The sequence below is a fragment of the Dokdonia sp. Asnod2-E02 genome (assembly GCF_045063915.1).
In the GTDB taxonomy this organism is placed as follows: domain Bacteria; phylum Bacteroidota; class Bacteroidia; order Flavobacteriales; family Flavobacteriaceae; genus Dokdonia.
Genome location: NZ_JBEFNX010000005.1, coordinates 2,808,845 through 2,866,515, shown reverse-complemented (window position 1 = coordinate 2,866,515; position 57,671 = coordinate 2,808,845). Strand labels below are relative to the sequence as shown.

The following is a 57,671-nucleotide window of genomic DNA, read 5'->3' as shown; positions in this document are numbered from 1 at the left end:
CTGGGAATTATGGAAGTGCAGATATTAAAATATTATTAAATGGAATTGAAGATGAATATACCTTTGATACAGGTTCAAGTAGTTTTATAAGTGCTGACAAATTACTTTTTGATAAGATTAACTCAAAAAAGCTAATTCAACATACAACAAGAACAGGTATAAATTCATTTACAGCTCACGGATTTACAACAGGAACTAACTATAAATCCATAATTAACAATATAAAATTAGAAAATATTGAGTTAACAGACCAAATAGTGAATTTTGAAAAAGGTCAATCTAAACTTTTAGGAAACGAATTTTTAAAACACTACTTGGTTACTTTAGATTGGGATGAAGAATATTTTTATTTAGACAAAAAATTAGATTTCGAAAAAGCTGAAATCAATCAATATCAAATAATTTTCTACCCTAATTATTTAACAAATAAAATTCAAATTTATGGTTATTGGAATGATAGCAAATTAGAGGAAACTGTTGAATTAGGTTCTGAAATTATATCACTAAATGGTATTGACATTTCAGATTTGAAAACTTCGGAATTATGTGATTTTTGGTATAATAGAAAAGAAGAATTTATGACGAACACCATAAATGCAAAAGTATTGGAAAATGGGAAAATCAAAAACATACAACTGAAAATAAAACAACTACTACCAAAATAATACGTGTGGTAACAACGTGTATAATTAATTGCTTTGGCAAGTGTCTATTTGAAAAATTCCTTCGGAATTTACTCTGGTTCGTTTTAGTTTACTAACTTAGTTGCTTAACCACGCAACTAACCATACACAATCACGTGGCGGCTGATTGCCCAAGGGCTAGCAGTTCACGATAAAATAAGCTACACAAAAGACAGTTGCACACTTGGTGATTACCGCAATCGTATGGCTACGCTTCAAAATTGGTATTAGAGCGATTGTAAGAGCTATAATCAAGGATCTGGTACAGATAGATCATAGAGCAAACCTGCTAGGATTTTAATACTCCCACCCTACTCAAGCAGCCGCCACCTTTGCCTTCCTCTCGGTCGTTCCTCTCTCGTCGGATGCAAGAACTATTACATATAGCTCATTTATGCCTTCCTCTCGCTACGCTCGTCGGAGGCAGGTTTGAAAGCTCTATGCGCGGCGCACAAATCCAAAATTCATTGTATATTTAGTCCAAACAAATCAAGACCACAAAGTAAAGCAAACCAGCAAGGCTTGTACTGAGCTTGTCGAAGTATGCCGCACTAGCTTTATGTAGTGGCCTGTTACCACACATTTGAAAAAAATTCTGTACATATTGACAATTTTAGTTTTTGGAGTCACTTATGCTCAAGAAACAAAAACTTCTGATTGTAGTTTGCAAGTGGAAAATAAAGTATGGAAAAGGGAATTTGAAAAAGCGGAATCGAAATCTGAACGGATTGAATTGATAAAAGCTAAAATAAAAGCTGACTCAATTTACAAACAATCTGACATCAAAATAAAAACTGCTCATTCACCGACAATAATAAATGAACACGAAAACCAATACGGAACTGAATGCGGATGTAAAATTTTATTTGTTTTACACTATAAAAATCGGAGAGCGATAATTGTGAACCTGAATGAAAAACCTGAATTGAGTGTTGTAATTGACAAATTGAACTCTGAAAATGTAGCGCAAATTTGGTCTGAATTTAAAGAAGAAATTGCTGGAACTGTTTATGGAGTAGCTGGAAAATGCGGATTTGTACAAATGAAAATAACCGACAGAAAATTAAAACGATTAATAAAAAACGTGTGGTAACAATGTATAACCGCAATTACGGCGGATTCGACTACGTCCGAATCCACGCGGAATTGCTAAAGTCCGTGCTTAACCGAAAAGTCTGCGTATATTAACCCGTAACTGACGGTTATACGAGACCGTGGCGGCTGATCGCCCAAGGGCTCGCAGTTCACGATAAAATAAGCTACACAAAAGGCAGTTGCATACTTGGTGATTACCGCAATCGTATGTCTACGCTTCAAAATTGGCTTTAGAGCGATTGTAAGAGCAATAATCAAGGATCTTCACTCCTATTTCAATCTATAATCTTCATCGTAGCGTCATCGTGGTTTTACGCTTTCGCGAAAGCGTCATCTTCATCAAATACTCGTATATTTAAGCAATCAATTTAAAAACAACAATATAGGCACAGCAGCAAAACTTGTGCTGAGCTTGTATAAGGATGTCGTAATCGCTTTATGTAGTGGCCTGTAAACTGTAATTAAAAAACTGTATAGAATAGACAATGAGATTTAAGAAACTAAAACTTTACACTAATAAATTAGAGTCAGAATTAGAGTTTTACTCAAAGACTTTAGGGTTTGAAGTTTTAAAACAGACCGCTAATCATTTTTCTGTAAAAATTGGTTGGAGTGAATTAGTATTCGAAAAAACAGAAAGAGAATATAAATATCATTATTGTTTTTTAATCCCTTCCAATAAATTAAACGAAGCTTTAAAATGGATGGAAAAAAGAACTGAAATTGTAAATATTAAAATGGCAGAAAAACTCAAAACTTTGAATCTTGGAATGCTGACTCATTTTACTTTTATGATGCAAGTGGAAACATAGCTGAGTTTATTGTAAGATATGATTTGAATAATAATGATTTTGACGAATTTGATATTTCAAAAGTTTTGGGAGTAAATGAAATGGGAATGCCTACAGCGGATGTTAAAAAAACAAATGACCAACTTCAAAATGAATTACAAATAGAATATTGGAAAGGAGATATAGATCGATTTGGAACAAATGGTTCACAAGAAGGAATTTTTCTTTTACCAAACTATAATTTAAAAGATATTTGGTTTCCAACATCTATAAAAATAAAGCCTGAACCTTTTGAAGCGGTTATTGAAAATAAGGAAAGAGAATATCATATAGAGTACAGGAATGAAAAAATAAAAACTACCGCTAACAAGGAACTGAGTTAAAAGCTCAAAAATCTAATTGAATTTTAATATATCTCCATATGGACATTAGAAACATTGATATTAAGAATCAAGTTATACCCTTCTTAATTCCTCTTGCTCTTTTAAGCCTGTTGATTTTTACTTCAAAATCAAACCAGTTTACAGCAAACCCTAGTTTAATTTCTGCGTGGATAACTATAGACTTAATTCTAACCGTTCCATTAATTTATTTTCTTTTAATTCGAAAAAATGCAGTTCCAAAGAACACAGTTGTTATAGCTTTACTTATTGGTCTATTTATCTGTTACAAAATAATACCCGCAGAAAACCAGACCGTATTGCCTGTATTAGGAACCTGGTTGTTGCCTATTTTAGAAGTTGGAATTCTCGTATATATCATAGTAAACCTTCGAAAGGCACGACTGAACTATAGACAAAATAGAGATAACCATATAGATTTTTATACGACTGTAAAAACAATTTCTCAAGATCTTCTCCCTAAGTTTATGGCTAGAATAATTGCTACAGAAATTACAGTAGTGTACTATGCAATTATAAATTGGAAACGCCGCCCACTTAAAAATGGAGAATTTTCAATTCATAAAAAAAGCGCATCTATTTCAATATTACTGGGCATTATGCTCATCATAGGCGTAGAGGCTACAGTTTTTCATTATATCTTAGAACAAGAGGGCAATCCAAAAGCTTGGTTGATTACCTTTTTAAGCATCTATACATTACTACAAATTCTAGGTTTGCTAAAATCTATTATTAAAAGACCAATCTCTTTTGAAGAAGATATCCTTCGTTTAAGATATGGGATAATGAAAGAAACTTCTATTGAGTTAAACAACATTAAAAGTATTGTGCTTTCTTCTAAAAATATGCGACAAAAAACAAGTAGGCTCTCCATTTTTGGTAGATATGAGACTCATAATGTAATCTTAACTCTCAAGAACACTGAAACGCTCTATAGCTTATATGGCATTAAAAATAATTATACAACAATCTCATTTTATGTAGACGAACCACAAAAATTTTTCAATAAGACGTGTGAATCTATTGAGAAATCTCAATTGAAGTCTTCTATTAACTAATGTGATTTTTGTTCTGAGTCTCAAGATTGTTTGCCTAGACGGACATAAATACTAAAGAAAAACGGTCTTACGTTTGTGTATTATTTCTAATAATAACTAAAGCTAAACGCAGTACGGCCTTTAAGGCAAAACCGAAAGGTCTGAGTTTATTATTGAAGTTGCTATATCTTATAAATGTAGCTTCGTGCGCAGGCGGAAACAAAAAGTTTGCTTGTCACCGCACTAATCATAGCCGAGACCGGTGCCTTCCTCTCGGTCATTCCTCTCTCGTCTGAGGCAAGAACTATTACATAACGCGTCCCGAAGTACATCGGGATTTGAAAGCTCTATGCGCGGCGACAGATTCACAAATAAGTGTATATTTAAACAATCAATTAAAAAACAAATGACAGACAACAACTTAAGTAAAAAGGTTAATTTTCTAATTTTCTATTCAATAATCAGTACAACATTCTTTTTATTATTTATAGTGTATTTAAATATTCAAAAAAATAAAAATCTTGATGAGTTAACAGTTAAACGTATAAACTTAGTGGATGAATCTGGAACGAATTTAAGAATGGTCATCAGCAATGAAGTTCGACAACACCCAGGAATCATTAATGGAGAAAAACTCAAACCACGAGAAAGGCCGTCAGGAATGATTTTTTTTAATTCTGCTGGAGATGAATGCGGAGGATTGATATATGACGGAAATAAAAATGACGCTGGGATGGTTTTATCAGTAGACAAATTTCGTGATGACCAAATTATGCAACTTCAGTATATGGAAAATACAAAAAACAATGCAAGAAAATATGGATTGCAATTATGGGATTACCCTAAAGAAAACACCAACCAAGAACGAAACAAAAGGTTTGAAAAATTAGATTCAATTAACGATAAACTTTTAAAGAAAAATGAATATCAAAAAATGAAACTGGACAGCTTACTAATGGAAGACAGACTATTTATAGGAAAAAATTTCAACAAAGATGTTGGACTATTCATTAATGATAAAACAGGAAATCCAAGAATCAAAATATACATTGATAATAATGATACGCCTAAAATTGAACTTTTAGATATAAATGGAAAAACGATAAAATAACATCACCTAACAAGGCATATAATTAATGCCCTCCGGGACACTAATCATATACCAATACGTGGTGGCTAATTACCAAAAGCCTCGCAGACCACGATAAAATATGCTTCACAAAAGGCAGTTGCATACTTGGTAATTACCGCAATTGTATAGCTACGCTTCAAAATCGGTTTAAGAGCGATTGTAAGGGCTATAATCAAGGTTCTTTACCCCTATTTTAATCTATAATTTTCATCGTGGCGTCTTACTGATTTTACGCTTTCGCGAAAGCGTAATTATTACATAATTATTTTTTTGAATTATGCTCAAAGCATATCTCAAATTCATAAATAAGTGTATATTTAGGCCGTCAATTAAAAAAATCAATCAATGCAGGCTATCGATCTCTAAGACGTATAATCGTCACTAGATATCCTGTTACAATCAATCAAGAATGAAAAAATTCCAACTATTTCTAGTATCAATTTTATGTAGTCTTTTTTTAAACTGTAGCACAGATGATACTGACTCTACCGAAAACCAAATGGTAGATAGCTCAGAGTATCTTTACTTTGTTTCGGGAAAAATTAATGGAGAAAGCTTTGTGTACGGTCTTCGTAATGACGCTACTTCACTAGACTATCAGATCATATCTAGAATACCGCTAGAGGGTGCTGTTTGCGCTACCAGTCAAGATCAAGGGCTAGATTATAAAGTAACATACGGTTCTTCTATTTATCCCAATTTTGATAATGAAGATTCTCAACCAAGTCTCGGGTTTAACTTTGTAAGATTTTACAGATGCTCTAGTGAAGAGTCCTCTTCACAAGCTTTTAATAGTCTCTTTCCAACTGGCAATTATGAATATGCACTAGACGATAATTCTTCTGGGACAATGGGACAGATAGGTATAGACTACTCACCTATTGCTAGTGATGTTAGTACATACTATGAATCATATGGAGCAAATGATGCGTCTAATTCATTTACCATTACTAGCACAGTAAGTAATAATGACTCCCTCCTTGGAACCCTAGTTAATGTAAGGCAGCTTATAGAAGGAACCTTTACTGTAAGACTATACAACGTAAATGATGCTTCAGATTTTGTAGACATTACAAATGGACAATTTAAAATTACAGTGTCTAAGTAACCTCTTATCTTCATCACCTTCTAAACTTAGAGAGTGATTTATACAACAACCTTATATAAGGATGACTGCTCCTTATTTAAGCAGCATACTGCATTTCTCTATAGATAAGTAATAGATAAATCGGCGACTTACATAGTACGTTCAGTTAGTTGCTTTATTACGCTTTCGCGAAAGCGTCAACTTTCTCAAATACTCGTATATTTAGAAAATCAATTAAAAAACAATCAACAGAGCCACTCCATTAATCCCGATAGCTATCGGGAGCCGTACTTGCTTTATGTAGTGGTCTGTTGTACACCATTTAAGGAAACCGATGAAATACTTTACAATATTTGCTTTCTTATTAATATTTACGAGCTGTGAAGCCCAAAAAAAGGAACTTCTTCTTCATCAAAAATTAATATCCGATTTATCAAAAACACGAATTTATCCGAGATTAACAGAAGCCAAAAATGGACAAATTGAATGGAAAGAAGATTTCAAATATTTAGATAGCATTGAAATTTATAGAATCACTTATTTAAGCGATGGTTTGAAAATAAATGGGTTTATGGTTAAGCCGAAGAAAAAAGGAAAATATCCTTGTGTAATATATAATCGTGGTGGAAATAGGAATTTTGGCTCACTTAAAATTGCTCACGGAGCAATTACACTTGGTCAAATTGCAAAAGAAGGTTATGTTGTAATTGCAAGTCAATATCGTGGAAATGGAGGAAGCGAAGGACAAGAGGAATTTGGAGGAAAAGATGTTAATGATGTAACAATTCTAACGGAAGTCCTGAAAGAAATAGAGGATGCTGACACGAGTAAAATTGGAATGTATGGTTGGAGTCGCGGCGGAATGATGACTTATATAGCTTTAACTAAATCTGACAAGATAAAAGCAGTCGCAGTAGGTGGGGCAGTTTCTGATAATTTTAGTTCTATTAAAGAGCGACCTGAAATGGAAACTGGTGTTTTATCAGAACTTATTCCAAATTATGCCGACAATAAATATGCGGAATTAGAAAAAAGGTCCGCAATAAAATGGGCTGACAAATTTCCAAAAGATGTTCCAATTTTAATGTTACACGGAAATTCTGATTGGCGAGTAAAACCAGAACAAAGTCTAAATCTTGCTTTGAAATTTCAAAGAAACAGAATTCCATACAGACTTATAATGTTTGAAGGTGGCGACCACGGAATTTCTGAACATAAAAATGAAGTTAACAAGCAAGTTTTGAATTGGTTTGATAAATATTTAAAGAACGATGAACAATTGCCGAATATGGAATATCACGGACGATAAAATCGGTTTTAGAGCGATTGTAAGACCTTCAATCAAGGTTTTACCCCTATTTTAATCTATAATTTTCATCGTGGCGTCTTCCTGATTTTACGCTTTCGCGAAAGCGTCAACTTTCTCAAATACTCGTATATTTAGAAAATCAATTAAAAAACAATCAACACAAGCACTCCATTAATCCCGATAGCTATCGGGAGCCGTACTTGCTTTATGTAGTGGTCTGTAACAAGTAATTATGAAAAAATACATCTGTATATTAATGGTAGTTATCGCCTGGAGTTGTTCAACTTCAAAGGATGTGATTATAGAACCAAAGTATTCTGATTTTAAAATAGTGAATACACCAGTCGTAGTTGAAAACGATACAATTTATGTAAACGAACTCCGATTTTACAAAATAGAATCAGCTACAGATGCAAAGAAACTAATGCGTCAGAATTATGGTAAATGGAGCGAAAAGTTAAGTGGATTACATCAACAAAATATTGAAAGAATTGTTTGGCAGGATGTAAAGCTCATAGACGGAAATGATAAAACCTTTACTGTTTTAACTGACGGAACTGAAACAATGTATGATTATTTTACTTGCTTAATAGTTTTTGATTCTGAAGAGAAGGATTGCTTTAAAGATGGACACCCTTATAAAGAGGAATTAATTAATTTATTTACCGACAAAATGGATAAAATTAAATAGGCCCTCTTTGTGTCAATAATTTAGAAGAATCAATTAAAAATCAAAACCAATAATCCCGATAGCTATCGGGAGCCGCACTCGCTTTATGTAGTGGCCTGTTGTATGTAATACGAATACAAGATGAATGAATTCAAGAAAAGAAATAAATTACTCGCAATTTACCAAATTGCTGGTGGCTTTATCGGAATTGTTTTTATGTCATATACACTGATAATGATTGAAAATTTACAAAGTCGTGAATTACTTGTTTCTACAGTTCCATTGATACTTTTTGTGTTCTCTATTTATTCCGGGAACTTACTAATCGGCAAACATTATTCTAAGGGATTAGCCTACTCGAAAGTCAATCAATTGATTCAAATTCTGGGTTTTAAAATAAGCGGTTTAATGTATGTTTTTGGGTCAGGGTTAATTATGTGTGTTCAGTTCGATCTTACTGATGATTTTATTACTGGTTTCATTTTCTGGACTTCCTATTTTGAAATAGGCCAATTGGCTGATAGGAGTCAGTTTATGATAAGTTTCAATATTATTGCCATATTCTTGTTATTTCAAGTGGGTAAACTCAGAAAACAATATGAGTCTTTAAAGGATCGATTAATTTAATTAACTACACACAACAAAGAACTGAGTTGAAAACAAAAAAACAGGCACTCCTGCAATCCCGATAGCCATCGGGAGCCACACTCGCTTTATGTAGTGGACTGTTAGCTGTAATAAGATAATCTTGGAAAAAGTAAATTATATAACATACATAAGAAAAGGCTTATCCAACTTCAAAAAAAGAAAAGTTTGTTTTAACGAACAAGGTGTAGAATTCGATGACACTGATTTTATAAAAAAACAAAATTCATTTATTAGATATAGTGATATAAAAGACTTCAAGTTTGGAATAGAATGGATTAAAGGTTATTACTTCGTCATTGGGCGCAAGTATATCTTAACAATAAGAGATTTAAATAACAACAAATTAAATATTAGTTTCAAGAGTTACTATGGATATAAAAAAATAGAATTATCGGAAAAATATAGTAACCTTTTAAACACAATTTGGAATAACTATGTTGACGATTTAGTTCTAAAACTAATTACAGATATAGAAAATGGAGAGGAAATTGAAATTGCAAAAACTAAAATAGATTCAAAAAGAATTTTATATTCTAAAAAAACTACTGAATGGAAAAAAATTAGCACTAAGGCTTATGATCATTATTACGTGATTTACTCCAAAAATAATGAGCACTATAATAAAGCATATTATTTCAAAGATGATTGGAATATTGGTGTTTTGTATAGCTTAATTGAGACTTATAAAAAGAAATACTACAGCTAACACAAGCTATAATTAATGCTGGAGCAAGTGCTAGCCGAAATGTGGGCTAATTTGTGTTGTCGCAAAAGCTTTTTTCTTATTTTTAACTACAAACTAAAAAACGCCAAAAACTTTTACTTGTGCTGGCTTGAAGTTCACTGAACTTCCGCGCCGCACTAACCATAGCCTGAACGTGGCGGCTGATTGCCCTAGGGCTCGCAGTTCACGATAAAATAAGCTACACAAAAGGCAGTTGCATACTTGGTTATTACCGCAATCGTATGGCTACGCATCAAAATAGGTTTTAGAGCTAGTCTTAATTAAATCCACTCTGCCATCTCACCCATAACCCCTACCAAATCCTTCCTACTCCAAAAAAGAAGCAACATCTTGAGATATAATTTTATTTAAAAAGTCCAAAAGATGTATTTTCACGTACTTTTGTAAACTGCGATGGGGTACATCGTCGTTTTTATATAAAATATCATTTAATTTTTCAGATTTATGAACGCTATTACAAAGGCTTTTGCTTTTATATTCCTCCTTTCTTTTACCGCTGTACAAGCACAAGATGCCTCAAAGAGCATTGATGATCAATTTACAGAGGTTATAGATGGTTCAAACAATTACCAGAAGTTTAAGGTGATTGAAAAAGTAAAAATGACCCGCCTACAGCAAAACACAAAAAAACGCATAGACGGCCTACAGGCAGAGATAGAAAATCTTAAGTCAGAAATGGCACAGCAGCAAGCGGCTGCAGCACAGGTAAGCACAGACCTTGCTCAAACGCAGGCTACACTAGAAACAACAGAAGGTGAGAAAGACTCAATGAACTTTTTTGGGGCTCAAATGAGTAAAGGCAACTACAACACGATGGTATGGAGTATTGCAGGTGTACTTCTACTTGCACTACTATTTTTTATATTCAAATTTAGAAGTAGTAACGTACTTACTAAAACGGCACAGCACAAACTAGATGAGACAGAGGCAGAGTTTGAAGATTACCGCCGTAAAGCCTTAGAGAAAGAGCAAAAACTAGGTCGCCAGCTACAAGATGAGCGCAACAGAGCGCTTAAATCTTCAAAAGGGTAAGCACTCGTTTTATTAATACTATAAAATCTGTACTTTAGGGTATAGATTTTTTTATGCATATACGCCAGGCTACACTTACAGATCTTGAGTTTATCATCCCGCTCTTTGATGGGTATAGACAGTTTTATAAACAACCATCAGATATAGAAGGGGCTCGCTCCTTCCTTAAAGAACGGTTTACACATAATGAGAGTACCATTTATGTCGCTCACACTGCAAGTAATCCGCAGGAGCTAGTAGGTTTCACGCAAGTGTACCCCCTATTTTCTTCGGTAAGTATGGAGCGTATGTTATTGCTCAATGATTTATATATTCATCCAGACCATAGAGGAAAAGGTATAGGTACCTTGCTTATAAATCGTGTTAAAGAGTTATGTACAGCCACTGGGCAGAAAGGTATTGTATTACAAACGGGTACTACAAACCCGGCACAAAAACTTTATGAGCGTCTAGGCTTTACAAAAGACCCCGATTTACATTACTTTTGGGCTCGCTAGCGCAAGACCCGCCTCGCATTACAATTGTATACTTATGAGAATAGATATTATTACCGTCGTACCAGAGTTATTAAAGAGTCCTTTTGAGGCCTCTATAATGCAACGCTCTATTGCAAAAGGTCTGGTAGAAGTACAGTTTCACAATTTGCGAGACTATACAGATACTAAGTATAAGCAGGTAGATGACTACCAGTTTGGCGGAGGTGCAGGTATGGTAATGCAAATTGAGCCTATAGATAAATGTATCTCTAAGCTCAAATCTGAGCGTGATTATGACGAGGTTATCTATATGACTCCAGATGGTGAGACGCTAGACCAAGGGATGGCAAACACGCTATCGCTCAAAGGCAACATTATCATACTATGTGGACACTACAAAGGTGTAGACCAGCGTGTGAGAGATCATTTTATTACCAAGGAAATCTCTATAGGAGACTACGTACTAAGCGGTGGCGAGCTAGGCGCTCTGATACTCTGTGATGCTGTGATACGTTTAATTCCTGGGGTGCTAGGTAATGAGACTTCGGCGCTTACAGATAGTTTTCAAGATGGATTACTCGCTCCACCTATCTACACACGCCCAGCAGATTATAAAGGCTGGAAAGTTCCTGAGATTCTCACCAGTGGCAATACTCCTAAGGTAGAAGAGTGGCGAGAAGAACAGGCATATATAAGAACAAAAGAAAGAAGACCAGACTTACTAGAGGAGTAATGAGTACGCTTTCGCGAAAGCGTAACAACCCACATTCTCAACACCTAGAAGTTTATAGCATTTTAAATTACATACCCAGCAAGGGAAGCATATGATTACAACAGACCACATAAAATCACTCCAAGAGCGCGTAGACGGCTTAAGGAGATATCTTTGACGTAGATCGTAAACGTATCGAGATACAAAACGAAGAAGAAAAAACCTTTGACCCAAATTTCTGGAACGACCCAAAAGAGGCTGAAGCCTTTATGAAAACCTTACGTTCTAAAAAGAAATGGGTAACAGATTATGAGGAGGCTCAAACCTTTGTAGAAGACCTAGAGGTGCTCTATGAATTTGCAAAAGAAGGCGAAGCTCCAGAAGAAAATGTACAAGCACGCTATGAGAAAGCGGCTAGTTTTATAGAAGATATCGAGTTTAGAAATATGCTCTCAGAAGAGGGTGATGAGCTAAGCTGTGTCTTACAGATTACCGCCGGAGCTGGTGGTACAGAGAGTTGCGACTGGGCATCTATGCTTATGCGTATGTACTTAATGTATGCAGAAAAACAAGGCTGGAAGGTAAAAGAGCTTAACTTTCAAGAAGGTGATGTAGCGGGTATAAAAACGGTATCGCTAGAGATAGAAGGTGAGTTTGCCTTTGGCTGGCTTAAAGGTGAAAACGGTGTACACAGACTGGTGCGCATCTCCCCTTTTGACAGTAATGCGAAGCGTCATACCTCATTTGCCTCGGTATATGTGTATCCACTTGTAGATGATAGTATTGAGATAGAACTCAATCCAGCAGACTATGATATTGTGACGGCAAGATCTTCTGGTGCTGGAGGGCAAAATGTAAACAAGGTTGAGACTAAGGTCCAACTTACCCACCACCCTACAGGTATACAAATCTCTTGTTCTGACTCGAGATCGCAACACGATAACCGAGCAAAAGCATTACAAATGCTACGTTCTCAATTATACGAGCTAGAACTACGCAAGCAAATGGAAGCCCGTAATGCGATAGAAGCAGATAAGAAGGCTATTGAGTGGGGATCACAAATACGCAATTACGTATTACATCCTTACAAACTTGTAAAAGACGTACGCACCGCTGTAGAGACGGGTAACACAGATGCTGTACTGGATGGTAATATAGACCTCTTCTTAAAAGGATACCTAATGATGATGGGGCAAGAAGAAGCGAGTGATGAGCTCTAAAGAATATGAAGTATATTTAAAAAAAGCCAATCTCACGATTGGCTTTTTTTTCTAATATATAGACTTATGATTTCTATATTTTTTCTTTTCTAAACAAAGCTAAGGTTAATAAGAACCCTACAATTACAAGCATACCTCCTACCCAAGGCGTCGCGGCAACCCCTAGGTCAGATTCCACTACCATTCCGCCTACATAAGCGCCTATGGCAATACCAACGTTAAAAGCTGCGATATTTAATGCTGAGGCTACATCTTCGGTTCCTGGCAAGTATTTTTCGGCCATTTTTACCACATATAATTGCAATGCAGGTACGTTTGAAAAAGCAAGTATTCCCATAAAAAATAAGGTTACTATGGCAAAAGTCTGACTTGAAGCCGTGAAGTACAATACAAACAACACAATGGCTTGTAATGCAAACATCACCAATAATGCTTTGCCTGGTTTATTGTTTGAAACTTTACCGCCTACAATGTTTCCTATAGCTATTGCAACCCCATAGATTAAAAGAAATATACTAGTCATATCTGAAGAGAAGCCGGTCACTTTTTCTAACAATGGTGTTAAGTAAGTAAATGTGACAAACGTACCTCCATAACCAAATGCAGTAATGGCAAGCACCAATAAAATAGACGGATTTTTAATCACTTTTAATTGGTCTACAAGTCTTAATGGAGCCGATTGTTTGATGTTTTTAGGAACCAAAACTAAACTTGCTATTGCTCCTATTAATCCTAATAGTGCAACACCAATAAATGTTGCTCTCCATCCAAAATTCTGACCGATGTAAGTACCCAAAGGCACACCAGTTACAATAGCTACAGTAAGACCAGCAAACATTATAGAAATGGCAGTTGCTCTTTTATCTTTTGGAACTAAACTAGCGGCAATGGTAGACCCAATTGAAAAGAATACACCGTGTGCAAAACCTGTCACGACTCTTGATAAGAGTAACAATTCAAAACTAGGTGAAATTGCTGCTAAACCATTACCAATGATGAAAAGCAACATAATTCCCATCAATAATTGTTTCCTTGGAATTTTACCAGTTAAAGCAGTTAATATGGGTGCACCAATGGCTACACCAATAGCATAAAGGCTTACTAATAATCCTGCTGATGTTAATGATGTACCTAGGTCGTTTGCAACTGTAGACAACAGACCTACAATTACAAATTCTGTTGTACCTATCGCAAAGGCACTTATGGTCAATGCCCATAGAGCAGCTGGTAGACTCTTCTTTTTAGTCACCGTTGTATGTTTATCTATCGTTGTTGTTTTCATAATAATTTGTTTTTAATTGTTGGATACAAAATTCTATGAAAACAAAGGGGTGTGCGAGGACATACCTCACAGTTTTAATGTGAGGTAGATCAATATAAAAATGTGATTTAGATCACTTTTAGCTATTAAAACGACTTAAAGTCTCTCTGGAAACGCCTAAATAGGAAGCTATTAATTTTTTAGGCACGCGCTGTATTAAAGCAGGTAGTTTAGTAACTAGGTATTGATACCTATCTTCTGCAGTCATTGTAAGTAATGACAATACTCTTTTTTGCAGGTTAATATAACCGTGATTTGATTTAACTCTAAAGAAATTGGCAACAGCTGGCACTGCAAGACAAATCTTCTCCCTATCTTCTAATGACAAGTAGAAAAATTCAGAATCTTCTAGACAATCTACAAATATAGTTCCTGGTTCTTGATGCTGAAAAGCACAGTGATCACTCACCCAGTATTTCTCCATTGCAAACTGGAGAATGTGCTCTTTACCTTTATCATCTATGTGATAGGCTTTCACAAGGCCATTAATAATCCAGTATTCAAAATTGACAGCCTGCCCTGCTTGAATTAAAAATTGATGCTTTTTTAATGTTTTAAAATGAAAGTGTGGCTCAATAAAATCCCATTCTTCATCTGTCAACGAGTATAACTCTTCAAAATGTTGTCTTAGTGAATGAAACTTGTTTTCCATAGTTCAAAATTACACTATTTACTAGAACCTTGATTAAAGATAAATACTCATTTGCCATAGATTAACACGCCTCCATCCCTGGGAAGGCAAGCATCTGCCCCATCCCTACTGTAAATAACCAGTTACCATATAAAGCGTGCTCTATAGATACCAGTGTGGTAGATCTTGTTTTCTTAAAGGTATAAGCAAATAATAATCCGCCTATAAAGGTGAGTACAATGACTAAGGTGTTGCGTAAAAATAAGTGCGCCATTGCAAATACAATCGCATTTACCACCATAAGCAATCGCTTGTCTTTAAAGAAACCATCATAACGGTTAAAGAAAAAAGTTCTGTAAATCACCTCTTGCGGCCATACAGATAAGAAGGTGTACACTAGCAATATCATCACCCATAATTTTGGGTTGCTCTGTGGTACACAAAACAAGCTAGAAGGCTGTAATATATACACGTAAATGGTAGTAACAATAGCTATAACAACAAGCTTCACAGCTGTCTCCTTAAAAAAAGACGGCCAGTTTATTGACCGCTCAACCTTAAACTTTACTGCCTTACTTCTATAAAGCATCACCAGTAAATATGTAAAACCTATTAAAACCGAAGCTCCTTTAATCTTAAAGTCATAGGGTAATAATAGACTTAATGGTAGTATTATGAATAATATAAAAAACTCTGTGAGTACATAATACTTGCCATTCATCATACCGTGATTGTTGTAGTGTTTTTTACCTCGCTTATCGTAAACGAGCTCTGTGTACTCCCTATATACTTAAGCGTAGTAAGCTTGGTTACCATAAAATTACGAAAATGCTCCATATCTCTTACCAGCACTTTGAGTAAATAATCATAGTCCCCACTTACGTGAAAACACTCTAGCACCTCATCTAGCGCAGTCACCTCTTTCTCAAAAGAGTCTATTGCATTTTGCGCGTGCTTCTCTAGCTTTACGTGGCAAAACACCTGAAAGCCTAGCCCTACAATATCCTTATTAAGAAGTGTAATATACTGTGCGATCACTCCAGAGCGCTCCATCTTTTTTACACGCTCATAAATAGCAGTTACAGAAAGATTAAGCTTTGCAGAAAGCTCTTTGTTTGTGATTTTGGCGTCCTGTTGTAGGTATCCTAAAATCTTTTTGTCTAGTTCATCAAGTTTCATCATAGAAAAATTATCAGTATTTGGGGTAAACTTATGCTTTCACGAAAGCTAAATTCTAATTATTTACAATAATACAGTTTAATTATCTATATATCCAACTCACTATTGATTAAATATCTACATATACATACATTTACGTTATAAATAACAAGTATTTACTTAAACTAATCTATTCAAACACTTAGCGCCTTATGAAATTTAAACCCGCAAACGAGATCCAAGATTTACAGTATTTTGGAGAATTTGGAGGAGTAAATCCTTCTATTTCAGATAGCTCAACCTACACTTTTTTATCGGCAAAAACAATGTTTGACACCTTTGAAGGTAATGCAGATGGTTGTTATTTATACTCAAGACACAGCACACCGTCTAATCTTTATCTAGGTGCAGCCCTAGCTGCAATGGAAGGAACAGAAACGGCAAACGTTGCTGCCAGTGGTATGGGTGCTATCACTCCTACCCTATTACAACTGTGCCAGGCTGGTGATCACGTAGTGTCAAGCCGTACCATTTATGGAGGAACATATGCCTTCTTAAAAAACTTTGCTCCTAGACTAAGCATCACGACGAGCTTTGTAGACATTACAAATCTGGAAGCAGTAGAAGCCGCTATTACAAAAGACACGAAGGTGCTCTACTGTGAATCTGTGAGCAACCCACTACTTGAGATTGCAGATATTGAAGGGCTCTCTGCCATTGCAAAAAGACATCACCTTAAACTAGTGGTAGATAATACATTCTCACCGCTCTCTATATCTCCTGTAAACCACGGTGCAGATGTGGTGATACACAGTCTTACTAAGTTTATAAACGGATCTTCAGACACCGTAGGTGGCGTGGTGTGCGGTACACAAGAGTTTATAGATGAGTTACGTAATGTAAATGATGGAGCAAGTATGCTACTAGGCCCTACTATGGATAGTCTGAGAGCAGCCTCTGTACTCAAGAACTTGCGCACCCTGCATATACGTATGATGCAACATAGTCACAATGCTATGTATCTCGCAGAGCGTTTTGAAAACCTAGGACTAAGAACGGTATACCCTGGACTCCCTTCTCACCCTAGTCACGAGGTGTTTAATAGACATATGAATGATAAGTACGGCTACGGCGGTATGCTTACAGTAGATGTAGGCTCACTAGATAAGGCAAATGCACTTATGGAGTTAATGCAAGAAAAGAACCTAGGTTATCTAGCGGTGAGTTTAGGTTTTTACAAAACCCTCTTTAGCGCCCCAGGAACCTCTACTTCATCAGAAATTCCAGAAGATGAGCAAGCAGCTATGGGACTTACAGATGGTCTTATAAGGTTCTCAATAGGCCTTGATGCAGATATAGAACGTACTTATGAAATGATGAAATCTTGTATGGAAGAGATAGGCGTTTTGGTTCCAAAAATGGCATAACACATTATCGCTAATAAAATCTTTGCGAGCTTATGGTAACCTACTGTAAGCTCGCATTGTTTTTTTATAACATAAGAAGTATTGCTCTATACAGTCTAACTAACTATAACAAAGAGTGATAGATTCTCACCTCTTTTAATCTAAGAGATGAGCGTGGAATGAGAGCTATGAGCTATTTGCTCTCACACCTTGCAAAATACAGGCTATTATTGTAACATTACCTATACAAAACACACACAATGAACAACAATCTAGAAGAGCAAAAAAACCATCATATTGTAGATAATCGTGAACTAAATTTGTGGGAGGCTCTTATCCCAGTTGTTATTTTAATGGGGCTTCTAGCGTATAATATTTTTCTTAAAGATGGTGAGTGGCTTGGTGAGTATTCTAATCAATACATCCTTCTTATGGGAGGAGCTGCAGCCGCAGTGGTAGGCTTTCTTAATAAATCTACACTAGGCACAATGCTCGCCGAAGTTTGGGAAAACCTCAAAAGTGTTTTTGTACCTATTGTCATATTATTTCTAGTAGGAGCTCTTGCCGGCAGCTGGCTTGTGAGCGGTATCATCCCTGCGATGGTATATTACGGCCTTCAGGTATTAAACCCTACTATCTTTTTACCAGCCTCAGTTATTATTGCTGCCATTATCTCCATTGCAACAGGAAGCTCTTGGACCACCTCTGCCACTGTAGGTATTGCTCTTATAGGTATAGGTCAAGCGCTGGGTATAGATGCAGGTATGATAGCCGGAGCGGTGATTTCTGGTGCATACTTTGGTGATAAAATGTCACCACTAAGTGATACGACTAACCTAGCTCCAGCGATGGCAGGTACAGATCTCTTTACGCATATAAAATATATGACCATTACCACAGTACCTACTATAGTAATCACACTATTGGTATTTATTATTATAAGCCTTAATATAGACACCACAGGTACGGCAGATGTCACAGAGTTACTAGGTGTAATAGATGACACCTTTAATATTACTCCTATGCTTTTTATCGTTCCAGGTGTGGTAATTGCATTAATCGTTACAAAGACAAAACCACTCATTGCACTAGGAATAGGTGTCGTGCTTGCAGCAGTGTTTGCATATATCTTTCAACCAGAAATACTAGAGGGATTATCTACATCAAAAATAAATGCCATAGCCACAGCTATCTGGACAGATACTGCTATAGAAACACCTAACGCTACACTTAACGAACTCTTTAGCGCGGGAGGTATACTTGGTATGCTATGGACGATATTACTTATATGTTGTGCGATGGTTTTTGGAGGAATTATGGATGGTATAGGTGCACTATCTAGAATTACAAAAGCGCTACTAAGTGTCGCAGACACGGTTTTTGGTCTTTTTGCAAGTACAGTGATTTCTTGTCTGGGTCTCAATGCTATTGCTTCAGATCAATATCTTGCGCTTGTCATCCCAGGTAAAATGTTTAAAAAAGCCTACGAAGACAAAGGACTTGCTCCAGAAAACTTATCTCGTACGCTAGAAGATTCTGGTACGGTAACCTCTGTTCTTATCCCTTGGAACACTTGTGGAGCATACCAGAGTAGTGTCCTTAATGTAGGCGTAGCAGAGTACTTTGTTTTTGCCATCTTTAACTGGCTCTCGCCATTTATGACACTCATTTTTGCAGGATTTAATATTAAGATCAGACAAATTAAGGATGCAAGAAAAGCATAAAGAGGATTTTTTTACGCTTTCGCGAAAGCGTAACCTACACATTTACAACACCTAACAAGGTTACATAAAGAATACTAATACTACTATCAGATTATTGGATTTTACAGGCTTTTATTGAGCTTGATTTGGGGGTATTTTTGCACTTTCAAATTACGAACATAAAAACCTTAGAATAATGACACTAGTTGGAAAAAAATTCCCAAACCTTGCTGTAGATGCAATGGATGAAATGGGAGATACTTTTAAGATCAACATCTTAGAAAAAGCAAAAGAAGAAGGAAAGAAAATCATTCTTTTCTGGTACCCAAAAGATTTTACATTTGTTTGTCCTACAGAGCTTCACGCTTTTGAAGCAGCAAAGCAAGCATTTGCAGACCGTAATACAATCGTAATAGGTGCATCTTGTGATACTCCAGAAGTACACTTTGCGTGGTTAAACACTGCAAAAGATAACGGAGGTATAGAAGGTGTAACATACCCTATACTTGCAGACTCTAACCGTAACCTTGCAAACCAGTTAGGTATTCTTGACGTGACTAACGAGCGTTTTGATGAAGAGACTGGAACTGTACTTGTAGATGGTGACAATGTAACTTACAGAGCGACTTACCTTATTGATGAAGAGGGTACTGTTTTTCACGAAGGTGTAAACCATATGCCACTGGGTCGTAACGTATCTGAGTTTTTAAGACTTGTAGATGCATACACGCACGTACAAGAAAAAGGAGAAGTTTGTCCTGCAAACTGGGAAGATGGTAAAGAAGCGATGAACGCAAACCGTGATGGTGTAGCTAGCTACCTTGCTGCTCACGCAAACTAAAAAAACAGAAGCTATGATTCAAGAATTAGATCAAGATAATCTTAACCAGATTGTTGCCGAAAATGAGACCGTTGTCGTACAATACAGTGCTACCTGGTGTGGTAACTGTCGTATTATGAAGCCTAAGTTCAAGAAACTAGCTTCAGAAAACGAAAACGTAAAGTTTGTTATTGTAGATGCAGAGAAGAATCCTGAGTCACGTAAAATGGCTACAGTAGATAACCTTCCTACATTTGCAACGTTTACAAAGGGATCATTTACTAATCAAGTACAGACTAATAAATTTGATGTACTTAAAGACCTTGTAAATGAAGTTACCAGTAATTAAGCACCTCGTAGGTTTTATAGAAGAAAACGATCAAGATTTTCTTATTGAAACAGTAGAGACACTTGAGCACCTTACAGAGGTTCCTTCTCTTAAAGATGAAGAGCTAGACGTTATAGGTGAACTTATCTCAAATATGTATGGAGCGCTAGAAGTGCATAAAGATATGCGTAGCGGTACCGCAAAAAAAGAGGCTCTTAACGGCTTTATGAAACGTGTAATGGGCTCTATAGATAACTAAGATTTCCTACTCGCACAACCTAATTAAAAGTACAACCGCCACTGGCAGTTGTACTTTTTTTTATTCTCAATGTAAGTATACCAGAGCAACTTGATAAACAATTGTTAAGCGAGTGGTAAATGGTAGTTTTTGTTTTACTTTTACGAGACAACAAAAAAAAATAAAATGGCAACAATAACACTAGGCGGCAACGCAACACAAACCGTAGGCGAACTTCCAAAAGTAGGAACAGCAGCTCCAGATTTTACGTTATCAAAAAACGATCTTTCTCCAGCAAGCTTATCAGACTATAAAGGGAAGCGTGTGGTACTTAACATCTTTCCATCTGTAGACACAGGTGTATGTGCACAGTCTGTACGTACGTTTAATGAAAAAGTTTCTAGCGCAGAAAATACGGAGGTACTTTGTATCTCTCGTGACTTACCATTTGCTCAAGCACGTTTTTGTGCAGCAGAGGGTCTAGATAATGTACACACCTTATCTGATTTCAAGACAGGAAAATTTGGTGAAGACTATGGAGTTACTATCGCAGATGGTGGTTTTGACGGCTTACACTCAAGAGCCGTAGTAGTTCTTAATGAAGAAGGGCAAGTAGTTTACACAGAGCAAGTACCAGAAGTAGGTCAAGAGCCTAACTATGAAGGTGCAATGAACGCTCTGAAATAATATAAAATATACATGAACCTGCCTGAGCTTGTACAACTACGTATAATCTGGCAGGTTTATTTATGTACTATTGTAACCACTTCACACCATAAAAACCAAACACACGTGCCTATAAAATTTATAACAGGAAGACTCAAAGGGATGAAATACTCGCTACAAGGCGGTATACAACTCATACGCTCTGAGGCAAGCATACAGGTACAATTTGGTGTGGCTATACTTATTACCATTGCTGGTTTTTATTACAACATAAGCCGTACAGAGTGGATTGCTCAAACCCTATGCATAGGCTTGGTTATGACTGCAGAAGGACTTAATACCGCGATAGAAGGTATTGCAGATTTTATACATCCAGATTTTCACGAAAAAATAGGTCGCATTAAAGATATTGCTGCGGGTGCCGTGGGTATTGCAGCACTTATTTCCGTTATTATCGCAGGTATTATCTACATCCCTAGAATTTTTTAAAAAATCTACATACATTTTTTGTGACAAGCCGCTTTTAAATAGCAGCATCTCAAGAGGATATTACCCTAAAAATATACTTATACAGAAACGTTAAACAAGGGCGCATAAACCCATAAAAATTCCGTTTCAATATTGTATTTTTATATCCACTCAAAAAACAACCTCGAGCGCTTCTATGGCAAAAAAGAAAACCACGGCAAAAAAAACCAAACCTAAAACCCCTAGAAAACCTATTTCCTTTAAACTGTCGCGCCAGCAACAGATTATACTTGGGAGTTTTCTATTCTTTTTAGGCCTTGCCCTACTCTTTTCTTTTATCTCGTATCTCTTTACGTGGAAAGCAGACCAGAGCCTACTACAAACAGGTACTAGAGAAGATAATGCGTCTAACTGGCTCTCCCTAGTAGGAGCTCGCATAAGTCACTTCTTTGTTTACAAAGGTTTTGGGATCCCTGCACTCACCATCGCTATACTCACCGCCTTAACTGGTGTCTATTACTTTTTTGATTATGCAAAAGCTGCACTTAAGAAATTTTGGTTTTGGGGTCTCCTTTTAATGTTATGGCTTGCTGTTTTTCTAGGCTTCTTTAGTAACAGTAATGACATACTGGGTGGTACAGTAGGTTATGAAATAAACGATTTTTTACAAGACTACCTAGGGCTTACAGGTGCTATTATCGTGATGACTTTCCTCGCGATTATTTACTTCGTGCTACGTTTACGACTTACACCAGAGCGTGTGAGCACTTATTTTAAAGAAAAGAAAAATGCCCTTGCAGGCGAGTTTGCTTCAGATGCGACTCCAGAGCCTGTTATTGTAGATAACTCATCTACTTATGAGGCACAAGAAATACTTAAGGGAAGTAACACTGGTGGAGATGAGACCGCTTTCGCGAAAGCGGAAACAGAAACACCACCTACAACCACCTCTACATTTGAACAAAATGTACAAAATTTGCAACCTACACTTACTAAAAAGACAGCTGAGGTTGAAAGTAGCTTTGAAGTTACCCAAGCTCCAGAAGAGGAAGAAGTCATCCCTACCCCAGAAACTGTAGTAGAGGTAGAGGTCGAAAAACCAGTCGAAGAAGAAGAACTTACAGATAACCTGAGCTCAAAACTGGTAGAAGATTTTGGTGAGTTTGACCCTACGCTTGAGTTGGCAAAATTTAAATTCCCACCTATAGACTTATTAAAAGACTACACAAACGGGCAGGGAATTACCATTAATCAAGAAGAACTTGAAGAGAATAAAAACCGCATTGTAGAGACACTCAACAACTACAAAATAGGAATCTCAAACATAAAAGCAACCGTAGGTCCTACCGTAACCCTATACGAGATTGTACCAGAAGCGGGTGTACGTATTTCAAAAATTAAGAATCTAGAAGATGATATTGCACTATCATTAAGTGCGCTTGGTATACGTATCATTGCTCCTATCCCTGGTCGCGGTACGATAGGTATTGAGGTTCCTAATAAGAATCCTCGTATAGTAAGTATGCGCTCTGCGGTGGCTAGTAAGAAGTTTCAAGAAGCAGAGATGGAGTTACCACTTACACTAGGTAAAACCATCTCAAACGAGACTTTTGTGGTAGATCTTGCAAAGATGCCTCACCTACTTATGGCAGGTGCTACGGGACAAGGTAAGTCTGTAGGGCTTAATGCCATCCTTACCTCATTGCTATACAAAAAACACCCTGCCGAGGTAAAGTTTGTACTGGTAGATCCAAAAAAGGTGGAGCTTACTTTATTTAATAAAATAGAACGCCACTATCTCGCAAAACTTCCAGATACAGAAGAGGCCATTATCACAGATAACTCAAAAGTGATTAACACGCTCAACTCTATGTGTATAGAGATGGATGCTAGATATGACCTTCTTAAAAATGCAATGTGCCGTAATATTAAGGAGTACAACGCAAAGTTTAAAGCAAGAAAGCTCAATCCAGAAAACGGCCACAAGTTCTTACCATACATTGTACTGGTAGTAGACGAGTTTGCAGATTTAATTATGACTTCTGGTAAGGAAGTAGAGACTCCTATTGCCCGTCTTGCGCAGCTTGCTCGTGCCATTGGTATACACCTTATAATCGCAACACAACGTCCTTCTGTAAATGTTATTACAGGTATTATTAAGGCAAACTTCCCGGCGCGTATCGCCTTTAGAGTAACTTCAAAAATTGATAGTCGCACCATACTTGACACCTCTGGAGCAGACCAGCTTATAGGTCGTGGGGATATGTTATACACTCAGGGTAATGATGTTGTGCGTATACAATGTGCCTTTGTAGACACTCCAGAAGTAGAGCGCATTGTAGAGTATATAGGTAATCAAAAAGCATATCCAGATGCACATTTACTGCCAGAGTATGTAGGTGAAGAGAGTGGCACAAGTCTTGATATAGATGCATCAGATAGAGATGCACTTTTTCGTGATGCTGCCGAAGTTTTGGTAATAGCTCAACAAGGTAGTGCCTCACTATTGCAACGTAAACTTAAATTAGGATATAATCGAGCAGGTAGAATCATAGATCAACTAGAAGCTGCAGGTGTGGTAGGACCTTTTGAAGGTAGTAAAGCACGACAGGTTCTGGTTCCAGATATGATGGCTCTCGATCAACTCCTTAACAATGAATAAACCAAGATGAAGAAGAGATTAATTTTTTGGCTGGCACCTATACTTTTTAAGAAGGTCTTAGTTCCAGTCGCAGTAAAAGGGTACAGAAAATTTGCAAAGCGTGCAATGCCAGTGGTATTGTTGTTATTTATGACCGCTTTCGCGAAAGCGCAATCTGTACAAACACTCCTTAAAGAGGTAGACACTAAAGTTAAGAGCTACGATAATATAGCAATAGACTTTAAATATGCCCTTAGCAATGAAGCCGAAGGCGTAAATCAAGAGACTAAAGGTAACGTAGTAATGGCAGGTGATAATTATAAGTTATCACTTATGGGTACGAAGCAATTATTTGATGGGACAAATGTCTACACGATTGTACCAGAAGATGAAGAGGTAACCATAAGCGCGATGAGTGATCAAGATGAAAATGCGATCACACCGTCTAAAATGCTTTCTTTCTTTAATGAAGGATACACGCAAAAGATGGACATCAAGCAAAAAGTAAATGGTAGAGAGATACAATTTGTAAAACTCACACCTATGGATTCTAATAGTGATGTGAAGTATACTTTGCTAGGTGTAGATGCTCAGACTAAGCATATACACAAACTTATTATTACCCAAAACAATGGTACTAAAGTGACAATAACGGTAAACTCTTTTAAGACTAACCAGCCACTTGCAAAGAATACCTTTACTTTTGACAAGGGTAAATACACAGACTATTATATCAATAAATTATAACAGTAGATACTAGAGCTAAGGGCGCAGACTTCTTATTTTTGTCTGCGCCCTTATCATTTATAAATGAAAATACTTGACCGCTATATCTTCTTTACGTTTGTAAAAACGTTTCTGAGCATCTTTACTATATTGATGTTCATTTTTGTTTTACAGAGTGTATGGTTATATATACAAGAACTAGCAGGTAGAGATCTGGACTTTGATGTAATATTAAAGTTTTTACTCTTTGCAATGCCTAGCCTTGTAACGCTTGTACTACCACTATCTGTGCTACTTACGAGTATAATGACCTTTGGGAATTTTGCTGAGAACTATGAGTTTGCAGCAATGAAGTCTACTGGGATCTCACTACAGCGGGCTATGAAGAGTGTGATTTTCTTCATTATATTTTTAGGTATTGCATCCTTCTTATTTGCAAACTATGTGATTCCTGCATCTCAATATGAGTTTAGAAACCTACGTAATAATATAGGTAAGATGAAACCTGCTATGCTCATACGTAGTGGGCAGTTTAATGAAGTAGGTGACGACTTTAATATGCGTGTTGCAGAGAAGTATGGTGATAGAGATCAATATCTCAGAGATGTTGTTATACATCAAAAGGAAAAAGGACGCCTAGGTAATTATACGGTTATCGTTGCAAAAGAAGGAGAGCTTATAAGTTCTATAGACTCCCCTACCCTCTCATTACAACTCAAGGAAGGTAACTACTACACAGAAGTACAGAAGAAGAAGACTAAAGAAAAACTTAAAGAGCCTTTTGCAAAGAGTTATTTTGAGACCTACACGCTCAACATAGACCTAAGCGCGCTAGATAGTGAAGATCTAGATGCCAGAGATATAGACAACACTTACCAGATGATGGATATTGTACTATTAGATTCTAGTATTACAGCCTTATCTAAAAGATTTGTAGAAGACAGAGCAAAATTTACAGACAAGTATGTGAGTCGTGTAAAACCACCTACTGTAGACACCCTTTATCAAAGTAACGTCGAGCAACAAAGTGCTGAGATTAAAGAAGTCATATTAGACAACTACGAGATTAAAGACCGCGTGCGTATCTTAGAAATTGCAAAGTCTAATATAAGTAACACTATTGCAGATATAGAGAACAGAAAAAAGATTCTCAAAATAGATGTAAAGAGATTAAGCAAATTTGAAATCTCACTACACGAGAAATATGTACTAGGCTTTAGCTGTATTCTTCTCTTTTTTGTGGGAGCTCCACTAGGCGCTATTATACGTAAAGGTGGACTTGGCTTGCCTATTGTAATAGGTGTGGTACTCTTTCTTACCTTTCACTTCATAGGTATTTTTGCGAAAAATAGTGCAGAAGACAACTCAATTAGTCCGTTTATAGCAAGCTGGTTAAGTACATTTATTTTGTTCCCGCTTGGGGTGTACCTCACTTATCGTGCAACGACAGACCAAGGCATCTTTGATGTAGACATTATGCCTAAGTTTATTAAAAAACTATTTGCAAGACCTAAAAAGAAAGCTATCAATATTGACGCGCTAGACTTAAGTTACTCAATAAGCGATGAAGAAGAAAAAATGTTAGACAGCCTTTCTTCAAACCAGCTCAAGGACATTGTAAAAAACTATAAAGAATCTGGACACTCTACAGATGTACGTAAGGCTGCTATCTCAAGACTAGGCAAACTAGGTATTACCTTAGACAATTTAAAAACTCAAGGGTATTTTACAGATAATCTATAGGGCTATCTGAGCTAAATGAATATCCATTATATACACACGTTCTTGTATCTTTGTGCAAAACGTTACTCATACAAATGACAGCACCCAAAACGATACAACTACACACTATAGAAGAAGCCATAGAAGATATTAAAAATGGCAAAGTAATCATAGTAGTAGATGATGAAGACCGAGAAAATGAAGGAGACTTTGTAGCGGCAGCAGAGACAGTAACACCAGAGATGATTAACTTTATGGCTACGCACGGACGTGGTCTTATCTGTGCTCCTATTACTGAGGATCGTTGTGAAGAGTTGCAACTCAATATGATGGTAACGAGCAACACAGACCCTATGGAGACGGCCTTTACCATCTCTGTAGATTTAAAAGGTCAAGGGGTAACCACCGGTATATCTGCCTCAGATAGGGCAAAAACCGTACAAGCACTTATAGACCCGCAGACTAAACCTTATGATTTAAGTAGACCAGGACACATTTTTCCGCTTAAGGCAAAGGAAGGTGGTGTACTGCGTCGCACCGGGCACACAGAAGCCGCAATAGATTTTGCTAGACTTGCTGGTTTTAAACCTGCAGGAGCCATTGTAGAGATAATGAATGAAGATGGTACAATGGCACGACTCCCACAACTTATGGAGGTGGCAGAAAAGTTTGACCTCAAAATTGTTTCTATAGAAGATCTAGTAGCCTACCGTATGAACCACGATAGCCTTATAGACAAAAAAGAAGACTTTGAGATAAAAACTCGTTTTGGAGATTTTAGACTTCGCGCTTATGAGCAAACCACAAATGACACTGTGCACATTGCACTTACTAAAGGTGGATGGGAAGATGATGAGCCAGTACTAGTGCGTGTAAACTCTACTCAAATTAACAACGACCTACTAGGCACACTTACTAATAATCCAGATGCCAAACTAGACGATATGTTTAAAGCCGTAAATGAGGCTGGCAAAGGAGCTATAGTTTTTATAAATCAAGAAAATGCATCGGCAAATTTACTGGGAAGATTAAGTGAGCTCAAAAACATTCAAAAAGATGGAGTAATGAAAGCTCCTAATATTGTTATGGACTCAAAAGACTTTGGTATAGGTGCACAGATTTTACACGATCTACGCATTTCTAAAGTAAAACTTATGACTAACAGCGAGGGGCTTAAACGTATCGGTATCGTAGGCTACGGTCTTGAGATTGTAGAACGCGTAGGGTACTAAGACCTATTTATCATATACTTAAAAAGCCATCTCAATAAAGAGATGGCTTTTTTATGGGTTTTAATTACGCTTTCGCGAAAGCGTAAAAAAGAAAATCTCAAACATCATTACTGGTGTTTGAGATTGTTATATATCATTGTCAAATTACTTGACTTGTGCGCACAAAAAAAGGCAAGCTACCTACATCACACCGCTACGACCATCTACCCTTGCTGCGTTCCCACCCTGGGGGATTCGACAGGAGCTGGTTGTGTAGGACTTGCCGCTGCAAAGATATAGCTTCTTTGAGAAGTCACAAGGTTTTTTAGCCCGATTTTTTGTTTTAAATTGCTATAAAATTCAACAAAAAATGACAGCAAAAGCTAAGCACCTCATTCTATTCATATTACCGCTACTTTTAATCGCTTGTAGCGACACAGGTTCTCTAGATGGAAACTATACTATTACAACAGATGCACAAAAAAATGCTATCAAAAATGGTGGAGAAATAACCATCTCGCTTAAAGCGAAAAAAAATATCGCCTTTGACTCTGTTTCTTACGCCTTTGACGGGAAGCGCATAGGTTCAAGTAACAGTCTGGAAGGTGTCACTACTACCCTATCTTCTCAAAAACTGGGACAACGCGAGTTGAGTGCTACTATTTATGCCGGAGGAGAGAGCACGACCACCACACAAAAACTAAACATTTTACATACAAAAGCGCCAAAAGTATATGGCTATAAAATCATAAACAGATACCCACACCAGACAGATGCCTATACACAAGGACTAGAATTTGTAGGTGATACACTGTATGAGAGTAATGGTAGTTATGGCGAGTCTAACCTGAGAAAAGTAGATTACAAAACCGGAAAAGTACTTAAGGAAGAAAAACTAGACAAAGCATACTTTGCCGAAGGGATGACCATTATAGGAGATAATATATACCAGCTTACCTGGAAGGGTAATACTGGCTTTATTTACAACCGTAATACATTTGAGACTACCGGAACTTTTACCTACAATAAAAGTAGAGAAGGCTGGGGACTTGCAAATGACGGTAAAGTAATTTACAAGTCTGACGGAACTAGTAAAATCTGGACCTTAGACCCTTCTAATCTATCTGAACAATCGTATATAGAGCCTACTGACAACACAAAGGTTACTAGCAAACTCAACGAACTAGAATGGGTAAATGGTAAAATATATGCAAACAATTATCAAGTAGACCTTATCTCTATAATTGACCCTACAACAGGGGCGCTAGAAGGTCTTATTGATTTACGCACACTCAAAAACGAAGTGCAAAAACTTACAGATCCGGCAAATGAGGTTCTTAATGGTATTGCCTATAAAGCAAACGAGGGGCGCCTTTTTGTAACCGGTAAACACTGGAACACACTTTTTGAAATAGAGATTGTAGAAAAATAGGTCGTTCACTCACCACAACAGCCCGTTTACTCATTTATGATACTGGCAAGGTGCTTGATTAACTAGATTTACATCAGTTAATCAAGATATTATGAAAAAGCCTATCGCCATCACCATCCCAAAACCTTGTCACGAAGACTGGGCAAAAATGACACCTGTACAGCAAGGTAAACACTGCGCTGTATGCAGTAAAGAGGTTGTAGACTTTACAGCCTTTACTAAGGATGCCCTGTATAAACGCGTCACTAAAGGCGATCATCTTTGTGGTCGTTTTAGAAAAGACCAGCTCGATACGCCTATCTATGCAACGCGTGATAAAGGCAGGAGCTTTGCTCAAGCAGCAGCGGCACTACTTGTCCCTATGGCAATGCTTTCAGTTACAGAGGCATCTGGACAGACTACATCTGAGACTATAATTATGGGTGATATTGCACCGGTAGAACTTCCTATAAAAAAATATGATAGTTTGGGTATAGGTACGCTTTCGCGAAAGCAAAATACACCGCAGAAACTTATTACAATCACTGGTACTGTAACCGACTATAATGGTCCTCTTGCCGGTGTAACCATAAGAGTAGAAGGGACCTCTAGAAATTACAAAACAGACCTAAATGGCAACTATAGTTTAAATGTGTTTTCTGGGGAGATAATTACTTATAGCTATCTAGGTTTTCAAAATCGAGAAATAAAAGTAGGTTCACAACTGGAGATTAATGTAAACTTTCAAAAAGAAGAGCGTGGCCTTCCTCAAATTATTATGGGCAGAGTAAGTACAAAAAGCCACAAACAGCTAGAAAAAGAACTACGCCAAAAGAAAAAAAACAAGAAGCAATAACACCGCTCTTAAAAAGTTATATTTGTTACAAACTATAACTTAATGCGCAGTCTCTACTTTCTTATTGCGCTTGCCGGTATAATTACGGTAAGCTCTTGCCGTAATGATTTTGAAACCACTCCTAGTACAGGTAATCTAGAATTCTCAAGAGATACCATTTTTCTTGATACGGTATTTACAAACATAGGCTCTAGCACGTATAACCTTAAGGTGTATAATCGCAGTGATGAGGCAATCTCTATACCATCTGTACGACTAGGCCGTGGTCAAGACTCAGACTATAGACTTAATGTAGACGGTGTAGCTGGTAAAGAATTTGAAGAGGTAGAAATTCTCGCAAACGACAGTATTTTTGTTTTTGTAGAAACCACCCTAGATATCAATGAAGTAGGCAATGCCTCTGATGAGTTTTTATATACAGATGCTATAGAATTTAATAGCGTGGGTACATCACAAAATGTAGAACTCGTAACGCTTGTAAAAGATGCCATTTTTCTATTTCCGGAGCGTGACGGTGCTACAGGTATGGTAGAAACACTTACTGTAAATAATGTAGAGACTACACTAGAAGGACGTTACCTTATGGATGACGAACTTACTTTTACAAATGATAAACCTTACGTAATATACGGTTATATGGCTGTAGGTGATCCAGACGGAACAACAGCAAAAACCTTAACTATAGAAGCTGGAGCCAGAGTGCATTTTCACGCAGATAGTGGTTTACTCATAGCAGATAATGCAACACTAGCTATAAATGGTGCACTAAGCGCAGATCCCATAGCGCTAGAGAATGAAGTGATTTTTGAAAGTGATAGACTAGAGCCTGCATTTTCTAACGTGCCTGGCCAGTGGGGAACTATATTACTTACAGATGGTAGTGTAAATAACACAATTAACTATGCAACCATAAAAAATGCAACTGTAGGAATACTTAATGAGGCGAGCCCTAACGCCGCTTCAGCTAGCCTCACTCTTACTAACTCTCAGATTTATAACGCCTCTGCTGTAGGCTTACTTAATAGATTTACCTCTGTTGAGGCTTCAAATACGGTAATTAACAACTGCGGGCAGTTCTCTATGCTGGTACAACTAGGCGGTATTTATAATTTTACACACTGTACCTTTACAAACTACTGGACGCAAAGCTTTAGAGATACGCCTGCTGTATTTTTAGACAACACCTTACAAACGCAAGAAACCTTACTTGTAGGAGACCTTGCTCAAGCCGATTTTACTAATTGTATAGTGTACGGTAATCAAGGGGAAGAAATAGGCTTTAACCAAGATAACGACGCTACTTTTAATTTTAAATTTACAAACTCACAGATACGATTTGATGATGTTTTTGGTGACTTTACAGGAGAGCCACTTTATGATTTTACAAATGTAAATTTATATCAAGATATCATACGTGGTGAAGAACCAGACTTTCTACTCCCTACAGAAAATATGTTACAAGTAGGTGAAGATACTGCTGGTAACGGTTTTGGTTTACAGAGCGCTGCAAATGCAGTTCCTACAGATATTATTGGTACTAACAGAACGCTGGCTCCAGATATAGGTGCCTATGAGAGTATTATATTTCCAGAATAAATTATAGACTCAAGCCTATAAGAAAAGCACCCTTATTTCCTCCTAGTGCACCTTGACCATAAACGTAGTCTACACGCAGTAATCTAAACTTACCCCAGCCTACATTGCTTAAACCTACATTAAACTCACGATACAGTCTTTGGTCTTGAGTACTTAAAAGGTGTGCGCCGGCTACAAGATTAAAATTGAGTTTATTTATACCTGGTATTTTACCTAGAATCCAACCTTTAAAATTGTGCTCTGCGTGTGCCTCAAAGTAACCGGTATTTGTACTGCGCTCATAATAAGGCAAGACATTAAACCTATTTATAGCACCAGGCTCAAAGAGCACTGTCTCATTACCATTAAAATGCTGCCTATCTACAAAGCTTATCTCTTCTCCAGTGCCCAAAAATGTCCCTGCACGCAAATCATATGATAACCTACCTTTATTACCCACATTAAACTCTTGCTGAGCAACAATGCGCAATTGATCAAAATTATAGTCGGCTACCGAGGCTCCAAAGCCTTTCTCATATACTAGCGTTATAGCTGGATATCTTTCAGACTGTACATTAAACTTTCCGCTAGGGTAACTATAATATTTTTGCCCAAAGTTTATCGTTGCACTTGTAAAAAACTTCCCTATGCGATGTGTTGTGATTGCAGCACTCCCGTTACTTGATGGAGCTAAAGGATTATTGCTGGTAAACTCGCGATCATCACTAGGAAAAAATGTTTGGTCTGTCGTATTAAAAACGGGGTTTCGTTTCTCATAAGCTAGAATTGCATTTACTCGTAAACCATTAACAAGCTCTTGCCCGTAGCCTATTTGTGCAAATTCTTTTTCGTAATACTTAGCAAAATTTTTCTCTCTAAGGAGTGAGTATGCAGTATTAAATATAGGGCGTATAGGTTCGGCATTATTGAACTGTTGTAGATCTACACCTCCTGTAAGGCTCACCACTGCCCTATTTGTTCTATTAAAACGCCTTGTGACTCCTAAGGTATAACGCAGTTGGTCTTCAGAAAAGCCGTAGTTCGCTTTCGCGAAAGCGTAAAAAGTCTTTGTATAATCATCATCACTCCAGTTTGAATAACTGGCTTGCAGGCTACCATTCCAGCCCTGTACGGTATTGTACTGAATGGCCTGTAAAGGTGAAGAAACTCCCACTCTCCATCTATTATATGTGTCTGTATAATCATACCCGAAAATAGGTGAGGTTATCTTAAAACGGTTACCACGTGCATCTATACTATCTAGGTACTTCTTTGATTTTCTAATGACCTGTATGCTATCCTTTTTTACATAATCTTCTTGCTCTAACAGTGTGAGTGGTACTGGGCGTCTTTGATCCCAGAAGGTACTGTCTTTTTTGTTTGCATTTTGAGAAAAAGACAAGATCTCTGCCGAAAAAGAGCCTTTGCCAAATGCGGGATTGAAATTATAATCTGAGTAACCAGCTGTAAATCTCCCGTCACCTTTAAGCCCTAAAAATCCAAAGCTAAAATCTATGACCTGAGATATTTTTACCCACTGCTTAAGCTCGTCCTCATATTTAAAATTCTGTTTAAAATTAAGAGATTCTATAAAAGGCACTTGTATAGAGGCACCATCTGTATGTAAATCTACACCGTACAATTGCCAGCTATCTTCTACTATATAAATTGTGCCTGTAAACACACGGTCATTAACACGTCTAGGTGTTACAGTTACCTTATTTATGAGCTGGTTGTTTTCATAAAAGGTACCTTCTAGGGTGTATTTGTAATAAGCAAACGCATTTGAAGCGATGGGTGATACGATTTGAGCATTGAGATTTAATGTATTTTCATAAAAAGAAAAATTTGCATCACTAGCGGTATTAAAGCTAAAACCGTTATCATCACCACTTACCTTACTTGCCACAATAACCTCACTAAAGTTGTCTGGACGCTGGTATTTTATATCTGATATAGTCTCACTAAGATAGATAATACCGGTACGTGTGGAGTCTAGACCACCACCCAGGTCGCCTACTTCTTGCCCTAGTATTTTATCTGGAGCATCTTGTACTTGCCATAGCCCACGAGAGTAAAACTTTGCAGTATACTCTCCTATGACATCAAGATTCTTCTTTCGGTTTGCTATGGTTGCACGTATTATTCTATCGGCAGGGTTGACACCTGCTTCAACTATAACTTCATCTAGAGAGGTTGTTGCCTCTGTCATTACAATGTCTAAGACTACTTGTGGCGACCCTATCTCTACCGTACGTGTGATGGTCTCAAAACCTAAAAATTGAAAAACCACGATCATCTCCTTACCTTGATCTTCTCTTTCTAGAAGGAGCTCGTAAGCCCCATCACCATTTGTAGTAGTTCCTCTATTTGAGTTTTCTATGTATACGTTTACAAATGGGAGTTGCTCTCCATTTTGACTTGTCACAACACCTGTAATTTGTGCTGTGAGGGTTAATGAAAACAGTGTCAGGAAAATGATAAAGTAATGTGTACGCATATGTTGATTTTTGATTTGATGAAATGTTTACTCTTTTACAAGCCTAAGATACTGCTCACAGAGCCAAAGCTGTACCTGCAGCTCATTTTCTTGATGAGCTTTACTTTGAAACTCTGGTAGATCTACCAGGTAATTTATAAACTGTTTAAGCTCATCTTCTGTAAGCTCAAAACGTTCTCTCAAAAACCGTGCATATTTTTCCATCATAAGGTCATATGCTGCTATTTCTTTATCTATAGCCACATATTTTTTGAGTCGTTTGGTACGACCGCTTATGGCATTTATAATAGGATCTAGCTGGAGACTACCCCCTAGAAGACCTAGTAGATGAACTGGTTTAAAATCACCAGCAGTTTGTAGCCTGCGCTCATTTGTTGTGGGGATGGGGCGCTCTCCTTGTATAATTCCCACGCTTTGAACGGTGATTTTATCACTACTCGTTAAAACGACTTCATCAAGGGTGTTCTCTTTTTCTTTGAGTATTATACTTAAAAATGGATGTGATGCCAGCTCTTCAAAGATTACAACATATTGATCTCTGGCACTTAAGTGAGTAACAAGTAAAACGTCACCTTTATTTACAGCCATCACAAAACGACCATCACTATCTGTAGTAATACTTTGTTGCGAGTTAAGATTATTTACGTGTGCGCCTTCTAGTTTAAAGTCGCCTATTTTAACCTCTCCTTGGGTAGATAGTGGGAACTGGGCAAGGCATACCTGAGCACAGCATAAAAAGAGAACAAAAAGCCTAATGACCATAAGAATATTTCTAACTCAAAAAAAGCTAGAAATTTATAAAGAGCTGCCCAACAAATTGTTAAACTCTTAACCGCGGTCGTTAATTATTAAAAGCCTTCTTAATTCTATCAAGATTTTTCTTGTTGTCACGATCTTTAATGGTCTCGCGCTTGTCGTACGTTTTCTTACCCTTAGCTAATGCAATCTCGAGTTTTGCAAAACCCTTCTCATTTGTAAAAAGTCTTAAGGGTACAATAGTAAGACCAGATTTATTAACCTCACGCTCCCATTTTTTAAGTTCGCGCTTGTTAAGAAGTAACTTGCGCTCACTCTTAGGGTTATGATTAAAGTAAGTAGCGTGTGAGTACTCTTGTACGGTCATATTAATTACAAACATCTCCCCTTGATCATTAAACTCACAAAAACTCTCGGCTATGGAGGCTTTACCCTCTCTTATAGCCTTAATCTCTGTACCAGCAAGTACAATACCTGCAACGAGCCTATCAAGTATCTCGTATTCAAAACGAGCTTTTCTGTTCTTTATGTTTACCGTATTTGACATTCTTACAAAGATACAATGTTACACTATTAATACTCATTTACGCTCTTAAAAAATACTAATGCGCAGCCCGTGTTAAGCACTTTTAAAATTATGGATTGTATTTTTGCATCCCTGTCATATAAATGTAAGCACATCTATTATTCCTCGACTATATCCTCCATATAACTAGCACTATGCACAGATTATTTTATATCGCTTTTTTATTACTACTTGCTATAAGTTGTACAACGCCAGCGCCTACTGCACAAGAGATTGTAGATAAAGCCATCGCCGCGTCTGGTGGCGAGGTAATTGCAAACTCTAGCATACATTTTAAATTTAGAAAGTATTACTATAGAGCTACTAGAAAAGACGGATTGAGAACATTAGAACGCTGTACAGACGCTGCTTGTCAAGTACAACAGGATATTATAAAAGATAATGGAGAGTTTGTACGCTTTCGCGAAAGCGCTCCTACAACCCTTCCAGATAGTATGAAAAATCGCTATGCAAATAGTGTAAATTCTGTACACTACTTTTCTGTATTACCTTATGGCCTTAATGACCCAGCGGTGCGTAAATCACTTGTAGATGAAAGCGTTGTAAAAGGAGAGCCTTACTACCGTCTTAGAGTTACCTTTGCCCAAGAAGGTGGTGGTGAAGATTTTCAAGATGAGTATATGTACTGGATACACAAAAACCGCTACACGGTAGACTATCTTGCATATAATTACCAAACATCAGAAGGTGGGACACGTTTTAGAGAGGCTTACAATGAGCGCATTATAAACGGCATACGCTTTGTAGATTATCGCAATTACAAGCCAGAAGAGCAGTATCCACCATTGCAAACACTAGATGCACTTTATGAAAACAATAATCTTGATTTACTTAGCATTATTGAACTAGAGGATGTGGAGGTATCTAGTTGTCCCGCTTGCTAGTCTATAACTAGCGCTTCTTTTTTCTTAACCAGGTCTTTACCTTCTCCCGCGAGCTGCACGTGGTAGAGATGAAAATACTCAGACTCGTCTATTTCTTTAAACGCGTCTGGCTCACCGTATACAGCATTTGCAAAGTTTGGTGTTGTATTACTGTGGCCTACTACCACAACATTAAGTCCCGTCGTTGCAAGTTTAAAAGCTTCGTCGTTTAAAGCTCTGGGATCATATTTTTTTATAGCTAGGCTATTTGCCTTTGCCGTAGGCTCTGCCGTGCGCATAGTGCGTAAATAGTCTGTAGAGTAAACAGCGTCTATATCCTTATCTGTAAAAAAATCTTTCCAACGCTCTGCTCGCGCCTCTCCTTCTGGAGTGAGATCTGGATTACTATTAGACGGATCACTTAGCACTTTTTCGGCGTGACGAATGAAGTAATAATTAGTCACCTGCTCGGTAGTAGCTTTGTTTTTCTTCTGTCCATCACAGCTTACAGAGACGGTAATTAATACGAGTAATACTAAGAGTTTGCGCATCTTGAAAATTATTTTATACTCAAATATACATTTTTGTAAGGTCTTCTCTTTCTTAGCGACTAATATTATGTCTTTCGCCCTTATATGCGTGACAGATAAAAAAATCTGCTATGAAAGAGCAAAATCCGTTTCTTATTAAGAAACGGATTTTGTGTTTTATTATACTAAGGAGTATTACGCTTTCGCGAAAGCGTAAAAAAAAAAACACAGCTTGATGAAGGCTGTGTTTTTTAGTTTGTCTGATTTGCTCTACATTGAGAAGTACTGTACCAGTGTGTAGGCAGAGATGAAAAATGTTGAGAGGATTACATATACCCCCAAAATGGTGTTTCTTCCCTGTCTAGGATCTCGTGCTGTTGTTGTTTTTGCTTGCGTTCTCATAATATCTGTTTTTATTGATTGATACTATAAAGACGAGGCACGAGAGTAATTGTTACAATTATGCTTCAGAATTTTCTTCAGAAGTCTCATTTTGAGCATTTTCTGCGGCTTCTCGAGCAGCAGCAGCCTCCTCTTCGGCTTTTTGGTTTTGAGCTACTAAGGTTTTTATCTTACGCAGTTTTGAAGTCCATACATTAAGATCTTCTTTATGACGTGCAATGTTTTTATGCACCTCTACCACCATAGGGTTATCATCTGCCACGTGCTGGAAGAAACCTAGATTGTTCTCTAGCTGGTTAATCTCTGCTTTAGTCTCATCTATTTTCTTTCTAATAAAGAAACGTTCCTTTTCTATAGCGCGGTCATCTGCTCCGCCTGCCATAATTTGCACACGGTTTTCATACTTGATGAGCTCTGCTTCTTTCTTATCTATATCAAGTTGTTTAAAGAGGCCGTCTAGTACTTTATTAAAGTCTTGATCTATATTCTTTTTTGAGTAAGGAACACGACCTATACCCTTCCACTGGTCTATAAATTCTTTAATAATCGCAAGATCTGCGGTGCGCTCGCCTGTCATCTTTGTTTCCTTAACGGTATTCATTAAGGCTTGTTTTTTATCAAGATTTTCTTGCTCGCCAGCGCTTGCTTGCTTTTTAGAATCTTTAAGGCGGTCAAAAAAGTGATTACAAGCGTCTTTAAATTGCTTCCATACCTTGTCACTATCTTTACGTGGTACGTGACCTATTTTCTTCCAGTCTGCCTGTATGCGCTTCATCACATCTAGCGTTCCTTTTATGTCATCGCTATCTTTGTGGTCTTCGGCTATTTGTACAAGCTCTTGCTTCTTTGTAAGGTTATCGTACTGTTCTTTCTTTTGAGATTTATAGAAGCCATTCTTTTTTTGATTAAATAGCTTTGTTGCTTCTTTAAAAGCTGCCCACGTGTCTTCATTATTTTCTTTTGGGACTTTACCAGCCTTAAAGAATTCCTCACGCAGTGCTTCTACTTTTTTAATCTTTTCTTGTACGCTCTTATGAGACTTTATATCATCTTGTGCTACTTCTTTTATTTGAGCAATGATGTTATTTTTAATCTCAAGATTTTTAACCCATACAAGCTCTATCTCTTTTTGCTTCTCATCACGAGCATCGTGTATCTTCTTTGTAGCAGCACTAAATTTATCCCAGATTGCGTCACTATGTTCACGCGCTACAGGACCTATTTCCTCTTTCCACATACGGTGTAAGAGTTGTAGTTCTTTAAAAGCCTTATTGATATTAGGCTCTGCACCTAGCTCTTCTGCTCTCTCTATGAGCAGTAGCTTTTTGTCCAGATTTTCTTTAAAGTGTCTATCTCTAAAGTCACGGTTAAGGTGCAAGAGTTCATAAAACGCATCTACGTTAAAGTAGTAATCGTTCCAAACAAGGTTGTAGCGGTCACGAGGTATATTACCTGCATTATTCCAACGTTCTTGAATGTCTTTAAATTTATTGAAAGTAGTATTTACACTCTCAGCACCACCTAGCTCTTTACTTAAAGCCTTCACCTCATCTATAAGCGATTGACGCTCTGCAAGGTTTGCATTTTGATCCTTACGCTTGCGTTCATAAAACTCCTGGCGCTTGTTTCTATACTCATAATACACCTCGTTATATGCCTTTTTAAGTGGCGAGAAGTATCTAAAATCTATAATGTTACCACCTTCTTCTAGAAAAGCAGCCTTAGCCTCTTCTTGCTCCTTATCAAACTGAGCATTTATAACCGTACTTATCTCCTCTACGTGCTCCTTTATAGCGGTTACTTTCTCATTTTTAATAAGTGATTGTAACTCCTCTATAAGCTCTTCTTTTGTAAGAGTAGTATAGTCTTTTTTAGGTATTTCTTTTACCACTGGTGCAGCCGGTACTACTTCTGTAGTTTCTGGTGTTGCAGCAGCTTGATCTGGAGAAGCAACTTCTTCTGCATCAATCTCAGATGCTACCTCAGCGTCATCTGGAAGTTGTGTTGCATTTGCCTCTGCAGCCAGTGCTTCTATTTCTTCATTCATAGTGCGATCTGTTGCTGGCGCCGTTTCTTCTAGATGTTCTTCTACTTTTGGGTCTTGAGGTTTCTTCTCTTCAGACATATCTTTCAATGTTAGGGTTCTATTTTATAAGAAGTAAATATACTATTTAGTGCGCACATAGGGCAATAATCTAGTGCTAGCTATTCCAGATGCTCCAAGAGGCCTCTGCTTGTAATTCTAGCATTCTAAATCCGTTTATAATTTGAGCACCTTGTTGCAATGCTTTAGTTAGAAAAGTAGACTGCTCTGGATTATAAATAAGGTCAAAAGCTATATGAGAATCGCCTATATATTGATACGGTATCGCTGGCGCCATCTCAACCTCTGGAAAAGTTCCTACGGGTGTTGTATTTACTATAAAGGTGTGATCTTTTATGATTTGCTCATTGAGATCTTCATATTGTAATGAGGTGTTAGAACGCTTTCGCGAAACAAAGGTGCACTCCACCCCTAGCTGTTGCATTGCATAATGCACGGCTTTTGAAGCCCCTCCAGTACCTAAAATCAAACATTTATAAGAAGATGCAGAAAGAACTGTCTCATCAAAATCACAAAAGTGACTCTCACCAAAACGCTCTAATAATGAATCTCTAAAACCTATATAATCTGTATTATAACCCGTAAGTGTGCCATCATCTTCCGTCTTAACGGTATTTACAGCACCTATAGCGGCTGCGTGTGCGTCAAGTCTATCTAAAAAAGGAATAATATCTTGTTTATAAGGTATAGTGACATTATACCCTACGGCAGATTTTGCTAGGAGTACCTCTTGCATAGCAGCAGCATCTGGCACATCAAAATTTACATATTGTGCATTTACATCTTGCTTATCAAACTTCTCTTTAAAATATCCTCTTGAGAAGGAGTAGCCTATATCTTTTCCAAAAAGGCCATACTTAACTAGTACGTCTTGTTCTCTCTCCATATTTACCTAGTGCAACGACCATAAAAATACCTGCTAGTATAAAAAATATGGCAAGCACATTTTCAATATTTAACGCTGTAGGCAAGTAACGGTCGTAATTATCTAATATTGGTGTTCCGTTTATATCTAGTGCAATCTCTCCTGCAATGTCGCGCTCAAAAACTTCTGTTTTCCAAGGCCACACTACGCCTAGCGAACCTATAATAAAACCTAGTATTGCAGCATTAGTCTCCCATTTAAACTTTTTAAACAAATAACTTAAAAAATGAGAAATAGTAACAAGGCCAGTAAGTGATCCCAAAGAAAAAACGATCAAAACAGTAAGTAATCGCATATGTACTGGGTCATCAATGAAAGAAAAGTCTCCAGAAAATGTTTTTGTTATTGTTACAAATAAGGCATTTACAGAATCTACAAGTAGTAGCACATAATTACCTAGTAAGATAAGTATAAAAGAACCAGAGAGACCTGGTAATGTCATCCCAGAAACACCTATAATACCACAAATAAATACAAAGAGAAGATTATCATTTTCTTGTGCGGGCTCCATAAGACTTATAGCTACACCAAAAATAACCCCCGAAATAAGCATTACGATATTGCGATTAGTCCACTCTTCAAAATCTTTACCTATATAGTATATAGAACCTATTATCATACCAAAGAAAGCACTCCACACTAACAAGGGGTAATTTCTTATAGCTAGATCTAGTAATAATGAAACACTAAAATAACTTATGAGCATTCCTAAAATAAGGAGTCCTAAAAATCGTCCATTTATGTATTGCCAGAAACTACGAAAACGCCCTCCAAAAAGTAGCCGTAAGGCTTTCCCATTTACCTTTTGAAGCGAGTATATAAACTCTTCATAAAACCCAGCTACATAGGCTACAACTCCTCCAGACACTCCCGGAACTTTATTTGCAGCACCCATTGCTAGGCCTTTAAGTACGAGCCAGAGCTTATCAGAAAGCGATCTAGTCTCAGTCTGCATATACCTTCTTTTTACCTGCAGCTCTTTCTAATAATAAGATTAATGCAAATCCTACAACGGCAAATATTACGGCATATAGTACCTGTGGATCTCCATCAAAGGTTGATGGGAGTATACTCTTTGCCTCTACCGCAACCTCATCACCGTGCCTATCTATACGAGTAGATAAGACTTTTTTCCAAGGCCATATTTTGTTAAGTGATCCTACCATAAAACCGGTAAGTACAGCTAGGGTTATTTCTTTTTTATGCTCAAACATCCACTTAAGGATTTTTGAAAAGAGTTTAAGTCCCACAACACACCCTAAAGCAAAGAGTATGATTTTCCAGATAGCACTTCTAAGGAGTGACCAGTCTCGAGTAAGCAATGCGTCTTGAGCATCTGTAATTGTGCCTAGCACCATCCCATAAGAACCCAGTAATACGAGTATAAATGAACCTGAAACTCCAGGTAAAATCATTGCGATAATAGCAATACAACCAGAAACAAAATAAAACCACCACGCGTTAGGCGCTTCTGTAGGTACGGCTATTGTGATAAAATATGCAACTGCTACACCTAGAATTAATGCTATGATTGTGATTGCATTCCATTTTGAAATTTGTTTTCCTATATAAACAATACTGGCAAGTACAAGACCAAAGAAAAAAGACCATAAAAGAATAGGATATACATCAAGAAGATATTTTATAACTCGAGCAAGTGAGAGTATACTTATGGCTACTCCTAAAAATAAACTTCCTAAAAATTTAAGATTGTATCGCGCTATTGCAGCTTTTACTCCTTCCTTTTTCCAGACTTTAAAAATTCCAAAGTCTAGTTTATCTATTGTTTCTATAAGTTCTTGATAGATACCAGATATAAATGCAATGGTACCTCCAGATACACCGGGAACCACATCTGCTGCTCCCATTGCCATTCCTTTTAAGATAACAAATACGTAAGCGAGTGAAGTTTTTGGCATAGGATTATTTTAAAGTCTTAGCTAAAATACTAGCTTTCACTTTACATACCTATTTTTAAACAAAATTTTAAAAGTTACTAGTTTGAGTGTTTCTCAATTAATTCTCGAACTTCTTTCTTTGCAGCCACGTAAGGAAAAAGTTCATCTATAATTATAGAAAATTCGGCATCTAGTTTTAGACCATTTTTTAAAAAGTAGCGCCCTTGTATGTCACTCCCTTGCGCATAGTTAAGACCTGCCAGTCTAAAAGCTACCTCTGCATTTTCTGGATAAAACTCCATAGCCTGCGTTAAATTAATAACTGCTGCATTATGCTCACCTAGTTGTAAAAGTATATCTGCTCTGTTTAACCAAGTTTCAAGTTCATAATTACCCAGTTCTAACGTACGGCGATACCCTTCTTCTGCCTCTTCATAAAACTTAAGCCTGTGATTAATTTTTGCATAACGTTTCCAGTAAAGTACGTTATCGCTATCTATATTAATCGCTTTGTTTATATAGTACAGTGCCTTCTGAAAGTTAAGACGTTTTTTATAGAAATCTGTAATGGCAATCCACCCATTATCTAGTAAAGGATCTTCGTGCACACAGCGCTCAAAATGCTTTATAGCAAGTTCATCACTTCCTAACTTATCATAGCATTTACCCATACGAAGTAATGCAAAAGACGTGGGATCTTCAAGCTCTAGTGTAATCTGGTAATTTTCTAACGCCTCATTATAACGACCTAATTTCTCTAGCACTTTACCTTTCTCAAGGTAAGCTCCTACAAAACGGTCATCACTTATAATGGCAAAATCATAGGCCGAGAGTGCTTTTTCATACTCCTTAAGTCCAAAATATTGTTTCCCCACTTGATGCCAAGCTACTTCACAATAAGGATTATTGTTTAAAAACATATTGAGGTAATCTATAGCTTCTGTGTGCTGCTCTAAAAAATCAAAACAATAAATTACATTATAAAGCGCACTATAATCTTGCTCGTCTACCTCTAGACACTTCATAAAACTAAGCTTAGCGTTTTGAAAATCTTCTATAAAAAGATATTCCATCCCTATGAGGTTATAAACATCTGCAGGATCATTAGTAAGATCTATAGCTTGCTCTAGTAAGTAAATAGCCTTTTTGTGATCATCCTGCTTGCTATAAATGTTAGCCTTCTGGATAAAAACTTCTTCATTATGTGGTTCTAGCTCGTGTAGTTCTGTAAGAATTTGTTCGGCTTTTTCAAATTTGTTTTCAAAGATGAAAAGCTCTGCTTTAAAAAGTCTAAGGTTTGATGATGTGGGATGCTGCTCTAGACCTAGTTTTACAGCTTTTCGCGCAAGCGCAATTTTACCACTCTCGATATAGTAATTTGCAATATTTTCAAACTCTTCTGCGTCAAAAAAAAGAACATCATTAGTCTTTAACATAGACTCAAAACGAGTGAGCGATACACTATTTCCTTCTTGGCTAAAATCCATAGGCGACATTTTAAAATTACTCTTAATATAAATGTAGTAATACTTAAGAGTGATGTTGAGATTATACAACATAGTTGTCAACATAGTAATGAACAGCCAATAATCGCGCCAAACTGAACTTATGTCACATCTCTACCTAAAGTGCTGATAATAAAATCATATCATCTTAAAATTCTAGATTTTTGTAACTTTTACTCATTAAGAATGTCTTATTGACACAATAACCCTTATGAGCAACATATTATATAAAGAGACACAATATTTCCGTACACTTATTCTTATACTTTTACTAGTTGTCGTTATTCTGGCAGCTACAAATATATATTTGAGTAATGCAGAGACTGCCGCTAGTCCCGCTATTTATATAACGACTACTTTGCTTTTTACAGGGATTATTGTCCTTTTTTACAAGCTAGATATTATTATTACAGAAGATGAAGCTATATTAAGTTTTGGGATAGGTCTTGTTAAGAGAAAAATAGCTACTAACCGTCTGGACCTTGCGAGTACAAAAATCTTAAAGACAACATTGCTCTGGGGAATAGGCTATAGATTTACTCCACACGGCACGCTTTTTAACACACGGCTAGGTAAAGCCATTCACATTAAAACAAAGAATAAAAACTCAGAGTTCTTTGTGGTGACAGATAATATGGAGGCTATAAAAACTGCTGTAAAAAAAGCTCAAAGCATTAGTAATACTTAGACTTACCTAGGTAATCTTTTATTATTTCATTCCACTCAGGGCCTATACGTAAGGCAGTTGTATAAGGGATTGCATATAGATTATCATAATCTGTATATCCAGATTTTAATAATTCTTCTAGATAAAAAAGAGAAGCATTAATATCTCCCTCGCGAGCACTAAGTCCTATAACTTGTATAAACGCATCCTGGTTAGACGGGCTCACTAGTGTGCGTAAGATATTTACAAAAAGTAATTTTTCTGGCGTGCTATTTTGTGCCTTTACAATCTCATATTGCTGCTCTACACTGTTTTGTACAAATCCTTTAAGACGTATAGCCGCCTTACGCTCTTGCTTACTGCTTGCAGTACTATCTATTTTTACATCTAGCTCATCCATCTGGTAACTCCACCAGCCTAGGTTATCAAAAAATGCCTTTTGCGTGTCTTCTGCTAGGTAATACTTAAAATCTTCTGCCAGTAGACCTTCACCATACGTAATTACAGTACTCCTATCTCGCTTAGCGCGAAAAGCTTTATTAAAACGTATCTCCTTTGCGAGCTCTTTCTGGCTGTCTATATCAAGTATTTTCTTATACTTAGTTTTAAGCGCTGTCACAAAGTTATATGCATAAACGTGCTTTTGCTTTTTGTACAATAAATCTGCAAAGGCCATATCTGTATCATAAAATTGCTGCACGCGCTCTTTTTCTACATCCTCATCTATTAAAATATCTGTAAGCGCTGTCGCTAGGTAACCAGATTCTGGTAAGTCGCCTCCATCATACACGTGGTAACCCTTTATAAATTTATCTAAGCTATATCCTGTACCATAAGCACGTAGCTTATAAAACTGCTTACCCTCATCTGGTGAGAGTATAGACACCTTAAGTTTTGGGTTTTTACTAAGAAGCTTCTTGTCTAAAAATGCATCTCCTACCGCAATAAGACCATAAGTACTATTAGACAACTGCGCGCTGGTACTCGTTACTAAACTTGCATCGCCAAAACCCGCAAGAATGATCTTGTCACGATCTATAGCATACTGATCATAAGAGCGGTTTATCAACTCCTCCATCTGTTTTAGTGCCGGCTTTATCGTGCTATCTAGCTCATAATTTGCTCCTATAACAATACTACTCGTGAGCGCAGCACCTATAGAAAACTGTTGAGTAATGAGATCTCCCCTTCCTTTCTCATCAAAAACAAACACTACAGGATATGTGCTCTGTGCATCATAATCTCTAGGTAGATATATGGCATATGATTTATCAGAAGTAGGGTCTTGCTTCACCTTGGGGTGCACCATACCAGGCGTAATGGCAGATTGCCCAAAAGTGATAGAGGTAATAAAGAGTAAAAAATAAAATTTGCGCATACAGTATAATAATGAATATTGCAGGTATCAAAAACCGTGCACAAAATAAAGGTAGCACATTCTAAACGTACTTTTATAAAGATGTTGCAATAATTATTTCCGTATTTTTAGAAGTACAAATCAATCCAAATGAAACACAAGATTCTATTACTGACTGTGGTTTTTTACGCTTTCGCGAAAGCGTTATCACCACAACTACACGCACAAGATTATTTTACAGGCAAGTATGCTCCTTTTGACTCCGCCATCCCGTCACCTGCAGAGTTTCTGGGGTACGATATAGGCGAGCAACATACCCGTCACGACCAGATTGTAGCTTACTTGCAAGAACTAGCAGAGGTATCAAACCAAGCTACAATAGCACAATACGGCAAGTCACACGAAAGCCGAAAGCTAGTTATGCTCACCATATCTACTGCAGAAAATCTCGCAAACTTGACGGCCATTAAAAAACAGCATCTCGCCTTTGTAGACACAAAGCAAAATGTGACTAATTATAATGAAGTACCCGTTTTTATACAACTAGGGTATAATGTGCACGGTAATGAACCATCAAGTTCTGAGGCGGCATTGCTTACCGCATACACACTAGTAGCATCACAGCATCCAGATATTATAAACTACCGTAAAAACAGTGTTATCTTTTTAGACCCTACCATAAACCCAGATGGTCGCGATCGCCACACACAGTGGGCAAATAGTTATAAAGGCTCACCACTTGTATCTGATAATATAGACGCAGAGCATACAGAAATGTGGCCACGCGGAAGGACAAATCACTACTGGTTTGACCTTAACAGAGACTGGTTACTCGCTATTAACCCAGAGAGCCGTGGCAAACTAGACTGGTATCACGACTGGTATCCTAATGTGGTTACAGATTTTCACGAGATGGGTACAAACAGTACACACTTCTTTGAGCCTATGTTACCTATAGGAAGTAAAGACCCTATTATGCCTAAGGAAAATTATGAGGAGCTCAATAACCTTTTTGCGCCATACTTCTCTAGTGCGCTAGATGAGATAGGGAGTTTTTATTTTACAAAAGAAGCCTTTGACGGCACCTACCCAGGCTATGGATCTTCATATCCAGATTTACAAGGAGCTCTCGCCCTACTTTTTGAGCAAGCAAGTAGCCGTGGTCATTTACAAGACACAGATTTTGGCACCATTAGTTTTCCATTTACAATAAGAAACCAGTTTACGTCTGGAATGGCTACCGTAAAGGCCGCTGTAGAGAACAAAGCTAGACTACGAGAGTATCAACAAGAGTTCTTTAAAAGCGCCTTTAAGAAAGGAAAAACAGATCAAGCAGCCGCATATGAGTTTGGTGATCCTTATGATGCAAATAGAACAAAAGCGTTTATAGATAAACTCTTAAAGCACCGTATTAAACTATATGATAAAGGTGATGGTCGTTATGTAGTGCCTACTAACCAAGCTCAAAAAAGAATGGTTCAATCATTTTTTGAAACTTATAGCACCTACCGTGATAGTGTTTACTATGATGCCAGTGCGTGGTCTGTAGGTAACTTTTACAATATGCGTTACAAAGGTTTGAACAGCACCCCGAGTTTAGGAAAAGAGATCACCACAACAGATAATTTAGTACGCGTAGCGCCACTTACAAAAACGAGCTATGCCTACCTTATAGATTATGATGATTATAATGCACCAGCACTACTTAACCACCTACAAAAAGAAGGACTCGTGCTTGCCACCGCTTTTAAACCGTTTACAGCAAATACTACAAGTGGTATAAGGGATTTTAATTATGGTACACTTATGCTACCAGTAAGTCGTCAAGATGAGACCGAAGATGAAGTATATGACTTACTAGTAGCTGCACAGCAAAAATATCAAGTCCCTATTTATGCGACAAATACTGGCTTTAGCATAAAAGGAATTGATTTAGGAAGTCGCAACTTTCAAAAAATAGACGCTCCTAAAGCACTTATGGTTATAGGTAATGGTACTAGCTCTTATGAAGCTGGAGAGGTATGGCACTTACTTGACACACGTGTGCATATGCCTATCACAAAAGTGATGATGAGCAACTTTAACCGTGTAGATTTAAGTAAGTACAACACGCTAGTGATGGTATCTGGTAACTACAACGTCATATCAGACAGACAGCAAAAAAACTTGAAAGCTTGGATTGCTCAAGGCAATACTCTTATTACTTCTGGAACTGCGAGTAGCTGGGCTATAAAATCAAAAATTGCTACGGGCAAACTCACAAAAGATAAGAAAGAAGACTCCACAAAGACCGAAGAGCGCAAACCTTATGTAAACAAAGGTCCTAACCGTGGTAAGGAGCGTCTAGGCGGAGCCATTTTTGAGGTAGATCTAGACTTAACACACCCACTCGCTTTTGGCTACAGATATAACACACTACCTGTTTATAAAAACAATAACGTATGGCTACAGCCTTCAAAAAGTGAGTATAATACCGTTGCACAATACACAGACACACCGCATATAGACGGATTTATATCTGATAAAAACTTAAATGACTTTATGAAAAAGAGTGCCTCACTTATCGTTTCTCCGGAAGGTAGAGGCCGTGTGGTCCTTTTTGCAGATAATCCTAACTTTAGAGGAAGCTGGTACGGTACCAATAAACTCTTTCTTAACGCAATCTTCTTCGGGAGTTTAATAAACTAGTTATGCATAAATCAATTATCACATTTATATGCGGAGTGTTGTTTTTTTCCGCTTTCGCGAAAGCGCAATCACCCCTACAAGAAGGTCCTTTTAATCAGCTCATCATACGTGGCGTAACGCTCATAAATGGTAATGGAGCACCACCGATAAGTCCTGTAGATATTGTAGTAGAAGGAAATAAAATCACCGAAATTAAAGTAGTAGGATATCCAGGTGTAGCGATTAACGAAGCAAAACGCCCAAAACTACGTGCAGGCGGAAAAGAGCTAGATGCAAATGGAATGTACCTTTTACCAGGGTTTGTAGATTGTCACGTGCACATAGGTGGAGAAGCACAAGGAGCAGATCCAGATTATGTTTTTAAACTATGGATGGCGCACGGCGTTACGACCGTGCGTGAGGTTTCTGGTAGGAGTCGTGACTTTACATTAGACCTCAAGAAAAAATCTGCACGCAATAGCATTATCGCACCACGTATCATCTCGCATACAGGCTTTGGCCAAGGTAGTAAAGAGACTATAACTACTGCACAACAAGCAAGAGCTTGGGTCCAAAATAATAGCAAAAATGGTTCAGACGGGATTAAGTTTTTTGGCGCTCCACCAGAGGTTATGCAAGCAGCTCTTGAAGAAAACAAGAAACTGGGTCTTACCTCATCTATGCACCACGCTCAAATGAGCGTCGCACGCTGGAATGTACTTAACAGCGCACGTGCTGGACTTACGTCTATGGAGCACTGGTATGGATTACCAGAAGCACTGTTTGAAAACACGACAGTACAAAACTATCCGCTTGACTATAATTATAATAATGAGCAACACCGTTTTGGCGAGGCAGGACGCCTATGGGCGCAAGCGGCTAAACCAGGGTCTGAAAAATGGAATGCAGTTATGGAGGAGCTTATCGCTCTAGATTTCACACTAGATCCTACCTTTAATATTTATGAAGCCAGTCGTGACTTAATGAGAGCAAGAAGAGCCGAGTGGCACGAAGACTACACCCTTCCTTCCTTATGGAGATTTTATCAACCTAGTAAAATATCACACGGTAGCTACTGGCACTTCTGGGGTACAGAAGAAGAAGTACACTGGAAAAACAACTACCGTATGTGGATGGCTTTTGTAAATGAATATAAAAACAGAGGTGGTCGTGTAACTGTAGGTACAGATTCTGGCTTTATTTTTCAGTTATATGGATTTGCATACCCTAGAGAGTTAGAATTACTTAGGGAAGCAGGTTTTCACCCCCTGGAAGTGATAAGAGCGGCAACCCTCAATGGCGCAGAATTGCTTAATATGGACGACCAAGTAGGCTCTGTAGAAGTAAATAAACTTGCAGACTTTGTCATTGTAGAAGAAAACCCATTGCAAAATCTCAAAGTACTTTATGGAACAGGCGCTATAAAACTAACAGATGATAATGAAGTGGTGCGTGTAGGTGGAGTTAAGTATACTATAAAAGACGGGATAATCTATGATGCAAAAGAACTTTTGAGAGATGTAAAAAGCCAAGTAGATAAGGCAAAAAAAGAAGAAAACTTCACATTAAAACAACCGGGAGTTAATGATTAAATAATATATTTTATGACTTCACATCAGATAAACTGCATAATTTTATCGCTGTAACGGAATTAATCGTAAAATGTAGTGTTCAAAAATTTTTAAATTACTTAGACGCAACCTTTTACATATTTTAGTATCTATAAAGTGAAACCATAAAACTATCAAGATGATACGCATTGAATTTAATAACAAACTGATCCTAATTAATAAGTCTATACTTATTGTATCTGTGATTATACTTGCCTTATGTGCAATGTTATTTGTTTTTATGTAGCTATTATATCTACAATAACTTTTATATATAAAAACGCCCCATACAGTTATGTATGGGGCGTTTCTCATTGTATGTAATTACTTACCTTACTAACTTCTTGTATTTAATACGCTTAGGCATTAAATCACCACCTAATCGCTTTTTCTTATTTGCCTCATACTCTGAGAAACTACCCTCAAAGAAATACACTTGACTATCTCCCTCAAAAGCAAGAATGTGAGTACATATACGATCTAAGAACCAGCGGTCGTGACTAATTACTACGGCACAGCCTGCAAAGTTCTCTAGTCCTTCTTCTAGCGCTCTTAGTGTGTTTACATCAAGGTCGTTTGTAGGCTCATCCAGTAATAGTACGTTTCCTTCCTCTCTTAAAGTCATCGCAAGGTGTAAACGGTTGCGCTCACCACCAGATAGTGTTGCTACTTTCTTATTTTGCTCACTACCTGAGAAGTTAAATCTACTTAGGTATGCCCTAGAGTTTACTTCCTTACCGCCCATCATTACAAGCTCTTGCTCGTCTGAGAAGTTTTGCCAGATAGTTTTCTCTGGGTCTATATTGCTGTGACTCTGGTCTACATATGCGATTTGAGCAGTCTCTCCTACGTTAAAGGTTCCTTTATCTGGAGCCTCCTCACCCATAATCATTTTAAAGATAGTAGTCTTACCAGCTCCGTTAGGACCTATAATACCAACGATACCAGCCTGCGGCAAGTTAAAATTAAGGTCTTCATACAGTAACTTATCGCCAAAGGCTTTACTCACTCCAGATGCCTCAATAACATTAGTACCAAGACGTGGCCCATTAGGGATATAGATCTCAAGCTTCTCATCTACTTGCTTTTGATCTTGACTCATCATCTTGTCATAGTTCTGTAAACGAGCTTTTTGTTTAGTCTGGCGCCCTTTTGCTCCTTGACGTACCCACTCTAGCTCTCGCTCTAACGTTTTTTGTCTTTTTGAAGCGGTCTTACTCTCTTGCGCCATACGCTTAGACTTCTGGTCTAGCCAAGAAGAGTAGTTTCCTTTCCAAGGGATTCCCTCTCCTCTATCCAGCTCTAATATCCATCCTGCTACGTTATCAAGGAAGTAACGGTCGTGAGTTACAGCTATTACCGTTCCTTTATATTGTGCAAGGTGATGCTCTAACCAGTGTACAGACTCTGCGTCAAGGTGGTTAGTAGGCTCATCTAGTAATAATACATCTGGCTCTTGTAATAATAATCTACATAAAGCCACACGACGCTTTTCTCCTCCAGAGAGTACACCTACTTTTTGATCTGCCGGTGGGGTGCGTAGTGCATCCATCGCGATCTCTAGTTTTGTATCTAGCTCCCAGGCACCGCGAGCATCTATCTCATCTTGTAAAACTGCCTGGCGTGCCATAAGCTTATCCATCTTATCTGCATCTGAGTATACCTCTTCTAGACCAAATGAATCATTGATTTTATTGTACTCATCAAGAATAGCAACCGTTTCGGCAGCTCCTTCTTTTACAATCTCAAGAACCGTTTTTTCTGGATCTAGCTTAGGCTCTTGCTCAAGATACCCTACAGAAAATTCTTTATCTGAAGTTACATCTCCCTGAAAGTTTGTATCTAATCCTGCGATGATTTTCATCAACGTAGATTTACCAGAACCGTTAAGACCTAAGATTCCTATTTTTGCTCCATAAAAGAAGCTTAGGTATATCTTTTTAAGTACAGGTGTCTGTGCTCCAGGAAACGTTTTTGAAACGCCCTGCATTGAAAAAATGATCTTTTTATCGTCGCTCATAATTTGGCTTTTGGCTCTAAGCTGTATGCTTTAAGCTAGTTGGTTTATTGTTAGTACGCTTTCGCGAAAGCGGAAGGCAAAAATACAAAATCTATCATCTATTTAGACCAAAGGTCTTGTTGTCTATACTTAGATACTGAACGAATATTTTAATATGAACTGAACTAAAAAAAAAATCTCCTGCATATAGTATACGCAGGAGATTTAAATTTAAATCAAAATAAGATTATTTATCAAGTATTAATCGTTTTGTTACGGAGGACTTATCATCACTAATTTTGAGAAAATAGATACTACTTTCTAAATGACTTAAGTCTAACTCATAAACAGATTTTACACTATTAAACTCTTTTGTTAACAATAGTCTTCCTGAAAGATCGTATACCAACACTTGATTAATAAACGACATTTCAGAATTTGAAACATTAACCATTCCTTTTGAAGGATTAGGGTAAAGCTCCAAACTTGAAGTTAAGGAATTTGCATTAACACCCAGTGTTTCATCTACAGTTATTAAGAACGTACAGGTTGTCACATTATCAGATTCATCTGCAACAGATAGTGTTATTGTATTTTCTCCTATTGCTAACTGCTCTCCTATATCAGGGCTTTGATTTAATGTAATTTCTCCTGAACAGTTGTCTTGAACTTCTATAGATTGCTCTATAAATATATCACCTATGGAGTAAGCCTCTCCTTCCTCTACAGTTACAGTGTAATCTGCTGGACAAGAAAATACAGGATCTTGTTCATCTTGTACTGTTACTAATTGAGTACAAGTTACAGAGATTTCAGCACGCGTTAATGTCCAAGTTACTATGGTCTCACCTAATGGAAATTCTGATGGTGCATCATTTGTTAATTCTTCTCCTTCGCATCCATTTGTAGTAGGTTCTACTAGAGTTACCGATCCAAAACAAGAGTTTTCACCCGTTACAATAAACACATCATCAGAACATTGAATAACTAGTTCACAATCTGCATCATTAAAGTCAATCCCTAAGTTTGAATTTGCTGGGCCTGTCGCATTTGTAATGTTTGATGCTTGTACCTTATTAAATACACTATCTGAAAAGGTAAAAAGTAAATCAGAAATATCATCACTACTTTCATTATTAGATGCGGCGCCTGTTAATGTTAAAATTGCCTGGGTTGAGGCTTTGCTTATCATTGCTCCTGTTCCTGTACCCATAAGTCTAGCTACTGCAGCAAATTGTCCTCCTCCATAAGTAACTGCCTCCCAGCTGGCAGTTATAGCCTCCTCTTGTAACGTCCAATTTATGCCATCTAGAGAAGTCATAACCATATTTTCACCATCATTAGACACTGCTACAAATACACCAGCACCATATGTTATATCTCTCCAAGTATTATTAACCGGACTTGATCCAGTCTCCCAACTAAGGCCATTAGTACTATACATAACCCTATTGTCACCATCAGACGATATAGCAACATATTTATCTAAACCATATACAACAGACTCCCAAGTATTAGGCTGTGTAGACATCCAGTTCCCCCATTGGACCCCATCAAAAGATTGCATAACTTGATTTGTCCCATCAGATGATACCGCAACAAATCCTTCTTCTCCATATGTGACAGACTTCCAGCTGTTCTGTTCTGAAGAATTAAATAACTCCCAATTCAAACCATCACCAGACCTCATCACACGATTCTCCCCATCACTAGCCACAGCTATAAAAGTACCATTACCATATGTTATAGACTCCCAAGCGTTTTGCTCTGGGGCGTCTACAGGTTGCCAATCGATTCCGTTTGTTGATATCATTACTCTTGTATCACCATCTCTTGCCACAGCTACAAATAATTCATTTCCATATGCAACAGAAGACCAGTCACTACTTGCTGCCGCAATTCTAGTTGTCCAATCCAGCCCATCTAAAGAGGTCATAGCTAGAGTAGATGGCCCAGAAGCCACAGCTACGAAAAGACCGTTACCATAAACTATTGATTCCCATTGTATGGGTGATGCTACAATACCTGATTCCCAATCTGCCCCTGCTAAAGCTACTTCAATTTCTGGAACTAATCCTGAAGGGAGATTTGTGATTTCATAATCTATGCCAGCTGTTAATGGAGTAGAATTAAATACATCACCTTCAATATCAATAATTATTTCTCCAGAAACTTCCCCCATATTAGATGCGGTTTCTGTAAATCCAGAGCCACTATAGGTCACTAATGGAGCATCTATAAAATCTATTCCTAACGCAGTATCGATAGGCCCCTCAGCATTCATAACTTCTGATGAATTACTTATTGTAAATGCACTATCGTTTAATTGTAAAGTAAGATTTGAAATATCATTAATATCTTCGTGAGCATCTGCATTACCATTAAAAGTGAGCTGTGCTATACTTCTAGAAGGCGTTCTCATTACTCGATTTACTCCTTCTGTGGCTACAGCCACAAATTGCCCATCACCATAAGTAATATTATGCCATTTAGCATTGATAAAATTTTCTTGGTTTGTCCACGTCACACCATTATCTGTAGAAGTCATAACTCTTTGCGACCCATTACCAGCTACTGCTACAAAAGTTCCATCTCCATAAGTAACATCAAACCAAGAACTATTATTTATTCCCTCCTGAGAAGTCCAAGTTATACCATCTGGCGAAGTCATAACGCGATTTGTTCCGGAAGTACTTACCGCTACAAAATGACCATTTCCGTAAGTTACTGATGACCAAGAATTTTGTTCTGGTGCTTGTCTCGGTGTCCAATTAACTCCATCTGGTGATGTCAAAATTCTATTATCACCAGTTGCCCCTACAACTACGAACAAACCATTTCCAAAGGTTATTGAGCCCCAATTAAATTCATCAACGCCTACTTCCTGTTGTGTCCAAATTATACCATCAGGTGATGTCATTGCATCCGAACTTTGTCTAGAAAAAGCAACAAAGGTATCATTACCATAGGCTGCAAAACCATAAGAAATATTTGGGGATTGTTGATTAGTCCATTCAACACCATCTGTAGATGTAATGATTCTTTCATTCTGATCATTACCTAAACCTACAATGAGAAATTTTCCATTTGCATATATAATATCAAGGGGTTTTACACCGCCATCATAAGGAACCAGTTCCCAATTAATACCGTCTTCAGATTTCATAATAACGTTGCCGTCAAATTCTAGAGCGATTGCTACAAATATTCCGTTTCCATATGTTACTCCTAACCACTTTGAGTCTATAGCTGCAGTTTCGGCAACCCATAGACTTCCAGCTATTTGTGTAACTTCAAGAGCAGGTGTCAATCCAGAGGGAACAGCAGCTATAGCATAGTCCTCTCCTAGAACTAATTCTTGTTTTGAAAAAGCATCGCCATCCAAAAGGATCTCTATATTTCCACGAACACTACCATTGTTTGAATCATTCTCGACAAAGCCAGTTTCTGAAATTGAAATTGACTGCGCTTGTACCAAAGAAGTACAAATAAGGAATAAGAATCCTATCGTAAATTTTATCATAAAAGTTGATTATTGATTGATGAGGGATAAATGTATCACATTAAATTATACTTTTAAGATAATTCTTACAAAAAGAATATTGTATAATCCCTCTTGGAACAAATCAAAATATCGCTACTATTCTCCCTCTAAAACGGCACGCATCGCCTTAGCCTTGAGTAAGCACTCTTCATACTCACTATCTGGGTCAGAACCAGCGGTGATGGCCCCGCCTACTGAGTATGAGATGTATTGTTTCTCTGCATTGTAGAGTATACTGCGTATGACTACATTAAAATCAAAATCGCCTGCCGGGGTAAAATAGCCCACTGAGCCGCTGTATAAACCCCGCTTTGACTCTTCTAGTGACTCTATGATTTGCATTGCTCGCAATTTTGGCGCACCGGTCATACTTCCCATTGGGAAGGTGCTACGTATTACATCTACCGGTGAGATACCTAAGCCTAGTTGTGAGGTAACGGTTGATATCATTTGGTGAACTTGCTTAAAGGGGTATACCTCGCATAACTCCTCTACTACAACAGATCCTCTGCGAGCTGTGCGAGACAAGTCGTTGCGCACGAGATCTACAATCATTATGTTTTCTGAGCGCTCTTTTGGGTTTTGTTGTAACGCTTTCGCGAAAGCGTAATCCTCCTCCTCATTATCACTACGTCTAGCCGTTCCCTTTATGGGCTGGGTAACAATCTTCTCTCCTATTTTTTTAATATACCGCTCTGGTGTTGCCGAAAGTAAATACTGATCTTCCATCCTTAAATAAGTGGCAAACGGTGGGGTACTTATTGCATTGAGTCGCTCATATGTTTCTAGCGGATTGATGGCGCCTGTTGCATAAAACTCTTGACACATATTTGCCTCATAAATATCACCTCTGTGTATGTGGGCAAGCATCTCACGAACCTTTTCTTTATAAGCTTCTTTGTGAATCTTGAGTTTAATAGATAATGGCTCTGCAGGGATATAGGGTTCATAGTTTACACCATTTATTATCTCCTTATAATCCTCTTCTATCTCATCATCTACCATACCTAGGTAGTGCATCTCGAGGGTGTCACCTTTGAGTAAAAAAACCTTTTTGGGCTGAAAGAAATATAAGTCTGCAAAGTCGAGACTGTCGTCATTTTTTGATGTAAGTCGCTCAGTATCATTCTTAAGATCATAACTGAGGTATCCAAAAATCCAATCTTTTGTTGTACTTTGATACTCCTCCAGTTGATCAAAAGCTCCTTGATAGTCAGTCTTTAGACTTGTAAAAGCATCTACTGCTAGTATGGCCTCGTACTCAGGATAATTTTGTCGCTCGTAACTGTTACTATCAAGCCACACAATGTCTTCATACTGCTGTGCCCAAGAAAGTAGTCGTTTCTTAAAGGCATTAAGGTCTGTTATAGTTATGGTTTTAGTAGTACGATTCACAACGGTAAAAATACACAAGAATGAGACGGATATAAATTGATGTTAAAAACATTTTTATTTGAAAAAAAGTTATTAACCTAGTGGTCTGGTAGACTAATAAATATTTAAACACATAACACACTGATACTATGGTATCCAAAGCATTACAAGCCACCTATAGAGAGCGACTTTTTAGACACTTAGACGGTATCGTTACCGCTCCATCTGCGTTTTCGCTTTACAAAAAGGGCGTGACCACATATATATTAGATAAAAAAGAGGTCACAATTGGTGATTTGACATCAACCTTTGATGCAAATGAGGGATACCTCAACGTGGCATTGCGACTACTAGCCTCACAAGGATGGCTCGTGCAGCACATAGATAACAGCACAAATACGGTTACTTATGGTATAAATGAGCATACAGCAACAGCTTTTGCACTATTCCCACTTTATGAAGAGG

General features: G+C 37.5%; 52 protein-coding genes and 1 other RNA gene (2 of these 53 running past the window's edge). 34 read left to right on the top strand and 19 right to left on the bottom strand.

Annotated features, from left to right (window positions below):
• The 15 genes from ACJJVM_RS13065 to prfB form a co-directional block, all read left to right on the top strand.
• Window positions 1–665 carry the 3' portion of a retropepsin-like aspartic protease gene (locus tag ACJJVM_RS13065; RefSeq protein ID WP_405211920.1) on the top strand. Its footprint begins 553 nt before the window's first position, so the window shows 665 of its 1,218 coding nt (coding positions 554–1,218); the start codon falls outside the window, past its left edge; the stop codon is at window positions 663–665.
• Between the two features lie 601 nt (window positions 666–1,266).
• The gene (locus ACJJVM_RS13060; protein WP_405211919.1) at window positions 1,267–1,776 is read left to right on the top strand and encodes a hypothetical protein; all 510 of its coding nucleotides are present in this window, start codon (window positions 1,267–1,269) and stop codon (window positions 1,774–1,776) included.
• A 487-nt stretch (window positions 1,777–2,263) separates the two neighbouring features.
• On the top strand, window positions 2,264–2,590 hold the full coding sequence (locus tag ACJJVM_RS13055) for a VOC family protein (protein ID WP_405211918.1): 327 nt from the start codon (window positions 2,264–2,266) through the stop codon (window positions 2,588–2,590).
• A 23-nt stretch (window positions 2,591–2,613) separates the two neighbouring features.
• A complete protein-coding gene (locus ACJJVM_RS13050) occupies window positions 2,614–2,952 on the top strand; it encodes a hypothetical protein (protein ID WP_405211917.1) in 339 nt (112 codons plus the stop codon).
• A gap of 38 nt (window positions 2,953–2,990) precedes the next feature.
• Window positions 2,991–4,028 carry a hypothetical protein gene (locus ACJJVM_RS13045; protein ID WP_405211916.1) on the top strand — a complete coding sequence of 346 codons (1,038 nt, stop codon included), beginning with the start codon at window positions 2,991–2,993 and terminating at the stop codon, window positions 4,026–4,028.
• A 385-nt stretch (window positions 4,029–4,413) separates the two neighbouring features.
• The gene (locus ACJJVM_RS13040; protein ID WP_299148384.1) at window positions 4,414–5,118 is read left to right on the top strand and encodes a hypothetical protein; all 705 of its coding nucleotides are present in this window, start codon (window positions 4,414–4,416) and stop codon (window positions 5,116–5,118) included.
• 430 nt (window positions 5,119–5,548) lie between these two features.
• Complete coding sequence (locus ACJJVM_RS13035; RefSeq protein ID WP_405211915.1) at window positions 5,549–6,247, top strand: hypothetical protein; 699 nt, start codon at window positions 5,549–5,551, stop codon at window positions 6,245–6,247.
• Between the two features lie 313 nt (window positions 6,248–6,560).
• Window positions 6,561–7,535 (top strand): alpha/beta hydrolase family protein, encoded by a 975-nt coding sequence (locus ACJJVM_RS13030; protein ID WP_405211914.1) that lies wholly within the window; start codon window positions 6,561–6,563, stop codon window positions 7,533–7,535.
• Window positions 7,536–7,767: 232 nt separating this feature from the next.
• Window positions 7,768–8,226 (top strand): hypothetical protein, encoded by a 459-nt coding sequence (locus tag ACJJVM_RS13025; RefSeq protein ID WP_405211913.1) that lies wholly within the window; start codon window positions 7,768–7,770, stop codon window positions 8,224–8,226.
• Between the two features lie 120 nt (window positions 8,227–8,346).
• Window positions 8,347–8,832 carry a hypothetical protein gene (locus tag ACJJVM_RS13020; RefSeq protein WP_038597060.1) on the top strand — a complete coding sequence of 162 codons (486 nt, stop codon included), beginning with the start codon at window positions 8,347–8,349 and terminating at the stop codon, window positions 8,830–8,832.
• A 121-nt stretch (window positions 8,833–8,953) separates the two neighbouring features.
• The gene (locus ACJJVM_RS13015; protein WP_405211912.1) at window positions 8,954–9,559 is read left to right on the top strand and encodes a hypothetical protein; all 606 of its coding nucleotides are present in this window, start codon (window positions 8,954–8,956) and stop codon (window positions 9,557–9,559) included.
• Window positions 9,560–10,042: 483 nt separating this feature from the next.
• Window positions 10,043–10,630, top strand: a complete 588-nt coding sequence (locus ACJJVM_RS13010) for a hypothetical protein (protein WP_298348193.1) — start codon at window positions 10,043–10,045, stop codon at window positions 10,628–10,630.
• Between the two features lie 53 nt (window positions 10,631–10,683).
• Entirely contained in the window at window positions 10,684–11,127 is a 444-nt protein-coding gene (locus ACJJVM_RS13005; protein ID WP_405211911.1) for a GNAT family N-acetyltransferase, read from the top strand.
• A gap of 34 nt (window positions 11,128–11,161) precedes the next feature.
• Window positions 11,162–11,839, top strand: coding sequence for a tRNA (guanosine(37)-N1)-methyltransferase TrmD (trmD, locus tag ACJJVM_RS13000; protein WP_021778625.1), 678 nt, complete (start codon window positions 11,162–11,164; stop codon window positions 11,837–11,839).
• 91 nt (window positions 11,840–11,930) lie between these two features.
• A protein-coding gene (gene prfB / locus ACJJVM_RS12995) for a peptide chain release factor 2 (RefSeq protein ID WP_148305630.1) occupies window positions 11,931–13,038 on the top strand; the annotation gives its coding sequence in 2 pieces (ribosomal slippage) (window positions 11,931–11,993 and window positions 11,995–13,038; 1,107 coding nt in all).
• A gap of 73 nt (window positions 13,039–13,111) precedes the next feature.
• Here prfB and ACJJVM_RS12990 read toward each other — a convergent pair.
• The 4 genes from ACJJVM_RS12990 to ACJJVM_RS12975 all read right to left on the bottom strand — a co-directional run bounded on the left by ACJJVM_RS12990 (window position 13,112) and on the right by ACJJVM_RS12975 (window position 16,169).
• Window positions 13,112–14,320, bottom strand: coding sequence for an MFS transporter (locus tag ACJJVM_RS12990; RefSeq protein WP_298348184.1), 1,209 nt, complete (start codon window positions 14,318–14,320; stop codon window positions 13,112–13,114).
• A gap of 118 nt (window positions 14,321–14,438) precedes the next feature.
• Complete coding sequence (locus ACJJVM_RS12985) at window positions 14,439–15,011, bottom strand: Crp/Fnr family transcriptional regulator (protein ID WP_298348182.1); 573 nt, start codon at window positions 15,009–15,011, stop codon at window positions 14,439–14,441.
• 61 nt (window positions 15,012–15,072) lie between these two features.
• The gene (locus ACJJVM_RS12980; protein ID WP_298348180.1) at window positions 15,073–15,714 is read right to left on the bottom strand and encodes a CPBP family intramembrane glutamic endopeptidase; all 642 of its coding nucleotides are present in this window, start codon (window positions 15,712–15,714) and stop codon (window positions 15,073–15,075) included.
• Window positions 15,711–16,169, bottom strand: coding sequence for an Lrp/AsnC family transcriptional regulator (locus ACJJVM_RS12975; protein WP_035325086.1), 459 nt, complete (start codon window positions 16,167–16,169; stop codon window positions 15,711–15,713). The genes ACJJVM_RS12980 and ACJJVM_RS12975 overlap by 4 nt, the downstream gene beginning before the upstream one ends.
• A 191-nt stretch (window positions 16,170–16,360) precedes the next feature.
• Between ACJJVM_RS12975 and ACJJVM_RS12970 the strand changes: the two genes are divergently transcribed.
• The 11 genes from ACJJVM_RS12970 to ribB all read left to right on the top strand — a co-directional run bounded on the left by ACJJVM_RS12970 (window position 16,361) and on the right by ribB (window position 28,098).
• Window positions 16,361–17,575: an aminotransferase class I/II-fold pyridoxal phosphate-dependent enzyme gene (locus ACJJVM_RS12970; RefSeq protein ID WP_021778620.1), complete on the top strand. Its 1,215-nt coding sequence runs from the start codon at window positions 16,361–16,363 to the stop codon at window positions 17,573–17,575.
• Between the two features lie 239 nt (window positions 17,576–17,814).
• Window positions 17,815–19,278, top strand: a complete 1,464-nt coding sequence (locus ACJJVM_RS12965; RefSeq protein WP_405211910.1) for a Na+/H+ antiporter NhaC family protein — start codon at window positions 17,815–17,817, stop codon at window positions 19,276–19,278.
• Window positions 19,279–19,453: 175 nt separating this feature from the next.
• Window positions 19,454–20,098, top strand: coding sequence for a peroxiredoxin (locus tag ACJJVM_RS12960; protein WP_021778618.1), 645 nt, complete (start codon window positions 19,454–19,456; stop codon window positions 20,096–20,098).
• A gap of 13 nt (window positions 20,099–20,111) precedes the next feature.
• Complete coding sequence (locus ACJJVM_RS12955) at window positions 20,112–20,426, top strand: co-chaperone YbbN (protein WP_035325090.1); 315 nt, start codon at window positions 20,112–20,114, stop codon at window positions 20,424–20,426.
• The gene (locus ACJJVM_RS12950; RefSeq protein WP_021778616.1) at window positions 20,407–20,664 is read left to right on the top strand and encodes a DUF6952 family protein; all 258 of its coding nucleotides are present in this window, start codon (window positions 20,407–20,409) and stop codon (window positions 20,662–20,664) included. Before ACJJVM_RS12955 ends, ACJJVM_RS12950 begins: the two co-directional genes overlap by 20 nt.
• A 165-nt stretch (window positions 20,665–20,829) precedes the next feature.
• Window positions 20,830–21,330 carry a thiol peroxidase gene (gene tpx, locus ACJJVM_RS12945; protein ID WP_035328708.1) on the top strand — a complete coding sequence of 167 codons (501 nt, stop codon included), beginning with the start codon at window positions 20,830–20,832 and terminating at the stop codon, window positions 21,328–21,330.
• Window positions 21,331–21,471: 141 nt separating this feature from the next.
• Window positions 21,472–21,798, top strand: a complete 327-nt coding sequence (locus ACJJVM_RS12940) for a diacylglycerol kinase (protein WP_405212215.1) — start codon at window positions 21,472–21,474, stop codon at window positions 21,796–21,798.
• A gap of 175 nt (window positions 21,799–21,973) precedes the next feature.
• Entirely contained in the window at window positions 21,974–24,439 is a 2,466-nt protein-coding gene (locus ACJJVM_RS12935) for a DNA translocase FtsK 4TM domain-containing protein (protein WP_405211909.1), read from the top strand.
• A 6-nt stretch (window positions 24,440–24,445) separates the two neighbouring features.
• Window positions 24,446–25,165 (top strand): LolA family protein, encoded by a 720-nt coding sequence (locus ACJJVM_RS12930; RefSeq protein ID WP_405211908.1) that lies wholly within the window; start codon window positions 24,446–24,448, stop codon window positions 25,163–25,165.
• A 63-nt stretch (window positions 25,166–25,228) separates the two neighbouring features.
• Window positions 25,229–26,887, top strand: coding sequence for an LptF/LptG family permease (locus ACJJVM_RS12925; protein ID WP_405211907.1), 1,659 nt, complete (start codon window positions 25,229–25,231; stop codon window positions 26,885–26,887).
• 74 nt (window positions 26,888–26,961) lie between these two features.
• Window positions 26,962–28,098 (top strand): 3,4-dihydroxy-2-butanone-4-phosphate synthase, encoded by a 1,137-nt coding sequence (gene ribB / locus ACJJVM_RS12920; RefSeq protein ID WP_021778611.1) that lies wholly within the window; start codon window positions 26,962–26,964, stop codon window positions 28,096–28,098.
• A gap of 166 nt (window positions 28,099–28,264) precedes the next feature.
• On the opposite strand, the gene ffs is transcribed toward ribB, so the two are convergent.
• Window positions 28,265–28,363, bottom strand: an RNA gene (gene ffs / locus ACJJVM_RS12915) — signal recognition particle sRNA small type.
• An 84-nt stretch (window positions 28,364–28,447) separates the two neighbouring features.
• Here ffs and ACJJVM_RS12910 point away from each other — a divergent pair.
• The 3 genes from ACJJVM_RS12910 (at window position 28,448) to ACJJVM_RS12900 (ending at window position 31,940) form a co-directional block, all read left to right on the top strand.
• On the top strand, window positions 28,448–29,509 hold the full coding sequence (locus tag ACJJVM_RS12910; protein WP_405211906.1) for a glutaminyl-peptide cyclotransferase: 1,062 nt from the start codon (window positions 28,448–28,450) through the stop codon (window positions 29,507–29,509).
• A gap of 91 nt (window positions 29,510–29,600) precedes the next feature.
• On the top strand, window positions 29,601–30,344 hold the full coding sequence (locus ACJJVM_RS12905; protein ID WP_405211905.1) for a carboxypeptidase-like regulatory domain-containing protein: 744 nt from the start codon (window positions 29,601–29,603) through the stop codon (window positions 30,342–30,344).
• Window positions 30,345–30,386: 42 nt separating this feature from the next.
• Window positions 30,387–31,940, top strand: a complete 1,554-nt coding sequence (locus ACJJVM_RS12900) for a hypothetical protein (RefSeq protein WP_405211904.1) — start codon at window positions 30,387–30,389, stop codon at window positions 31,938–31,940.
• 1 nt (window position 31,941) lies between these two features.
• On the opposite strand, the gene ACJJVM_RS12895 is transcribed toward ACJJVM_RS12900, so the two are convergent.
• From ACJJVM_RS12895 to smpB, 3 genes are all read right to left on the bottom strand, one after another.
• Window positions 31,942–34,419, bottom strand: a complete 2,478-nt coding sequence (locus ACJJVM_RS12895; RefSeq protein WP_405211903.1) for a DUF5686 and carboxypeptidase regulatory-like domain-containing protein — start codon at window positions 34,417–34,419, stop codon at window positions 31,942–31,944.
• A 27-nt stretch (window positions 34,420–34,446) separates the two neighbouring features.
• Window positions 34,447–35,181, bottom strand: coding sequence for a hypothetical protein (locus ACJJVM_RS12890; protein WP_298348146.1), 735 nt, complete (start codon window positions 35,179–35,181; stop codon window positions 34,447–34,449).
• Between the two features lie 79 nt (window positions 35,182–35,260).
• The gene (smpB, locus tag ACJJVM_RS12885) at window positions 35,261–35,722 is read right to left on the bottom strand and encodes an SsrA-binding protein SmpB (protein ID WP_021778605.1); all 462 of its coding nucleotides are present in this window, start codon (window positions 35,720–35,722) and stop codon (window positions 35,261–35,263) included.
• A gap of 173 nt (window positions 35,723–35,895) precedes the next feature.
• On the opposite strand from smpB, the gene ACJJVM_RS12880 reads away from it, so the two are divergent.
• Window positions 35,896–36,645 carry a DUF6503 family protein gene (locus ACJJVM_RS12880; protein ID WP_405211902.1) on the top strand — a complete coding sequence of 250 codons (750 nt, stop codon included), beginning with the start codon at window positions 35,896–35,898 and terminating at the stop codon, window positions 36,643–36,645.
• On the opposite strand, the gene ACJJVM_RS12875 is transcribed toward ACJJVM_RS12880, so the two are convergent.
• The 7 genes from ACJJVM_RS12875 to ACJJVM_RS12845 all read right to left on the bottom strand — a co-directional run bounded on the left by ACJJVM_RS12875 (window position 36,642) and on the right by ACJJVM_RS12845 (window position 43,970).
• Window positions 36,642–37,175, bottom strand: a complete 534-nt coding sequence (locus tag ACJJVM_RS12875) for a SixA phosphatase family protein (RefSeq protein WP_405211901.1) — start codon at window positions 37,173–37,175, stop codon at window positions 36,642–36,644. The genes ACJJVM_RS12880 and ACJJVM_RS12875 overlap by 4 nt on opposite strands.
• Window positions 37,176–37,424: 249 nt before the next feature.
• On the bottom strand, window positions 37,425–37,556 hold the full coding sequence (locus ACJJVM_RS12870) for a hypothetical protein (RefSeq protein ID WP_257724723.1): 132 nt from the start codon (window positions 37,554–37,556) through the stop codon (window positions 37,425–37,427).
• 58 nt (window positions 37,557–37,614) lie between these two features.
• Window positions 37,615–39,681 carry a DUF349 domain-containing protein gene (locus tag ACJJVM_RS12865; RefSeq protein ID WP_405211900.1) on the bottom strand — a complete coding sequence of 689 codons (2,067 nt, stop codon included), beginning with the start codon at window positions 39,679–39,681 and terminating at the stop codon, window positions 37,615–37,617.
• A 76-nt stretch (window positions 39,682–39,757) separates the two neighbouring features.
• A complete protein-coding gene (locus ACJJVM_RS12860) occupies window positions 39,758–40,546 on the bottom strand; it encodes a shikimate dehydrogenase family protein (RefSeq protein WP_405211899.1) in 789 nt (262 codons plus the stop codon).
• Window positions 40,518–41,540, bottom strand: a complete 1,023-nt coding sequence (locus ACJJVM_RS12855; RefSeq protein WP_298348134.1) for a DUF368 domain-containing protein — start codon at window positions 41,538–41,540, stop codon at window positions 40,518–40,520. Before ACJJVM_RS12855 ends, ACJJVM_RS12860 begins: the two co-directional genes overlap by 29 nt.
• On the bottom strand, window positions 41,530–42,504 hold the full coding sequence (locus tag ACJJVM_RS12850) for a DUF368 domain-containing protein (RefSeq protein ID WP_405211898.1): 975 nt from the start codon (window positions 42,502–42,504) through the stop codon (window positions 41,530–41,532). The genes ACJJVM_RS12855 and ACJJVM_RS12850 overlap by 11 nt, the downstream gene beginning before the upstream one ends.
• Before the next feature lie 77 nt (window positions 42,505–42,581).
• Window positions 42,582–43,970, bottom strand: a complete 1,389-nt coding sequence (locus tag ACJJVM_RS12845) for a tetratricopeptide repeat protein (RefSeq protein ID WP_405211897.1) — start codon at window positions 43,968–43,970, stop codon at window positions 42,582–42,584.
• Between the two features lie 229 nt (window positions 43,971–44,199).
• On the opposite strand from ACJJVM_RS12845, the gene ACJJVM_RS12840 reads away from it, so the two are divergent.
• On the top strand, window positions 44,200–44,676 hold the full coding sequence (locus tag ACJJVM_RS12840; protein ID WP_405211896.1) for a hypothetical protein: 477 nt from the start codon (window positions 44,200–44,202) through the stop codon (window positions 44,674–44,676).
• On the opposite strand, the gene ACJJVM_RS12835 is transcribed toward ACJJVM_RS12840, so the two are convergent.
• The gene (locus ACJJVM_RS12835) at window positions 44,663–46,033 is read right to left on the bottom strand and encodes a hypothetical protein (protein WP_405211895.1); all 1,371 of its coding nucleotides are present in this window, start codon (window positions 46,031–46,033) and stop codon (window positions 44,663–44,665) included. The two genes, ACJJVM_RS12840 and ACJJVM_RS12835, sit on opposite strands and share 14 nt — an antisense overlap.
• 129 nt (window positions 46,034–46,162) lie before the next feature.
• Here ACJJVM_RS12835 and ACJJVM_RS12830 point away from each other — a divergent pair, with 129 nt between their 5' ends.
• A complete protein-coding gene (locus ACJJVM_RS12830; protein ID WP_405211894.1) occupies window positions 46,163–48,700 on the top strand; it encodes a M14 family zinc carboxypeptidase in 2,538 nt (845 codons plus the stop codon).
• Between the two features lie 2 nt (window positions 48,701–48,702).
• On the top strand, window positions 48,703–50,271 hold the full coding sequence (locus ACJJVM_RS12825; RefSeq protein WP_405211893.1) for an amidohydrolase family protein: 1,569 nt from the start codon (window positions 48,703–48,705) through the stop codon (window positions 50,269–50,271).
• A 346-nt stretch (window positions 50,272–50,617) separates the two neighbouring features.
• Here ACJJVM_RS12825 and ettA read toward each other — a convergent pair whose 3' ends face one another.
• From ettA to pabB, 3 genes are all read right to left on the bottom strand, one after another.
• On the bottom strand, window positions 50,618–52,309 hold the full coding sequence (ettA, locus tag ACJJVM_RS12820) for an energy-dependent translational throttle protein EttA (protein WP_035325109.1): 1,692 nt from the start codon (window positions 52,307–52,309) through the stop codon (window positions 50,618–50,620).
• Window positions 52,310–52,535: 226 nt separating this feature from the next.
• Window positions 52,536–55,811, bottom strand: coding sequence for a T9SS type A sorting domain-containing protein (locus ACJJVM_RS12815; RefSeq protein WP_405211892.1), 3,276 nt, complete (start codon window positions 55,809–55,811; stop codon window positions 52,536–52,538).
• A gap of 117 nt (window positions 55,812–55,928) precedes the next feature.
• Window positions 55,929–57,227 (bottom strand): aminodeoxychorismate synthase component I, encoded by a 1,299-nt coding sequence (gene pabB, locus ACJJVM_RS12810; RefSeq protein ID WP_405211891.1) that lies wholly within the window; start codon window positions 57,225–57,227, stop codon window positions 55,929–55,931.
• A gap of 128 nt (window positions 57,228–57,355) precedes the next feature.
• Here pabB and ACJJVM_RS12805 point away from each other — a divergent pair, with 128 nt between their 5' ends.
• Window positions 57,356–57,671, top strand: partial view of a class I SAM-dependent methyltransferase gene (locus ACJJVM_RS12805; RefSeq protein WP_405211890.1) — the 5' end (the start) only. Its footprint extends 1,295 nt past the window's final position; the window shows 316 of its 1,611 coding nt (coding positions 1–316); it begins with the start codon at window positions 57,356–57,358; the stop codon falls past the right edge of the window.

What these genes read in the sequence shown, in the direction of transcription:
- ACJJVM_RS13055 (WP_405211918.1), top strand. Translation starts at nt 2,264, where the DNA reads ATGAGATTTAAGAAACTAAAACTTTACACTAATAAATTAGAGTCAGAA.
- ACJJVM_RS13045 (WP_405211916.1), top strand. Translation starts at nt 2,991, where the DNA reads ATGGACATTAGAAACATTGATATTAAGAATCAAGTTATACCCTTCTTA.
- ACJJVM_RS13040 (WP_299148384.1), top strand. Translation starts at nt 4,414, where the DNA reads ATGACAGACAACAACTTAAGTAAAAAGGTTAATTTTCTAATTTTCTAT.
- ACJJVM_RS13035 (WP_405211915.1), top strand. Translation starts at nt 5,549, where the DNA reads ATGAAAAAATTCCAACTATTTCTAGTATCAATTTTATGTAGTCTTTTT.
- ACJJVM_RS13030 (WP_405211914.1), top strand. Translation starts at nt 6,561, where the DNA reads ATGAAATACTTTACAATATTTGCTTTCTTATTAATATTTACGAGCTGT.
- ACJJVM_RS13025 (WP_405211913.1), top strand. Translation starts at nt 7,768, where the DNA reads ATGAAAAAATACATCTGTATATTAATGGTAGTTATCGCCTGGAGTTGT.
- ACJJVM_RS13020 (WP_038597060.1), top strand. Translation starts at nt 8,347, where the DNA reads ATGAATGAATTCAAGAAAAGAAATAAATTACTCGCAATTTACCAAATT.
- ACJJVM_RS13010 (WP_298348193.1), top strand. Translation starts at nt 10,043, where the DNA reads ATGAACGCTATTACAAAGGCTTTTGCTTTTATATTCCTCCTTTCTTTT.
- ACJJVM_RS13005 (WP_405211911.1), top strand. Translation starts at nt 10,684, where the DNA reads ATGCATATACGCCAGGCTACACTTACAGATCTTGAGTTTATCATCCCG.
- trmD (WP_021778625.1), top strand. Translation starts at nt 11,162, where the DNA reads ATGAGAATAGATATTATTACCGTCGTACCAGAGTTATTAAAGAGTCCT.
- ACJJVM_RS12990 (WP_298348184.1), bottom strand. Translation starts at nt 14,320, where the DNA reads ATGAAAACAACAACGATAGATAAACATACAACGGTGACTAAAAAGAAG.
- ACJJVM_RS12985 (WP_298348182.1), bottom strand. Translation starts at nt 15,011, where the DNA reads ATGGAAAACAAGTTTCATTCACTAAGACAACATTTTGAAGAGTTATAC.
- ACJJVM_RS12980 (WP_298348180.1), bottom strand. Translation starts at nt 15,714, where the DNA reads ATGATGAATGGCAAGTATTATGTACTCACAGAGTTTTTTATATTATTC.
- ACJJVM_RS12975 (WP_035325086.1), bottom strand. Translation starts at nt 16,169, where the DNA reads ATGAAACTTGATGAACTAGACAAAAAGATTTTAGGATACCTACAACAG.
- ACJJVM_RS12970 (WP_021778620.1), top strand. Translation starts at nt 16,361, where the DNA reads ATGAAATTTAAACCCGCAAACGAGATCCAAGATTTACAGTATTTTGGA.
- ACJJVM_RS12965 (WP_405211910.1), top strand. Translation starts at nt 17,815, where the DNA reads ATGAACAACAATCTAGAAGAGCAAAAAAACCATCATATTGTAGATAAT.
- ACJJVM_RS12960 (WP_021778618.1), top strand. Translation starts at nt 19,454, where the DNA reads ATGACACTAGTTGGAAAAAAATTCCCAAACCTTGCTGTAGATGCAATG.
- ACJJVM_RS12955 (WP_035325090.1), top strand. Translation starts at nt 20,112, where the DNA reads ATGATTCAAGAATTAGATCAAGATAATCTTAACCAGATTGTTGCCGAA.
- ACJJVM_RS12950 (WP_021778616.1), top strand. Translation starts at nt 20,407, where the DNA reads ATGAAGTTACCAGTAATTAAGCACCTCGTAGGTTTTATAGAAGAAAAC.
- tpx (WP_035328708.1), top strand. Translation starts at nt 20,830, where the DNA reads ATGGCAACAATAACACTAGGCGGCAACGCAACACAAACCGTAGGCGAA.
- ACJJVM_RS12940 (WP_405212215.1), top strand. Translation starts at nt 21,472, where the DNA reads ATGAAATACTCGCTACAAGGCGGTATACAACTCATACGCTCTGAGGCA.
- ACJJVM_RS12935 (WP_405211909.1), top strand. Translation starts at nt 21,974, where the DNA reads ATGGCAAAAAAGAAAACCACGGCAAAAAAAACCAAACCTAAAACCCCT.
- ACJJVM_RS12930 (WP_405211908.1), top strand. Translation starts at nt 24,446, where the DNA reads ATGAAGAAGAGATTAATTTTTTGGCTGGCACCTATACTTTTTAAGAAG.
- ACJJVM_RS12925 (WP_405211907.1), top strand. Translation starts at nt 25,229, where the DNA reads ATGAAAATACTTGACCGCTATATCTTCTTTACGTTTGTAAAAACGTTT.
- ribB (WP_021778611.1), top strand. Translation starts at nt 26,962, where the DNA reads ATGACAGCACCCAAAACGATACAACTACACACTATAGAAGAAGCCATA.
- ACJJVM_RS12910 (WP_405211906.1), top strand. Translation starts at nt 28,448, where the DNA reads ATGACAGCAAAAGCTAAGCACCTCATTCTATTCATATTACCGCTACTT.
- ACJJVM_RS12905 (WP_405211905.1), top strand. Translation starts at nt 29,601, where the DNA reads ATGAAAAAGCCTATCGCCATCACCATCCCAAAACCTTGTCACGAAGAC.
- ACJJVM_RS12900 (WP_405211904.1), top strand. Translation starts at nt 30,387, where the DNA reads ATGCGCAGTCTCTACTTTCTTATTGCGCTTGCCGGTATAATTACGGTA.
- ACJJVM_RS12895 (WP_405211903.1), bottom strand. Translation starts at nt 34,419, where the DNA reads ATGCGTACACATTACTTTATCATTTTCCTGACACTGTTTTCATTAACC.
- ACJJVM_RS12890 (WP_298348146.1), bottom strand. Translation starts at nt 35,181, where the DNA reads ATGGTCATTAGGCTTTTTGTTCTCTTTTTATGCTGTGCTCAGGTATGC.
- smpB (WP_021778605.1), bottom strand. Translation starts at nt 35,722, where the DNA reads ATGTCAAATACGGTAAACATAAAGAACAGAAAAGCTCGTTTTGAATAC.
- ACJJVM_RS12880 (WP_405211902.1), top strand. Translation starts at nt 35,896, where the DNA reads ATGCACAGATTATTTTATATCGCTTTTTTATTACTACTTGCTATAAGT.
- ACJJVM_RS12875 (WP_405211901.1), bottom strand. Translation starts at nt 37,175, where the DNA reads ATGCGCAAACTCTTAGTATTACTCGTATTAATTACCGTCTCTGTAAGC.
- ACJJVM_RS12870 (WP_257724723.1), bottom strand. Translation starts at nt 37,556, where the DNA reads ATGAGAACGCAAGCAAAAACAACAACAGCACGAGATCCTAGACAGGGA.
- ACJJVM_RS12865 (WP_405211900.1), bottom strand. Translation starts at nt 39,681, where the DNA reads ATGTCTGAAGAGAAGAAACCTCAAGACCCAAAAGTAGAAGAACATCTA.
- ACJJVM_RS12860 (WP_405211899.1), bottom strand. Translation starts at nt 40,546, where the DNA reads ATGGAGAGAGAACAAGACGTACTAGTTAAGTATGGCCTTTTTGGAAAA.
- ACJJVM_RS12855 (WP_298348134.1), bottom strand. Translation starts at nt 41,540, where the DNA reads ATGCAGACTGAGACTAGATCGCTTTCTGATAAGCTCTGGCTCGTACTT.
- ACJJVM_RS12850 (WP_405211898.1), bottom strand. Translation starts at nt 42,504, where the DNA reads ATGCCAAAAACTTCACTCGCTTACGTATTTGTTATCTTAAAAGGAATG.
- ACJJVM_RS12845 (WP_405211897.1), bottom strand. Translation starts at nt 43,970, where the DNA reads ATGGATTTTAGCCAAGAAGGAAATAGTGTATCGCTCACTCGTTTTGAG.
- ACJJVM_RS12840 (WP_405211896.1), top strand. Translation starts at nt 44,200, where the DNA reads ATGAGCAACATATTATATAAAGAGACACAATATTTCCGTACACTTATT.
- ACJJVM_RS12835 (WP_405211895.1), bottom strand. Translation starts at nt 46,033, where the DNA reads ATGCGCAAATTTTATTTTTTACTCTTTATTACCTCTATCACTTTTGGG.
- ACJJVM_RS12830 (WP_405211894.1), top strand. Translation starts at nt 46,163, where the DNA reads ATGAAACACAAGATTCTATTACTGACTGTGGTTTTTTACGCTTTCGCG.
- ACJJVM_RS12825 (WP_405211893.1), top strand. Translation starts at nt 48,703, where the DNA reads ATGCATAAATCAATTATCACATTTATATGCGGAGTGTTGTTTTTTTCC.
- ettA (WP_035325109.1), bottom strand. Translation starts at nt 52,309, where the DNA reads ATGAGCGACGATAAAAAGATCATTTTTTCAATGCAGGGCGTTTCAAAA.
- ACJJVM_RS12815 (WP_405211892.1), bottom strand. Translation starts at nt 55,811, where the DNA reads ATGATAAAATTTACGATAGGATTCTTATTCCTTATTTGTACTTCTTTG.